The following is a 57,671-nucleotide window of genomic DNA, read 5'->3' as shown; positions in this document are numbered from 1 at the left end:
AGTTTTTAATATGGCAAGCGATATAGGATCTACACTCATTATTAATAATGCTTTATTATCATGAGTAATCTTTTCTACCGAACTCATATCTTCAATTATTCCAAAGAAATTAGGGTTTTGAACTATAACTCCTGCAGTTTTACTATCTACAAGCTGTTTTAATTTAATAACATCAGTAACTCCATCTTGCGCATCTACCTCAATTATTTCTATTCCCCTAAATTTTGTGTAAGTCGAAAGAACTTTTCTTATTTCTGGATGCACAGTTTTAGATACAATTATAGATTTTCTTTTTGTACTTTCACAAGCCATAAAAGCTGCTTCTGCGCAAGCTGATGCCCCATCATACATAGATGCATTGGAAACTTCTAATCCCGTTAAATCACACATTAGTGTTTGATATTCAAAAATAGCCTGAAGGGTACCTTGGCTTATCTCTGGTTGGTAAGGTGTATAGGATGTATAAAATTCAGATCTTGAAACAATATGCTTTATTATGGAAGGTATATAATGATCATAAGCTCCAGCTCCTAAAAAGCAAACTAACTCCTCTGTACTTTTATTTTTACTGCAAATAGATTTTAAGTGTTTTTGTACTTCTAGTTCTGACATTGATGGATTTATATTTAGATCCCTGTTTAATTTGAGACATTCAGGTATGTCAGAGAACAAATCCTGTATAGACTCGGCGCCGACACTTTTCAGCATAAACTTTTCATCTTCTAATGTATTAGGTATATATGGAAACATCTTATTCCTCCTTACTGCAATATTCGCTATATTGCTCTTCGTTCATAAGTTCAGCTACCTCTTCTTTATTTGTAATTTCTACTGAAATCATCCAACTTTTATAAGCATCCTCATTTACTAATTCTGGATTATCTATTAAGCTCTCGTTTATCTCTAAGACCTTTCCACTTATAGGAATATACATGTCAGAAGCCGCTTTAACAGATTCAATTACCCCAAAAGCATCCCCACATGTAATTTCTGCATCTATTTCAGGTAGTTCAACAAAAACAATATCGCCTAAAGAATGTTGTGCATAATCAGTAATTCCAATGTATGCCTTATCCCCTTCAACTTTTACCCATTCATGGTCCTTACTATAAAATAAATCTTTTAATGTTTTCATCTAAATTCCTCCTAATTTTTATTTATTGTAATTTTTCTTATAAAATTTTTTACTTATTACTTCTGCTTTTAATGGTTTATTTCTGATCACAATTTCAATTTCTGTACCTAATTCACAGTATTTAGAATCTATTAGTGCAAGCCCTATATTTTTCTTTAATGTAGGGGATAGATATCCAGTTGTTACCACCCCAATTTTTTCTCCATGAGCTTTAACTTCATATCCATGTCTTGGAATACCTCTTTCCACCATTTCAAAACCTACTGATTTTCTTTTAAGGCCTTGCTGCTTTTGCTTTAAAAGAGCTTCTTTTCCTATAAAATTAGGTTTCTGAAGCTTTACAAAAAATCCAAGTCCCGCTTCCAGTGGTGTAATATCCTGTGATAATTCATTACCATATAAAGGTAGTGCTGCTTCAAATCTTAAAGTATCTCTACAGCCAAGGCCTGTAGGCTTAAGTCCATCTTCCTTACCTATGTTAAGCAGTTTATGCCATAACTTTTCTATTTGTTCATTAGACGTATATATTTCAAATCCATCCTCGCCTGTATACCCAGTCCTAGAAATAAGACATTTCACACCATCTACCAAAACATCTCTTTTAAAATAGAAAAACTTAATTTCATTTAAATCTAGATTCGTTATCTTTTGAAGTATATTTTGTGACTTTGGTCCTTGAATAGCAATTTCAGAAACTGCATCAGAACTATTAATAATTTCTACATTATATGCTCCCTTATTATCGCTCATCCACTTAACGTCTTTTTCTATATTACCCGCATTTATCACAAGGTAATAATGCTGCGCAGAATATTTATAAACTAAAAGGTCATCAACTACTCCTCCATTTGTATAGCACATAAAAGTATATAGTATTTGGTTATCTTTAAGTACTTCTATATCATTTGTAACTAAATTCTGTACAAATTCAAAGGCCTCAGGGCCTTTTATGTCAACTTCCCCCATATGCGAAACATCGAAAAGTCCAGCATCACATCTAACAGCTTCATGCTCACTAATTATCCCCTCAAACTGTATTGGCATTTCCCATCCACCAAATTCAACTAGTTTACCACCATACTGTTTGTAAATATTGTGTAACTGTGTTTTCTTTAAATTTTCCAATATACTTTCCCTCCCATTCTTGTAATCTTAATTTAAAAAATAAAAAAAGAGATATAATAGCATGATAATAAAATCATGTCACTATATCCCTGTATGTTTACCTGAGAGTTTCTACTTTATAAGTATTGCTCCTACGGTGACCACAATTGGTCTTTCCAGAGTTTCATCAAATATCGATATGTTTGCCTGAAAGTTTCTATAGAAAACTGACTATTTTCTATATTTCTTCTCCGGCTATCCCCGAATGGATATCTCTCGATATTATCATCTAAATAATATATAATTATACGTAGTAATATTCTAATTTTATTGTACTACATTGTTTAAACGTTTTCAATAATTGATATATAATAAACAAAGTTCTTTATACTACTCTAAAAATTTTATGTTTCATAATTTTAACTTTTCAGATATACTTCAGTTAATATATTTCATTTTATATTTTCAAATCAAATATAATAAGGAGGCCTCTCATGATTATTTTAAATAATACAAATGTAAATCCCTATTTTAATATGGCTGTAGAAGAATATATACTAAAGGAATTTAAAGAGGATTGCTTTATGCTTTGGCGTAATGAGCCCGCTATAATAGTCGGTAAAAATCAAAATACTCTATCAGAAATTAACCTGGAATACATACAAGCAAATAATATCCCGGTAGTAAGAAGATTATCTGGTGGAGGCACAGTTTTTCACGATTTAGGCAATTTAAACTTTACTTTCATTAAAAATAACAGTGACGAAAATTTTAATAATTTTAGAAAATTCACCTTGCCAATTCTAAATATTTTAAAATCACTTAACGTAAATGCAGAATTTAGTGGAAGAAATGACCTAACTATTGAAGGCAAGAAATTTTCAGGCAATGCTCAATATAATTATAAAAACAGAGTTCTTCATCACGGCACCCTACTATTCTCATCAGATATTTCAAATTTATCAAAAGCATTACAGGCTAAACCACTAAAATTTCAAGATAAGAGCATTAAATCTGTAATAAGCAGGGTAACCAATATAAGTTCCCACTTAAAGGAGCCTTTATCTATCATTGATTTTGAAGCCTTAATTATGAACTTCATTATTACAAAAGATAGTTCAGCCTCCTTATATGAATTTAACGACTATGATTTACGTAATATAAATAAACTTCGCGAAGAAAAATATTCCACTTGGGAATGGAATTTTGGTCATTCTCCAAAATATAATTTTGTTAATGAAAAAAAATTTCCATTTGGTACAGTTGAATGCAATCTAGAAGTCCAACACGGAATAATAAAGGACATTTCTATATATGGTGATTTCTTTAGTAAACTTGATATCTCAGATATAGAAACTAAACTTATAGGTGTAAATCATGTAGAGTCTGATGTTAAAAGAGCTCTGTCTGGGTTTAATATCTCTTATTATTTTTCAAATGCAAGTTTAGAAGATATTTTAAGTTGTATATTTTAGCATACACATTTTACATTTTTAAACTTTAAACCCAATAAATAAAATAATTTTTTATTAAAGTATAATATGTATAATTAATCTTATTGACTAAATTAAAATTTACAATTAAAATAATATAGGAATAATAAATTTTATATTAAATGGATGATAATTATTGGAGATATCCATATTGGATAACCGTAGAAGAAAGAGATAAATCTATGCTTATGATTTATTTTGAAACTTTCAGGTTTCATACAATAATTTGACATACCCCTGGAGAGACTACTTAAATGTGGCATCAACGGAGCAACTTAGATTATTGTCTAAGGAAACTTTCAGATAAAAGGACAGGGAGTAAAAAGGCAGTGTTTTTGTTGCCTTTTTGCTCCCTGTTTTTATATATTTCCATGATTTTTTTGTAGAAAACTTATATTCTCACTAATTAAATACTCTTCTAAAGTCTTTAACTAACACAAATTTTTTATTACTCCAATGCACACAAAAGAAAGGATGATTTATTCTGGAAACATCAAAAGATTTAAATTCTATCAATAATTCACCAAAAACACTAAGAAAAGAAATCGGTTTACGAGAAGCCATTACCTTAGTTATAGGTATGGTTATAGGATCCGGAATTTTCTTTAAACCTTCTATTGTCTTTAGAAATGCAGGGTCTCCAACCCTAGGAATACTTGCTTGGGTAGCAGGTGGCGTTATAACTATGGCTTCTGGTCTTACTATAGCTGAAATAGCAGCAGCTATTCCAAAAACTGGAGGTATATTTATATATCTTAAAGAACTTTATGGAGAAAAATCGGCCTTTTTATTCGGTTGGGTACAAACAGTTATTTATGTACCTGGTGCAGCTGCAGCCCTAGCAATAGTGCTGGCAACTCAAGCTACTAATTTTGTACCTATGAGTGCAATGACACAAAAACTATTCGCAATATTAATGCTATTTGTTATTACCATTGCAAATGTATTATCAACAAAACTAAGTGCTAAAATTCAGTTTGTTGCAACTATTGCAAAACTAATTCCGATTTTTGGTATTATTGCTTTGGGACTTATAAAAGGAACTGCTCACAGTTTTTCTCTACCAGTAGGAACTACAGCAGCAGGCGCTGGGTTTGGAGCAGCTATGCTTGGAACACTTTGGGCTTATGATGGCTGGGTAGGTGTAGGTAATATAGCAGGCGAACTTAAAAATCCTAAAAAAGATATACCAAAGTCAATAATTTTCGGAATAATTGTTATTATAACAGTGTATGTTTTATTTAATTTAGCAATTATAAATGTAGTTCCTATAACAAATGTTATAAGTTCAAATAAAGTAGCCTCTGATGTTGCAACAGTTTTATTTGGAAAATCTGGTTCATTAATTATTACGGCTATTATATTAATTTCAATTTTCGGGACATTAAATGGTTACCTAATGACAGGAGTTAGGATACCTTTTGCAATGGCACAAGATAAACTTTTACCTTTTGATAAATTTTTAGGAAAAGTACATCCAAAATATCAAACTCCATTAAATGCTTTTGTTTTCGAGATAGGACTTGCCTGCTTATATGTATTTAGTGGTTCTTTTGATACTTTAACTGATCTAGTTATTTTTGTTTTATGGATTTTTTTCACAATGGCAGTAGCTGGAATCTTTATATTAAGAACAAAACATAAAGATTTAGAAAGACCTTATAAAGTGCCCTTTTACCCAGTAGTTCCACTTGTTGGAGTTATCGGAGGTATATATATCCTAGTGAGTACGCTTATGACTGATACTTCAAACGCACTTATAGGTCTTGCAATAACTTTAATAGGACTTCCTGTGTATTGGTATATTAAGAAAAATAAATAAAAGATGGAAAAGTATATATTATTACAATTGCAATTCTCTGCGCTAAGTAACGCTTGCTCAAATGCAATTTACATAATATATACTTTTCTTAGCGATCTAATTGAGATAATTTATATTTATAAAATACATATAAAACCCGACTTATCTAGAAATTTCTAGATAAGTCGGGTTTTATTGTATTATTGATACTGTGTAATTTTCCAATAAGACAAAAATTACTTCGTGCAAGCTTAAATATATAAGAAAAATGTATTATATTATGAATTCTTTTTAATATATATTTTTAAAGCGGTAATAAATAAAATAGTTGTGTATATACCTAATCCTAAAACCCCTATTAAAAAAATGAAATAGACCGAACTGAATATCCCCATCATCCCCATATTTAGCCTCCTAATTTTATTCCAATAAATTATATGTGTTTGCTTAATTATATTTTATTTATTTACCAAATACAACATTATCAATGTTTTTGGTGTTAATCTTGAATATTCATTTTCTTTTCTAATTTTTCACGGCAAGTAAAATATATATCCATTAAACATCCTGTTAAAATATTCCATGATAAAAACACCAAAACAGTTTGCATTATAATTTCTCTAGTTGATTCCTCCCCATTAAAGGTCATATCTAAAACTAGCCTAATAGAAAAGAGAACACTAATAATTGGCAATATTAAACCAAGCCACTTATTGTATCGTTTTGACAAAAACACTTGAAGTATAATAATACATATCAAAAATATTATACCAATTAAGATAGTAAGTATAATTTTAATTTAAATCACTCCCCTTTTTTACCTCCATCATCTAAAATCATTAACCCATCTGTTATTCATCATATTTATATTCGTATAATATACAATATATGTAACATCAACGTTAAATATAATTCAATTGAGAAGATGCAAAAAACACAGGTGATATTTTATCAATTAGGTATTGATAAATTTTCACCTGTATTTTCAGGGGTTTTATACTTGTAAACCATTATAATTTCTAAATCAAATTTTCTGTTTCAAATTCCTGTTACACGGAACACAAGAGAACTTACACACTCTATTACATGTCTTTTTCCAGCATCCCCAAAAGTTCATCAAATCTCCTTATAGTATCCTCCAAAGGTTTTGGAGTGGACATATCTACCCCTGCTTTTTTGAGTATATTTATTGGGTAGTCACTGCCACCACTTTTTAAGAATCCTTTGTATCTTTCTACAGCGCTTTCGCCCTCTTCTACTATCATTTTACTAAAAGAATTAGCAGCTGCAAAACCTGTAGCATATTGATACACGTAAAAATCATTATAAAAATGAGGAATTCTAGACCATTCCATATCTATCCCCTCATCTACCACCATATCTTCTCCAAAATATTTTACATTTAGATCATGATAAATTTTACATAAATCCTCTGGAGATAATGGATTGCCACCTTCAATACTCTCATGGGTTATTTTTTCAAACTCAGCAAACATGCATTGTCTAAATACTGTAGTTCTTATCCCTTCTAATTGCTGATTTATTAAGAATAATCTCTTCTTCTTATCTTTCTCATTTTTAATCAAATAATCTATTAATAAACATTCATTAGTTATTGATGCTACCTCTGCACAGAATAATTCATATTCAGAGTATATATATGGTTGATTCTTCCTTGAATAATAAGAATGAATAGAGTGACCCATTTCATGAGCAAGTGTAGATACATCATTCAATTGATAATTATAATTCAAAAGTACATATGGCATACTATCATATGAGCCCCAAGAATAAGCTCCCGTACGTTTACCTTTATTTTCAAATACGTCAACCCAACCTTCACTAATTCCTTTCTTGAATATATCTAAATATTCTTCTCCTAGTGGTTTAATACCCTGGAGTGCTAGTTTAACAGCATCTGCATACTCAATATGGTCCACTTCTACATCAACTATTGGTACATATAAATCATACATATGAATTTCATCAAGTCCTAGCAGTTTCTTTTTAAGGCTTACATATTTGTGGAGAGAAGATAAATTGTTATTTATAGTATCTACCGCATTATCATAGACCTCTATTGGTATATTATTGGGCTTTAAAGAACTTTCCAAGGCTGAAGTATAATTTCTTGTTTTTGCATTAAATACAAAATTCTTAATTGAAGATGTTAAAGAGGTTGTTAAAGTATTTTTAAATCCACCATAGACTTTAAATAATGCATCAAAGGCATCTTTTCTCACTCTTCTATCTTTAGATTTTATAAAAGTACTATAATTTCCTTCTGTTAATTCAACCTCATTGCCTGTTTCATCTTTTATACTTGGAAATACCATGTCTGCATTTGTAAGCATTCCAAATATATTTCCCGGGGCATTTAAACAATCACTAACAGAAGCCAAAAGTTTTTCTCCATCTACACTTAAGATATGAGGCTTTTGATCTAAAATATCACTTAAATAGAACTCATATAATTCAAGTGCTGGAATTTTTTTAATTTCCTCATCTACAGCTCCCTCTGGTAATGATAATAATTCAGGAATAAAAAATGCCGTAATACTAGAGACTTCTGCCCCATAAGCATCTATTTTATTTTTAAGAACCTGGAACTCAGCCTTAGCCGTATCCTCGTCCGCTCTTAAATGAGCATATACAAGTAATTTGTCTAAAAGTCTATCAATCTCTACGTTGCTTTCTAAAAATGCTAATAAATCCTCAGCCCGCCCTAATTTTCCTGAAAATATTTGCATTTTTGGGGCTTTAGATTTTAATATTTGAAAATCCTCTTCCCAGGCCGCAGAATTAATATACATCTTATCAACTTTCCACTTAAACGTGCTATTGATTTCATCTCTTGTCTTAAGTCTTTTAACCTCACTCACTAAATTTTCCTTCTTTCATTTTATAAATTTTAATCCTACTAATTTACATTAGTATATAAATATTATAACCATATTATCATATTATTCAAAAAATTTCTACAAGTTAAAAGGCCTCACATTTTGTGAGGCCTTTAGTACAAGTTTAAATGTATGGTGTACTATACTAGCTTGGTATTTGTTTGCCTTTACCTAAACAAATTATACTATAACTACATTTTTGCAACCATTTTGCTCAGCTATACAACTGAGTTTCTTCATAATTTCGTCATTAGGTGTGTAACTGTTTATCTTATCATGCCTCACACCAATTTGCCTGTATTTTATAAGTTTGTATCTTATATCCGGATTTAAGGACACAATTAGTTTACTAATTTCATCTACATTATTATAGTTATCCAAAACTTCTGGTACAATAACCGTTCTAATTTCATAAATTTTATTTAACTTAGCTAAATATCGTACATTTTCTAGAACAATGGTATTCTCCATGCCTGTAAGTCCTTCATGCTCTTTATTACTATAAGATTTTATATCTACCATGGCCATATCCATAACATCTACTAGCTCCTTATGTTCCCATAGTGGAACTGAACCATTAGTGTCCATAAAACATGTTAAACCCATCTTTTTAACTTCTCTAAAAAGTTGTGTTAAAAATTCACTTTGTAGAGTACACTCACCACCTGAAACTGTAATTCCAGAGATAAAGGACTTATTTTTTTCTACTTCTCCTACAACTTCACACACAGTCATGCACTCTGTTTTAGGCGAACTATTTCTTTTGCAAGTCTTTATACATTCATCACATCTAATACAGGCTGTTTTATCCCAAACTACACGTAAATCCTTAAACTGCAACGCACCGTAATGGCAAGCACTCACACATGCTCCGCAATTATTACAAACATTTATAGTCTCTGGATTATGACAATAAGAGCAGTTGAAATTACACCCCTCTAAAAATATAGCTGTCCTATTCCCTGGTCCATCCACACAGCTAAAGGGAATTATTTTGTTAACTAGTCCCTTAATCATTTTTTCTTATCTTTCGCTCTAACACCTTTTGATTCAGAACTGCCCCAAGTCCTAGTGCTACAGTATCTTGCAATACTTGCTGCCCCTTTTGTAATTTTTCCATTTCTGATCTTTTAACAAGATAACCAGTAATCCTTATTACATCAGAGTCTGAGGAATAAGCCGAAAAATATCTCATTTGATGTGCAAAAGCACCCTTGATAATATCCAGTAAATATTTTGGATTACTTTTAACTGTACTATCAAAACTAAATACGTCACCTATGCCTGAAGGGAAGAACTTATGGAATTTAGCTGATTCAATTATATGCTGCATAAGCTCAGGTTCATCACCAATTGGAATCCTGCAACCTGGACTTATTCTCATATCAGAATCAATACCCACTTGTGCATGCAATAAATATTTACCTTTAGATATACTGCAATGAGGATCATTGTACTTATTAACCTCAGTTTCTAGCTTTTCAATAATTCTATATCCAAGATCATTCGCTATTTTGCCATGTCCAAATCTGTTTTCTAATTTAGAAGAATCGATAAAATAATTTACACATTCAGCAAGTCCAAACATACCAAACATGCCTGTAAAGTTTTCTTTATCTATCAATCCTTCCTTTACTAAGAAATTGGTTTCAAAGAAACCGCTCTCCTCAACTAGAAATCTAATTCTTTCTTGCATATACCCAACCATTTTCTCAACTGCATCCGGCAATATTAGATTTATAAATTCTTCTTGATTTTCTGCTTTTTTAGCAAGGCCAGCTAAATTCAACCTAGATAAGGTGTAACTTCCTCCACCTATAGTTAATCCATTATAGCAACTTGCTATAGCATAGTTTCCATCAAACTCCTTAGAAAACATTTCATGGTTAGCAAAACTTGGCTTAGCAGTTATTAGTGCAGTATTAATTGCATCAATAGCAAAATCATCTGGAGTATCAGTACTATATTTCAAAGTTAGGTTAGGAATTGCATTTTGCAGTTCTCTTTCCGCTCTTAATATTAATCTTCCCGCCTTACTATCTTTTGGCCCTATATTAGCATGGCAAAAGGAATCTGTTATAGTTCTATCTATATGTGTTAGAAATAATTTTATAGCATGAAGTGCTTCGACCTCATTAACCACAAAAGGTTCCAAAAGATCATCAATATTCCCTACATATACTGGAAATGATGTAATTGATGGTACATGTCTATATAATATTAACAGATTATTTGTAGCCTCCCAAATATCCTTTGGAGGAGTCAGTCCTAAAAATTCACTACCGTTTTTCATGAACTTTTCATAATTAGGTACTATATACCTAGGTCTATAAGGTGCATGACCTTCAAAAAGATCACATATTATTCCTTCATCCCTAAGTTTTTGAGTATCCTTTTTAATATTTAGAACATCTATACTATCTTCTGCAGCTCGTGCAAGAGTTAGTACCTTTTGCTCATAGGTTAGAGTCCCATTTTTAATAATTTCTAAAATGTTGTCCATTAATAACACCATCCATTTAAATTATTTTAACCACATTATTTTTAAATGGGTTGTTTAACATATAAATTATGCTGTTAATTATATTTTATATTTAATCCTATTCTTTTGCAAATGTTTTCTGCATCAATTAATAATTATTGTTTTATAGGTATGATTATGGTTAATTCGATAATATCTCGTATCCTCATTTATGAGTATAATGAATTATACTCTGCTTTAGGCTTTACCATACCTAAAGACACAATAATTGATTATAAAATATAAAGAAAATTACGTAGAGATAGAAATGCTATTAATGAAATTAAACAAGTTTGGTTTTATTCTCCAGATAAAGCAGAAGAATGGCTTGCTCTCATGAAATTCATTTAAATTTTACCATACTTTTACCATTTTACCGTTCATAAGTAATGGTACAGCGCACATATTATTGTAATTTATGTTATTATTAGTATTTATGCAACCCATGTTTTAGTAAATATATATATTTTATTACGGTACTATAGAATTATTTGCAGGGTGACTTTATGGCAATACTATCGTTACAATCATTACTTATATCAATTATTTCAAATAAAAGGTCCAATCAGGAGGAATATATAATGAGAAGGATTTATAGAAACATTAATAATTATTTTCAAGGGTTATCTACTTTGAAATTCATTCTTATCATGGTATTAGTTTCATCTTTAGTTATAATACCATTTATACCAATATTTTATCTGTATGAGAAATACGTAGGTCAAATGGGGGGAGCAGATAACATAAAGGAGACATCCCTGCTTTCAACTATTATAGTTGCCTCCATAGTAGGTCCTATAGCAGAAACATTTATTTTTCAATATGGAATTATTGAAATTTTAAGTTCTATAAATATTTTTAAACAGAAAAATATTATTATTGCTATAATTTCAGCATTAATATTTGGATTTTCACACAGTTATAGTTATTTATATGTTTTTTATGGCTTTATAGTAGGGTTAATACTGGCATATTCTTATTTAACTTATAAAAAAAAGAGCTTCTCCACTTTTTGGGTTGTCTTTTGGATTCATTGCATAAGAAACACAATTTCAACTATTTTATTTTCTATATAACAAAACCAAAAGAATAAATGCTTAAGTAGACAAGCTGATTTTATATTTAATATCCTTGTTTTATATTGCAGTAAGATTTTAGGGGGATTTTTATGAGTAAGAATGTTTTTAGACCGTTTTAGAACCTTGATATTATAAAAACTGAAAATTGGTTATGCGATATGTCTGCAAGAGGCTATTACCTGAAAGAAATTAATACTATGACTAAAGTATTCATCTTCGAAAAAGGTGAAATAAAAGAAATAACCTATAGAATTTATCGCCATAAAACTGGTATTAATGTTTCTTCACAATCATTATTAAATAGCGGCTGGTATAGTGTTTACTCAAAGGGTAAATGGAGTATTCTCGCAAATGAAAATGATGAATCTCAAATAAAAATATATCCTTCACGAGAAAGTCTATTAAATAGAAGTCGCAATATTAAATACTCTATTGGATGCCTATTGACGTTGTGGTTAATCATGTCAATTATGCCACTGCTTATTCTTATCGGACTACTTTTTTATTCTACCAATGGTTCTTTGAATGTTACTTATATGCCAGGGGAAGCTTAATAGTTTTTTCCATGGTCATAATTGAATTTGGCTACTTTGTTATAAAATCTTTAGGATACTACCTAAGAACTAGAAACAAATTTAATTAATATCTAATTTCAATAGCACCATTATTTTTGAAGCTTATGGACTTATCTTAAATAGAAATAGAAGACACAGATGTAAATGTAGCAGCGGTAAATGGTCTAGGTAATGCAAGAAAATTAATTGAATCCATACGAAATGGTGAATCTAACTACCATATAATCGAAATCATGGCATGCCCAGGTGGTTGCATTGATGGCGGTGGTCAGCCATATATTTATGGCAATGTTGATATCCTTCAAAATTTGAAGTTGCGTGAATAAAAATACATATTTGAGCGAAGCGAGTTGTATTTTTTATCAACTTCAAATAAAATAAATTTTAGAATTACACGGCGAAGTGAAAGCATTTTAGCAATATATCATTTTCGTTATAGCAGACTATAAGAAAAAAGTGATTAACTTAGATTTGACTCTTTATTTATGTGCTCATTAAGCCACTTAATTACATCCTCAATTACTTCTTCCTTATTAATCTCATTAAGCATCTCATGCCTTCCATCTTTGTAAAGCTTATAAGTTAAATCCACCATTCCATGTTCATTATATGTCTTAACAAGTTTTAAAATGCCCTTACCATTCTTTCCTACAGGATCTTTTTCTCCTGAGAAAATATAAACAGGTAAATTTTTAGGTATATTTTTAATTTCCTTGCTGTCAGCTATACTTTTTAGTCCACCTAAAAAGTCATAGAAAAATCCCGCTGTAAAGACTGTCCCACAAAATGGATCAGCTATATATTTATCTACTTGCTTATTATCACTACTTAGCCAATCAAATGCTGTCCTATTAGGCTTAAAAGAATTGTTATAACTCCCAAAAGATAATTTATCTAATTTATTACTTTTACCAGCTCTTCCAATTTTCTTAATCTCACCCTTTGCTATTATCCTTGCTATATCTACAGTAATTCCCTGCTTACCACAAGACCCTGAAATAATTGCACCATTTAATTCATTTCCATATAAACAAATATATCTTTGTGTTAAGAACGATCCCATACTATGACCAAACAAAAATATAGGTAATTTTTGATTTTCTTCTTTAATCCTTGCATTCAATTGATGCATATTTTGGACCATTGAATTAAAACCATCCTCACCCAAATCCCCTAATTTGGAGACTTCTCCTGCAGTTTTCCCATGTCCTCTATGGTCATTAGCATAAACAATAAACCCATTTTTTGTTAAAGCTTTTGCAAAGCATTCATACCTCGCTGCTGTTTCTGCCATTCCATGGGCTATCTGAACTATCCCCTTAACATGTACATTCTCATCTGGTAGCCATTTATATACAAATATTTTCAAATTACCTTTGTCCACAATCTTAAAATTTTCTACTTTCATAACCCCAGCCCCCTATTTATACTTTTTATATAAAAATACTATAATTAGACACAAAAACTATAAAATTCTAGTAGGATTAGTTAGATATTTTAATACGGATGAAAATTTAAATACAAAAAACCACACTTAATAAGTCTATCGTTAAACAGATTTATTAGTGTGGCTCTCATTTCTCTTAGCCATATTTCATATTTACTCTCATTAAAATTATATCACTAAAATATACATTTGCAAAGCAATATTATTCAAATAAATATTAAATATTTCGCCTGTACTTCTTCGTGTTTACAGCTATTTTTTTTCAATTTAGACATTTTCTCTTTTAGTATTGTGTATTTCTTACGTTATTAAGTGCGTTATATACACCTACAGCTAATTGTTCCATTGTGGCATTGTCCTTTGGCTTAGATTCGTTGTTTTCTATTTTTATAAAACCAAATGCTGCTGCAATAGCTACATATCCCGAATTACCCTTACTTATTTTACTTGCATCACTATAATTAATTTTAAACAATTCACTGTGGTCAGCCAGTTTACTATAATTAGTATATTTAACTAATGTTTTAGCCAGTTCTTCTCTAGTAACTAATTTATCCCCTATAAATTTACCTTTTGAGTTCTCCATAATTCCATAGGATACAGCCATTTGAAGATATTTATAGTTTACATCAGATTTTACAATATTTGAGAATTTTAAATCTGCTGTTTTTTCTGCCATATATGGTGTATAGCCCCTTGCATTTACTAACATTTTAATTAAGTCAATTTGAGTGATTTTTTTGTCTAATTTAAAATCAGCAGTCTCTATTAATCCTTTAGATGCTAAAATGCTTAGCTCCTTTTCTGCCTTACTACCTTTAATTTTTTCTTTGAACAATTCTATATTTGGGTCAATATTTTCACCATTGTAATTTAAGAACTTTCCAGTAAGTGCGTCAATATTTGTATAGTCATACATTCCATTATTATCACTTAGTTTATAAGCAAGCTTTATTTCTAATTCTGGTTTTTCGGGATTAACACTTTTATTTATTTGTGTATAAACAAGTATCGGTTTATATTTACTATATAGTAAATCATTTGCATTCTTTGCACTTATAGCATTTTTTATTTCCGGAAATTTAATGGTATTATCCCAATTACAATTTAAACTATTCATATCGCCAGTTACAGCACTAAAGCCAATATTTACACCATTTTCATTGAATTCTATGCCATTCTCAATTCTTGTAAAGTTGAAATAATAACTTCTTTCCCCCATCTTGTCATAATCACTATAGAGATAATGAATTTGCTCTGTTTTTATTTGTTTTATTTTATCAGGATAATACTTTGCGACTGCATCAAGCGCCTTAGTATATGCATCATTCCAAGATAATTTAGCTGTAAATTTTTCACTACTATTATAATCTTCATTTGAATATTTATAAGAGTTCACTATTTCTCCAGTTAAAGCATCTATTGATACATTCCCACCTTCGTTGGAATTTACTACATTTCCTTTATTAAACGACGCACTCCAAGTTTTATTACTTGAACTTCCAACATTTTCAGAAAATTCTTGATATGCTAGCCCTTGAATTACATAACCCTCACCATAAATTTTATTTATGAAACTTTTTATTATAGTTCCTGCTTCCTCTTCTTCTATTGCCTTTTCTCTATTAGTTATAACTTTTGCTTTACCATAAAAATCTGATTTTTCTTTTTCATTTAAATCTTTTTTTACTGAACCGTTAACATTATTAAAGGGATCAATGAACTTTCCATCTTTAGCATCTAACACATTTCCTTTATTAAATTCTGGAACATACAATAATTTTACATCTCTTTTATTTTCATAATACCTATAATTTTGTGTGAAAGCCATGTATTTTAAAGACATTTTGGCTTCAGCTTTAAAAGCTTCAACTGCAGTTTTAGAATCTATTACACCTTTAATCTCTGGAAATTTCAAATCTGCATTCCAATTATTATAGTAAGAAACCACCTTGCCAGATACACCATCAACTTCTATATTAATGCTATTACCATCAAATTCTATACCATTAACTTTATTTATATAACTGAAATTATAATTAGGCGATCCATAATATCCTAAATTATTATTATCTTTTTTATTATATTCCCTATTTTTTTTAGCTCCAATTTTTTCGACAAATTCATCACTAATCTTTCCTGCTTCCTTTGCAGTCACAGTTGGAACTGTATTTTCTTCATTTGTCTTACGTTCATAATTACTTGCCGCAATAACTTCACCAGTTTCCGCATTTAATGTAACACTAATATTAATACTTTTTGATGCATTATACATATCCCAGTTAATATTCCAAGAGCTACCGTTAATTCCATTATAATTTGATGTATTAAAATTACTTGTTGCATTGAATTTACTCTCATCTATTTCTGTTCTAAAATATGTTTTCATTATTCCCTTTGCTATTTCTTTTGCTTTATCTTTTGATATTTTAACATTTTTTTCATCTTGGCTATTATTTGCGTTGCTTGTTGTCATTGCAGTTTTAGCCGTGTTTGTTTTTATAATTGGCATAATTTGTGGTTTAGCATTAGTAGTAACATTTGTAAAAGTTGAAGCAGTAGCAGTAAATGCTACTGCCGCTGCTAATATTATTGAAAATATTTTTTTTCTATTCATAATAATTCCTACCTTTCAATATATAATATTTTTTATTTTAAATATCTATCTTTTGTTGAAAAGTATAATTTGTGTAATTTAAAATTTTATTATCATTTATATATATTATAAACCATTACAAATTATATATAGTTACAATATAATTACATTTTTTACTTTTTAAGTAAACTTTTTTTTAGTGAATTCCATAACTTTATAAATCTTTGAAGGTATTGTATAATGGATAATGTTATAGAGAAATAAATAATATATAAATGATATGAAAAATCTGCTACATAAGTTAAAGATATAGGAGTGAACATATATGACAAAGACTATTTTTAAAGGCAGTGCAATGTTAAACCCTGTTCCAGTAGTATTAATCACCTCAAAAAATAAAGAGGGCAAAATAAATGTCTTTACAGTGGCATGGATAGGAACTGCTTGTACTAAGCCCCCAATGATAACTGTATCCATAAAACCTGAAAGACTTTCCTATGATTATATAAAAGAAAGTGGTAATTTTGTAGTAAATCTACCTAGTTCAAAAATGGTTAGACAAGTTGATTATTGCGGAGTACGCTCAGGTAAACAAATAGATAAAATTAAAGAAATGAACTTTACTACGGAAAACAGCAAGGATATCACCTCGCCATTAATTTCCGAATGCCTTATATCTCTAGAATGCGTAGTTAAAAGTATTACTCCTCTAGGTAGCCACGATTTGTTTTTAGCCGAGATTGTGAATACCCATGTAGATAATACCTTAATAGATTATAATGGAAAAATTCATTTTGAAAGTGCAGATCTTATTACTTATTCTCATGGTGAATATTTTAGTGTTAATTCTAAACCTCTAGGTAAATTTGGTTATTCAATTCAGAAAAAGAGCAACAAGGAATTAAAGAAAAATAACAAAGCAAAACATAAAAATAAAGCCTGATTTCTCAGGCTTTATTTTTATGTTGAATTATTTTACATTAAATTGTTCTATATTTATTTCTTTTCAGTGGAGATATTTCCAAGTGTTTTATTATCCATTGGTTTATTTTCAACATGTTTAGTCATTTTTAACATTTCGGCTATAGCTGATATGCTACCTAAACTTGACAATGTCTCATTTGGAAGTATAAGCTTATTAGCTGGGTTCTTAGCCATTTCTTTAAGAGCTTCAATTTGCTTTAATGCTATTACTGTTTCGTTTGTACCTGATTCTATAATAGCCGAGTTTACTTTTCTTATTGCATCTGCTTCTGCAACTGCAATAGCCTGAATAGCTTTAGCCTTACCTTCTGCTTCAAGAAGTTGTGATTCTTTCATTCCTTCTGCACGTCTAATATTTGCTTCTTTTTCAGCTTCAGCATTTAATATTTGTGCTTGTTTATGTCCTTCTGCTCTTTCAATTTGGCTTTGCTTTTCACCTTCTGCTGTAAGAATAAATGCTCTCTTATCTCTCTCTGCTCTCATTTGTTTTTCCATAGCCTGTTGAATTTCAGATGGTGGAATAATATTTTTAATTTCTACAGATAGTATTTTAATTCCATAAGCATCAGTAATTTCGTCGATTATTTCAAGAAGTCTTAAATTTATTCTATCTCTTCCTGATAATACATCATCTAAAGTCATATCTCCCACAATATTTCTCATATTAGTTATAGTTGAGTACACTATACCTGATTTATAATCCTCAATATTGTACACTGCATCCTTTGAGTTAATAACCTTATAAAATATAACATTATCAATTGATATATTTACATTATCCTTAGTTATAACATTCTGTGGTTGTATGTCAAGTATTTGCTGCTTCGTAGAAATTCTTCTTCTAACATAGTCTGCAAATGGAATTATTAAATGCCAACCCGGTTCTAATGTTCTATGAAACTGACCAAACCTTTCCACTAAACATATGGATCCAGTATTAACAATTTTAATAGATGATATAATGATTATAACTAATATTAATAATAAAACTAAGCCTATAATCGTTCCCATTATAAATTCCTCCTTAAATTTTAATACACCTTATACTTTCTCTATCAATAATTTATTTCCTTCTATCCCAATAATTTGAACCAAGTCGCCTTTTGTCAAAGGTTTTCCTACATTTTTTACAGTCCAATAAATTCCTTGGAATTTAATATGCGCTTTTATATCAATGTCTTTAGTTATTGTAAATTCATTTCCAATATATGCTTCTTCCATAGTCAGTGTTTTCTTTACAGTTTTCTTTATTGTCTTTTTGACTATAGGATATCCAACAGCCATAGTCGCCGCACTTACTGCAACAAAAATGATTGCTTGTGTACTTATTGGTGCATTTAACGCTATAGCAATTATTGCTGCAATTGCACCCACAGCAAACCATATAAACAAGAAAGCACTCGTAGCAATATCAATAGCTAGTGCCCCTAATGCTACAATAATCCAAAATATCATTGGCGTCCATTCCATATTGTATTCCCCCTTTCAGAAATCTAACATAATGCGTTATAACCATTAAAATATTACCAATTGCTATTATTAGTATATCTCTTTTTTATATAATATAATACAAATTTATTATTTTGGTTTAATATAGTCCAAATGATAGGGACGGCTAATTACCATTTAAACAATAGAGCCATTGAAAACGGCTAGAAACTGCATTATTAGACTTAACCATATTATTTTTTCTTTACTTACATTAAGTATACTACCAAATCTTATAGTTCCATAATTATTGTTTCCTATACATTTATTATAATAATAATCATTAACCCTTGCTACTAATATATCTAAGATAATGTTATAATTTTAGTAACATTGACTATATAAAGACAAATATACAAATACTATATTCCATAAACAAAAGAAAGGTCGTGAATTAGTTTGGATACTTCTTTTATAAAAGTTTCTGCTGCTTGTCCAATCGTTAATGTAGCAGATATAGAATTTAATTTAATTAACATAAAAAATTGCATCGAAGAATCCTTAAAACAAAAATCAAAATTTATAGTTTTTCCAGAACTTAGTATAACAGCCTACACCTGTGCTGATTTATTTTTACAACAAGAATTACTTAAAAAATCTGAAAGAGCAATTCAATCCCTATGTGAGTTTTCTAAAGACAAAGATATATTAATTGCTATAGGAGCTCCACTATATTTTAATAATTGCCTATATAATTGCGCCTATGTAATATTTAACGGCAATATTTTAGGAATCGTACCAAAAAGCTATATTCCAAATTACTCGGAATTTTATGAAAAAAGATGGTTTACTGAGGGTCTTGGCATAACATCAAAAACTGTAAATCTTTCTTTTGCAAGTAGCATCCCCTTTGGAACAAATTTATTATTCACCTGTGATAAGATTAAATTTGGTTTTGAGATTTGCGAAGATCTTTGGGTAACCATTCCTCCTAGTAGCTATTTAGCTCTTCAAGGTGCAAATATAATTGCTAATTTATCTGCCTCTAACGAACTAGTTAGTAAGGCTGATTACAGAAGATCCTTAGTTTCATCTCAGAGTGCACGATGTATGTGTTCATATTTATATGCATCCTCTGGTGTTTTTGAATCCTCTACAGACTTGCTTTTCAGCGGTCATCTTTTGATTAGTGAAAATGGACTACTATTGAAAGAGAATAATAGATTTCAAAGGGAAAATGAAATTATCACTTCTATTATTGATATAGATAAATTAAACAGTGAAAGATTAAAAAACACAAGTTTTAGAAACAGTAAGTCCATATGTCCTTTTGAAGTATGTGAAATACCTTTTAAATTTTCAAACGCAGATTTAGGAATTTTTGATAGATATATCGATAAGCATCCCTTTGTTCCTTCTGATGAGCATTTGCGAGAAATACGTTGCAAGGAAATTTTTAATATTCAATCCTCAGCTCTTGCCAAAAGATTTTCATATACTGGGCTTAAAAAAGCGATAATTGGTATTTCTGGAGGCCTTGATTCGACTTTAGCACTACTTGTTATAGTTAAAACCTTTGACATGCTAAAGTTACCACGAAAAAATATTATTACTATCACTATGCCCGGTTTTGGAACTACAGATAGAACCTATAAGAATGCGGTAGACCTATGTAAAAACTTAGGTACAGAGTTTAGGGAAATAAATATAGTGGAAGCTTGCCTTCTACATTTTAAAGACATAAGCCATCCAGCAGAAAAACATGATGTAACTTATGAAAATGTTCAAGCAAGAGAAAGAACACAAATTCTTATGGACCTTGCTAATAAAGAAGGTGGCTTATTAATAGGAACAGGAGATTTATCTGAGCTTGCCTTAGGTTGGTGCACATATAATGGAGATCACATGTCTATGTACTCTGTAAACTGCTCAATTCCTAAGACTTTAGTGAGATATTTAGTTAAGTATGTAGCAGATAAAGAAGCCTCAGTAGAAGTTACAGATATTCTTTTAGATATCCTTGACACTCCTGTAAGTCCAGAACTTCTACCCAAAGATAAAAATGGCGAAATCGCTCAAAAGACTGAGGACATAGTCGGTCCATATGAACTGCATGACTTTTTCCTCTATTATTTTATGAAGCAGGGAACTACTCCTAATAAAATATTATTCTTAGCTAAACAAGCCTTTAAAACTGATTACGACCAGGAGGAAATCGTTAAATGGCTAGATAAATTTATAAAAAGATTCTTTACCCAACAATTTAAACGTTCAGTTCTACCAGATGGTCCAAAAGTTGGAACTATAAGTGTATCTCCAAGGGGAGATCTTAGAATGCCTTCTGATGCTAGTTATAATTCTTTCCTTTAGAAATTAACTGAGCACATAACAATTATCTATTGTTATGTGCTTAGTTGTTTGTTTAAATCTACAATAAGTGGCTATAGCCCTAGAACTCCATATTTTATTTTTAATTAAGATGCGTTATACGTAAAAAAAGATATATATTACGTATAATGCATTGGAGCAAGCTTTAGAACTTCTTATTTTATTTTTAATTAAGATGCGTTAAGAGAAACATATGTTTGAGCACACAACAATTGAGAATTGTTGTGCGCCCATGAGGAATACTAAGGGGATAGCGAGTTTATGTTTCTTAGCATCTTAATTAAAAATAAAATTAGGAGTTCTTAGCGAAGCGACTGCATTAGTAGTAATATATATCTTTTTAATCTTTACTTGTAAATATCCACTATAAGTCCTGCAATTTCATCAATAGTATTTGCTACGTCAAGATTCTGTTTTTCTTGACTTAATAACATTTGCGTAAGTTCCTCTAGTTTTACATCCACAGTTTCCACGGTTATAAAATACTGTGTTTGCCAAAAGCTGATGTCCTTTTTAACCTCGTACATATGTTTTAAGACAGAATCCAGGTATTCTCTAATTAAATTTTTATATGCTTTAACATCTGCAAAACATTTTGTAATACTTAATCTATTCCCTTTCTTCTTTATATCCTCCATCATATCCTTCAATTGCTGTTCTGATTTTTGTTGCCTAGCAAAGCTAAAGTTTTGAGAAAAATCTTTTTTACTAGATATACTCTTTTTATCCGGTGCAACATTGGAATTTCTTCTAGCCCTTGATATTTCCATAATCTCTTTCACCCCCTAGTTTACTTATCAGTTCCTTTATTAGTTTTTATTTTTAGTCATCTTCAAAAAATAATAAACAAACATGCTAGTTTCTTTTGTATATTTAATTTATATTTTCCTCAGATACATTAATTATATTGTTACATCTATTATAACGAACTTTCAGCAAAAAAATATACACACACAAAAATAATTCTAGCTATAAACAAAAATAATTCTAGCCATAAACAAAAATAATTCTTACCACAATAGAAAATTAATTCTTACCACAATAGAAAATTAATTCTTACCACAAAAGAAAATTAATTATAATCCTAATTAAAGTTTATCGCAATATGCTTATAAATTTGCCAAATTTTTTTTATATTAGTATAATAATATGGTAAATATTATAGATTATAAAGATAAATTATAAATATAGGTTTTTGCTTCTTTTTTTGCTAAAATATTTTATTTCTATCCATATTCTAAAAATTAAAATTTGAGGGGTGAACATATGAAAAAATTACTAATCATGTTCTGGACTTTCTTTAAAATAGGAGCTTTTACATTTGGTGGCGGCTATGCCATGATACCACTCATTGAGAATGAGGTTGTCACTAAAAAAAAGTGGCTTTCTAAAGAAGATTTCTTAGATATAATTGTTATTTCCCAAACTTTTCCTGGTGCCTTAGCTGTTAATAGTGGCATCTTTATTGGCTATAGAATTAGTGGACTACTTGGTGCTATCATTGGACTACTCGGAGTAGTTTTACCTTCATTTTTCATAATATTATGTATTGCAGTCTTTTTTATGAAATTCAGAGAATATTATTATGTAAATTTAGTTTTTAAAGGTATTTCTGCTGCAGTACCAGTGCTTATACTCATAGCCGTTGTAAGCTTATCAAAATCACTAAAGAAAAGCTATGCAAACCTTATTATAATTTTAATTTCCCTTGCAAGTATCTTATTTTTTAATATACATCCAGTTATAGTTATACTTTTATCAGGATTATATGGAGTTATATTTCTCGGAAAGAAGGTGAAATAAATGTCTATGTTAATTAAAATTTTCTTATCTTTCTTGAAAATAGGTGCCTTTAGCTTTGGTGGAGGGTATGCTATGCTACCACTTATTCAAAGAGAAATTGTAAATAACAATACTTGGATTACCTATAAAGAATTCATTGATATTATTGGTATATCACAAATGACTCCAGGACCTATAGCCATAAATTCAGCTACTTTTGTGGGTTTCAAAGTTTATGGTATATTAGGTAGTATTGCTGCAACCCTAGGTGTTGTTTCCTTTTCTTTTCTCTTAGTTTCTATAGCTAATCACTACATTGTTAAATTTAAAGAATCCTATATAATGAAGGCTGCACTAACAGGTATGAGGCCTGCCCTAATTGGTCTTATAATTTCTGTGTTCTTATCCATGGGAAAAGTATCTTATAAAGACATTAAAAGTGTAGTAATTGGGATTATAATCCTCGGACTATTACTTACTGATAAACTTCATCCAATTTTAGTAATAATAATTTCTGGGGTACTCGGGATTATATTTTATGGTTTATTACCTATGTAAATATTGTAAAACTTTTTCTATTTATAACCAAATGAACTTATTATTTCATATTTCATGTTATCATATAATAAATATATTTTTAATAAATCTATCTATAATGACAAATACTAAGTGGCGAGGTGATATTCATGTTTTTCAACAAACCCATTGACGAAGTTTTAAAAGAATTAGAATCTAACCCAATAACAGGTCTTTCTAAGGATCAAGCAAAGCTAAAAACAGAAAAATTTGGACTAAATAAGTTAGTAGCTAAAAAACCTAAAACATTAATAGCTATGTTTTTTGCGCAATTAAATGATATTTTAATTTATATTTTACTGGCAGCTGCTGTGATTTCAGCCCTCCTTGGTGAGACAAGTGACGCAATTATAATCGCTATTGTAATTATAATTAATGCAACAGTGGGAATTATTCAAGAATCTAAAGCAGAAAAAGCTCTTGATGCATTAAAAAAATTATCTACACCTAAGGCTATAGTTAAAAGAGATGGACAGTTAAGTGAAATTCCATCAGAAGAAGTTGTACCTGGCGATATTATTATTATTGACGCTGGAAGATATGTACCCTGTGATTTAAGACTACTTGAAGCTTCAAATTTAAAAATTGAAGAATCCACACTTACTGGAGAATCAGTACCGGTGGATAAAGATGCCTCACTAGTCTTAACAAGTGATGATGTTCCACTAGGTGATCAAAAAAACATGCTATTCATGTCTACCATGGCAACCTATGGTAGAGGTGTAGGTGTAGCTGTGTCTACTGGAATGAATACTCAAATAGGTGAAATTGCTAAAATGCTAGATGAAAAAGTAGACGATGAGACTCCCCTACAAAAGAAACTAGCAGAGCTTGGTAAGTATCTTGGAATAGGTGCCCTATTAATATGTGCTCTTATGTTTGTAGTAGGCGTTCTTCAAAAGAGAGAAGTTTTTGAAATGCTACTGGTTTCTATAAGTTTAGCTGTTGCAGCCATACCTGAGGGTCTTCCTGCTATAGTAACTATAGTTCTTGCCATGGGCGTTCAAAAGATGATAAAAAAGAATGCTATTGTACGTAAATTACCCGCTGTTGAAACTTTAGGTTCAGTAAATATTATATGTTCAGACAAGACAGGAACCTTAACTCAAAATAAGATGACTGTAACAAAATTCTATGCAGACGGACGAACAGGAAATATAGATAGTCTAAACATTAATCATGATGAGCATAAACTATTACTAGAAAATCTTATTCTATGTAATGATGCTACTTACTCTGAAAACTCAAAAACTGGTGATCCTACAGAAATAGCACTATTAGTAGCAGGAATAAACTATTCACTATTCAAAGAAGACTTAGAAAAAAGCCATAAAAGAGTCAATGAAATTCCTTTTGATTCAGATAGAAAATTAATGACTACTGTAAATAAATATAATAGTGAATATTATGTAATGACAAAAGGGGCTATCGATAATCTATTGAATCTTTGTACTAAGGTCTATGTTAAAGGTACTATAGTAGAAATGACACCCAACTTTAAAAAAGAAATATTAGCTTCTGCAAATAGTATGTCTGACGATGCACTAAGAGTCCTAGGTTCAGCTTATAAAGTTCTTCCTACCTCTCATGTGGATATTGATTCACTAGAAAGTGATTTAATACTTATTGGACTGGTAGGTATGATAGATCCTCCAAGACTCGAGGTTAAGGACTCTATTACTCTATGTAGAAATTCTGGAATAAAAACTGTAATGATAACTGGCGACCATCAAAACACAGCTTTTGCTATAGCCAAAGAACTTAATATTGCCAGTGATTCTTCTCAGGTTATATCTGGCTCAGAGCTTGATAAAATGTCTGATGTTGAACTAGATAGTAAAATTGATAATCTAAGAGTATTCGCAAGAGTATCACCAGAACATAAGGTGAAGATTGTACGTGCTCTTAAAGCCAAAGGAAACATTGTATCAATGACTGGTGATGGAGTAAACGACGCCCCTTCTCTTAAAATGGCAGACATAGGAGTTGCTATGGGTATAACTGGTACTGATGTAGCTAAAGGTGCTGCTGACATGATCCTTGTAGATGATAACTTTTCAACTATCGTTTCTGCTATTAAAGAGGGAAGAAATATCTTCACAAATATAAAGAAAACTATAATATTTCTTCTATCTTGTAATATTGGAGAGATTATAGCTCTGTTTCTTGCCATACTACTAGGCTGGGCTACACCACTTAGACCTATCCATATATTGTGGGTTAACTTAATCACAGATACGCTACCAGCACTAGCTTTAGGTGTAGATCCTGGTGATCCTGATGTAATGAAATATAAACCAAGGAATCCAAAAGATAGTTTGTTTAAGGGTGAAGGCTTTAATTTACTTCTTAATGGCTTGCTAATTGGTGTATTAACCTTAATAGCATTTATAATAGGTTCAAAATATTATAGTGGAGAAACTCATTTATTCCCATTATTCCCTGAGAATCTTTCAGAAGATGCACTAAAACATGCACAAACTATGGCTTTTGTAGTACTTAGTGTCTCTCAACTTGTACATTCACTAAATATGAGGAATGGTAAGAAATCCATATTCCAAATAGGTTTATTTTCAAACAAATATTTAATTGGAGCTATAGTTTTTGGTATACTGCTACAAGATTTTATAATTACAATACCAGTACTCGCAAATGCTTTTAGCGTTCATTCATTAAGTTTAATGGACTGGGGTTTTGTAACTATTCTATCTCTTATGCCATTACTCTTTAATGAGATTGTAAAAATATTCAAACGAGGTTCTTCCATAGTATAAGTAAAAAAGTAGGAGTCTGATGATTACTCATCAGACTCCTACTTTTTTGATAAATATTAAAGATAAGAAATTATTTTAACTTAGTGCCTTCTTCATCTTGAAATATTAGATCACTTTTCATAAGACCACCCAATGCTCTTTTAAAAGCATTTTTACTAGTTTTAAATACTTGCTTTATCTCATCTGGTGAACTTTTATCATTATATATCATAGACCCGTTAGAGCTTCTCAAATATTCTAATATTTGCTCTTCAATTACATCTCTTTCTTCTAATCTAGGTTTTCTTACTGTTAAATCCATTTTACCATCTTCATAATATTTTTGTACTCTAGCTTTTAATTTATCTCCAGGTGTTAAATTCATATAGTTCTCATTTCTTAGAATAACCCCTCTATAAATATCATCAACAGCTACCATTACAGTACCATTAGTCTGTATTCCATATACTGTACCTTCTACTTCATCATCAATCTCAAATGAATCTGTATCATATAAGTATTTATCAACAAAAGTAGTGGCTGCAATTCTTCCCGTCTTATCTAAATATATATAAAAAAGATATTTTCTGCCTGTTTCTAACGCGTAATTTTCCTCCTTAAAAGGAACTAATACATCTCTTTCTAAACCAATTTCTACAAAACTTCCTATTGTAGTCATGTCAATTACCTTAAGATAAGCTAAGTCGCCCACCTTTGCAAGTGGTTTTTTTAAAGTTGAAATTAACCTATCACTTGAATCTCTGTATATAAAAGCTTCAACTTCCTCACCAATAGCAAGTGCTCTACCTACTGTACTTTTCATTGGAAGTAGTATGTCATCACTTGTATTGTCTGTTCCCGCACCTAAATAATACCCAAATTCTGCGCGCCTTACTACTTTTAAATTATTTAAATCTCCTATGTTTATCATTTTAAAATCTCCTACCTTTTATTTATATTTTTGACCAATCAATATATTGGTTAAGTTTAGCAACAAATTTAACTAGATATTTTTCTTCAAGTTCTGTAAACCTTCCTATCTCTGGGCTATCTAAATCCAAAACTCCATAAACTATATCGCCACTTATTATAGGTATAACAAGTTCTGAATTTGTTGCAGAATCGCAGGCAATGTGTCCTGAAAATTCATTTACATTTTCTATACGCTGGATCTCTTTTTTAACAACTGCTGTTCCACAAACGCCTTTACCTATTTCTATTCTGTTACAAGCAGGCATTCCTTGAAACGTTCCCAGAACCAATGTATTGCCACGCAGTATGTAAAATCCTGCCCAATTTAATCTATCCATAACCGCTTTAATAATTGCTGCAGCATTTGACAAATTTGCTAAACCATTTTTTTCTGAGCTGAGCTGTCCTTCTAAAACAATAAGCATATACTTATATTTCTGCTCATTTGTCATCTTTTCTATTCCATTTAATTTTATCATTTTTCTCACTCCTTAAAAAACAGAAACTCTCTATCTTCTATTGTAGTTAAAAACTCATGAAAATAAAAGCTATTTTTTAAAATAAAGGGACGGTTAACAACTATTTATATAAATAGTTGTTAACCGTCCCCAACTCAACTTATCCAACTTATCTAGATTTCCATAAAATCATAACCATTTATCGTAGCATATTTAATACTCTCTTTAATTTAAGAGCCTCAGCATTCTTCCTTACTAAATTAACTATACCTACACTTTTTTCATCATTATTTTTAGCATCCCCTATTATTAAAGTCGCCTTTTTGCCTCCAGCTTCTGCTATTACTTCACCCACTGCCTCTTTACCTGTAGCTTTTAATAATCCATTTTCATCAACTTGCAAATCATTACCTGTCACTGTCCATTTCACTGATTTATTATCAATTAAAACATTTTCACCTTTTTCATTACTAGCTTTTACAGAAAATTGATGAGTGTCCCCTTGATTTAATAAAATTGCATTCTTATCTGTTAGTGTAAATGAGCCTAAGGAGTCTAACACCGTAACATTTGCACTCCCTGTAATTCCATCTAAAGAAGCTTTTACTGCTCCACTTGATGCTATATCACCAGCCTTAAACTCACCTTTAGAAGAGACTTGTCCAACTTCTCCTTCAATAGACCAATTAACAGCTTTGTCTGAAAAATTCATAGGATGTAAATTAGTATCAACTCCTTTTAGACTAAAACTGTAAGATGAATTTTTATATATTAGTATATTTTGTTTTATAATAATATCACCTGCTATGTTTGTTATAGGTGCTTTATTAGTAAATAAAAGAGCATTGGTTACAGCTCTTTCTGAGGCATCCGCTGGCACATTCACTATGCTACTTTCACTTTCTGCATAATGACGTACATTCATCTGAGTTGAACCACCGCCATCAAAATTAAGTGCAGTTACTGCACCTAATTCCGCCATCAAATTACCCATTTCAGGTAAAGTAGCTCCATCACTAAATGCGGCTGAAGCTTGTCCTCCTCCAACCGTTAACGCAATAACCTTATTATCCAAAGTTATTCCAATGGCTGTCCTAGCTTTTCTAGAGTTTGCAAACCATTTGTCTACACCATCACTTATCATGGCTTCCACCGTTAACCCTTTTCCATTTTTAACCAGATAATTATATCCACCCATGGCACTGGCAATATCTTTTTTATTAAATCCTAAGTTAAGACTCACCGTATCTCCTATTTTAAGATTTTGTTTTACCCAAGCAGCTTTTGTACCATTTGATGCAATAACTATGCCGTCCTCAGGAATAGTTACTTCTTTACTTCCTATTCCTATACTCTCAACTACTCCAGTAAACTGCTTGTCTAATAAAACCGGTCCATCTACTGCTCTAATTACTGTAAGTATCTCACTTGGTGCATAAGCTGACTGATTTATTTTTCTATCTAAGCTATAATCTGGTGTGAGTACCATTAGGCTGTTTTTCACACTGAACTTATTCGCTTCAAACTCACCATATCTATTAACACTATCTATAAGCACATTTGCGCCAGAATCATTGGTAAGCTTACCATTAAAACTCATATTTTCTATAAATGCCTTGCCATTATTATCTGTACCAAATATTGGATACCTACTTTCATCTGCCTTGCAAGTATATCCAACCATTGGTGTACCATCTATAATTTGAGGCCCCACACTTGCACCTATTACCATATTAAAGAAATCGCCATTGACTCCCCCAACTACACTGTTATTTTTAGATACTTCTTGTACAATTTGTTTTGATACAGTATCTTTTGCTAGCTCTACATCTTTTGCTTTAGCGAATATAAGCCCAACATCACCGTTGTCCAAATCTGCCTTAATAATATTTAGTGTCTGCTTTAGCTGTACACCACTTTTATCCGTATCATAATAACTTCTCTTTTGTTCTATGTATTGTATCCCATTGGAAATTTTTTCATCCATAATAGTAATATCATCTTTACTTGTTGTTGCATAAACATTTACACCTGAAAAACCCAAAATATTACCAAGCAATGCAGTTGACATCAACAAGGAAATTAACCTTTTTTTCTTCTTTTCACCTCTAAATCTCATAAACTTCAAAATTTACGTCCCCCTTATATCCCATTCTTACCTTATATACTATTCTACAAAAAAATGCAGTAACCTTCTACTAAATAAAATATTACTAGAAAAGTTACTATATTTAGCCCGACTTATTTTAAAATATATTGCATTGAAAGCTCTACATAATGCTGAGCAGATTTCTTTAAATTTTCTTTTTCTTCTATAGTTAATTCACGAATAACCTTTGCCGGTACTCCCATACAAAGAACACCAGAAGGTATTTTTTTCCCTTGAGTAACTAAACTACCCGCACCTATTATAGTATATTCTCCTATTTCAGCTCCGTTTAGTATAGTGCTACCCATGCCAATTAAAGAATAGCTTGAAATACTGCAGCCGTGTATTATAGCATTATGCCCTATAGTTACATAATCACCAATACACACAGGAAAGTCTTCATCATTATGTACCGTACAATTATCTTGAACATTTGTATAAGTACCTATAGATATATAATCCATATCACCTCTTAATACAGCTCCAAACCAAATGTTACTGTACTCGCCTATAGACACATTGCCTATAACCTCTGCACTGCTTGCAATAAATGTATGTTTGTGTACTTTAGGTATTTTTCCATCAAATTGATGCATCATAAGTTTCTCATCCCCTCTTTAAAAATAGCAAGTACATTATTTCTCTTCAAAATAATAATATAGTTATTGTACTACATTATTATGTAAATATATTTATTATTATATAAATATATTTGTTATTCGTCATCCCATTGGGTAATAGTTCATGTTGATTTTTATACTATTTTATTATATAATTGCATTTGATTTTGTACTATTTTATTATATAATACCAAATGATTTTTATCCACTTTAAAATAATTTAAGAATTGATTTATAATTTATTTTAATATATAATACCATATATAGTGATAATCAATTTTGTGTCTACTACATATAGTACACATACTGTTTTATTACATAATATCAAGTTGAACAACTAAGAGTGCTTTCTAGCATAGTAATATCAATCATGCAAGAATTCATTTTACATAATCCAACTTTAATTTTAAATGTTGGATAAATAATAGGAGGTGAATATATTAGCTTTTTTAGGCTAGTATACTTATGGCGGATATAAAAGATTTAATTAAAAGATTTTACACAAAAGCATTAGAAAAAGATAAAACTATTACGGTTTATGATTTATTTAAATGGAAAAAGGTAGATGTTTTTCTAAAGGACCATAAAACCAATAAAGTTCTTTTGGAAATGAAAAATTTAGAATTTCCAGAGCATTACTCACAAAATTCTTGTGATATTATTGCTTCAAAATATTTCAGAAAATCTGGTGTACCGGGCAAGCAAGGCTATGAAAATAGTATGAAAATGGTAGCTCATAGGCTTGTTAATTTTTGGTGTGAATCCTTAACTGACCAGAAAGTTATTAAAACCGAAGAGGAAAAAATTATTCTTTATGATGAATTAGTATATACATTTTTAAATCAAATGTTTGCTCCAAATTCTCCTCAATGGTTTAATACCGGGCTTAACCTATCCTACGGTATAAAAGGTGGATCCTTGGATAGTTTTTATTATGATGAAAAAGAGAAAAAGATTGTTAAAAGTGAAGATGCTTATACAAGAACTCAAGCTTCAGCTTGTTTTATTCTCTCAATTCAAGATAAACTGCTTGGAGATCACTCAATATCTGAGCAATACGTAACAGAAACCAAATTGTTTAAAGGCGGTTCTGGTACTGGCACTAACTTTTCTAGCATAAGAGCTCGTGGTGAAAAATTATCTAGTGGTGGAGTTTCTTCTGGCCTTATGAGTTTTTTAAAAGGACTTGATAGAAATGCAGGAGCAATAAAGTCTGGTGGAACTACAAGACGTGCTGCTAAGATGCTTTGCCTGGATATTGACCATCCCGAAATACTGGAGTTTATGACTTGGAAAGCTAAAGAAGAAGATAAGGTACGTGCTCTAACTAAAATGGGTTATGATGGTAATTTTGAAGGTGAAGCTTATGAAACTGTATCAGGACAAAATGGAAACAACTCCATAAGATTCTCAGATGAATTCATGATGAAGGTGGATAACCTCTCAAAAAATCCTAAACAATCTATTACTCTTAAAGGAAGAGCTGACTGCTCAGTTAACAAAGATATAAGTGTTAAGAAGCTATGGGATACCTTTAACAAAGCTGCTTGGCAATGTGCAGACCCTGCTCCTCAGTTTGATGATACCTTTAATGCATGGCACACTTGTCCTGCTGGAGAAGATGGGATAGTTAATGCTAAATACAATAGAATTAATTCAACCAATCCTTGTGGCGAATATGCATTTTTAGATGATACTTCTTGTAATTTAGCATCTATTAATATTTATAAATTCTATGATAATAAAACTAAAAAGTTAGATATAGAGGGTTATGTTCATTTAATCGGACTCACTCAATTAGTTCTTGAAGCTTCCATACATTGGGGACAGTTTCCAACTGAAGATATAGCAAGAAAAACTTATTTGTTTAGAACTACAGGCCTTGGAATTTCAAACTTATCTTCATTATTAATGGTAATGGGTTATGCCTATGATTCAGAAAATGCTAGAAATTTGGCTTCTTCACTATCTGGAATAATGACTGGACAATCTTATTATGTTTCTTCATTGCTTGCAAAGGAACTATCTCCTTTTGATAAATATGAAATCAACAAGCCATACATGCAACTAGTTATAAGAAATCATGCAAGAGCTGCTGGAGCTCTCACTACTGAATATGAAAACCTAAATTATGAGCCTAAAGAAGTTAATCACGATCTTTTGAAAAAGAACTCTCTAGGGTATATAAGTGAAACTTTAAAAAGTTGCTTCACAAAAGCATTAAATAGTGGTGAAAAATATGGCTTTAGAAATGCTCAAGTTACAGTGATTGCTCCTACTGGTACTATTTCCTTCGCTATGGATTGTGGTGCAACCTCTATAGAACCATATTTCAGCCATTTTATTTATAAAAAGTTATCTGGTGGCGGTTATATGACCATAGTTAATCCAGTAATTAAAGATTCCTTAAATAACCTAGGATATTCAGAAATTGAAACAAATGATATTCTTGATTATATTCTAAGAAAAGAAAAGGTTAATGAAAATGGATTTGAATATGAAAAACTTATTGATGGAAAAATCGAAGGTGCTCCACACTTAAAACCAGAACATTTGTGTATATTTGATACAGCAAACAAATGCGGTAGTGGGAAAAGATATATTCCATCTATGGGTCATGTTCTAATGATGGCAGCCATAACTCCTATGATATCAGGTTCTATATCAAAAACTGTAAATTTGCCTAAAAATGCTACTATAGAAGACTTTGAAGAAGTTATACTTAATTCTTGGAAATTAGGTGTTAAAGGTATAGCCTTGTACAGAGATGGTTCAAAGGCAAGTCAGCCTCTAAATACTACTCTATCTCAAGATAAAGAAGTATCACTTGAGGATTTATCCTATGCGGATCTTTTAAAGAAAGCAAAAGAAGATCGAGAAATATCCAATCATTCTACAAGGGAAAAACCAATTGGAATACGCTATGGTACTACTCACCCTGCTCAAATTGATGATGTAAAAGTCTATACTACAGTAAATAGACGTTCAGATGGAGAAATCTCTGAAATATATATAACTACAGATAGAGAAGGTACTATTATTACTGGACTACTTAATTCTCTTTCAAAATCAATATCTGTAATGCTTCAGTACCATGTACCTGCAGAGGATATTTCTAAGATGCTTAGGGGACAAAAATATGAGCCTTATGGTTTTGTGCAAAAACATCCTTACATTAAATCTGTTTCTTCTATATCTGATTTGATCAGCAAAATTATAGATATAGAACTAGGTGACTATACAAGGTGTCAAGTTAAGCCTGAAAATTATGGCAACAGTAATACACCTAAAAACCCATTAATGCCTGATGAGAGTGAAATTTCAGCTAGCATAGTGGAAGTTGAGAATATACCTTCCCCTATAAATATAACCAAGGATAATATTCAAGGAGAAAGATTATATTCTGAAGTTTGCTCTAATTGCTCCAGTACTAGACTAGTTAGAAATGGTAATTGCAAGGTTTGCCAGGACTGCGGAACAACCACTGGGTGCAGTTAATCTATCAAACTAGAAAATCTCCCAAAAGTTAAAGTACAACTAAGTTGTGTCCTGTTAAATGAATATTTATTCATCAATATAAAACAAATCACTATTTATAATTAATTTATAAATAGTGATTTTTCTCATATTTTGAAACATAAATATTAAGTACAGACCCCTGATATATTTTCGATTCACTGATTACTTAAAAGAAACAAAACACATCTTGTTATCTACAAGAGATGCTATTCCCTTATCATATAATTGAATTAATTTCCCTTGATAGCTAGTTTGAATTCCAGAACTTATTTCTTTTATAGAACCTTTTAGCGGATCATTTTGATATGTTTTACCATTATCTGATACAAATAAATCTTCTTTCACGCAAGGTATTTGTAATTCCATGGTTTTCCATTCCCTAGTATCTTGTGATATCTTACCATAATAAACTTTACTTACTAAATTATCTTTTAACTCTGCAAGATATATATTGTCATCATCATCATTACCAATTAAGCTAAGTTTATCAACACCACCAACAATTAAAGCACCACTTTTACCAGTAACATATGTTTTGTTATAAACTGAGCCTTCATAGAACAATTTATCTTCATGGCGAATCAATAAGATATTGCCCACCAGGTTAGGTATTGTATCGATTTTTGACAGTTCTGGATTTCTATCGATTCTATAAATACTGCTTTTATTAGCATTATTTGATACCTTAACATAAGTAACTCCTGTTAATGGTGCTGTTTGAACATCTTCTACCTTAGGATTAGTGACATCACACTCAATTTTTATATTTTTTGCTTTTTCACATTTTACTGCATCGTAAGAATATAATAGTAATTTACTAGATTCTTTATCACTTTCTTTTTCTACTAAAATCATTCTATTTCTACCTGGGACCCATGAAACAAAAGAAACGTTACATCCATCCTCAGGTTCTATGTTTTTAGTTTTACCAGTCAAACAATTAGCAATTACCAATTTTTCATCATCATAATAAGATATATATTTGGCATCGTAAGATACTAATATATTTTCTGCATTTGTTGGTATAGTAATATCAACATTTTTAGCTTTGGTACTTACCTCCTTCACAATTTTTTTGGATACTACCTTTGAATCGGCAGCTAAAAAATAATGATCAATGTAAAAGAGCCCTAAACATTGTAGTGATAAAGATACTACTATCCATACGCTTATTCTTTTCATCCAGTTCATATTTTTTTCTCCTTTAACCTCGAATATTCCATAATATATTTCAGACTATTTTCGGCTCTCTATATACATAATTGAAGATACTGACCTTTCTCCCAAACTATCTGATGGACTGTTTATAACTTCATCATCATAAAATAATGTAGAAGAAGAACCTCCATCTAAATTAGTAGCATTAATAGCCCCATAATCATATAATACATCCTGTGCTTCTTTTAACGTAGCTCCTAAACTTCCCAGCTTCCTACCGTCAATTACTAAAAATATTATCGCTCCATCACTTCTTTGCGCTACACATGTTCTAGGTGCAATACCCCAACCACCATTACCTTTAGTAATAGTTTTTTGTCCACTAACTATAAGTGCTGGTCCAAAAGATATTGCCTCAGTTACTCCATCGTTTTTCATCTCAGAAAGACTATGAGGACCAACTAATAATTTACCTGAGCTAGTCATTGCTACAACTTCTGTTTTTTTATTTTCATCAGTTATATCATTAGCAACAATTTTTCCATTAGCCATTATAATTCCGGCTGGATTTGCTCCTGTCCCTGTGTATTTTGTTCCATTGTCTTCATCTTTAAATCCACCACCATTGATTGCCGCAATTGCATTATTATTCTTTGCAATATCACTAGTTAGTTGCCCTTCTTTATGAAGCAACCTAGTGTAACCTACTTTTAACCTAGTTGGGTCATTAATTATTAATATGTAACCTTTAAATTTATTTCCGTTTACATCATATCTTTCTATAGTATCATCATTTTTATTTTCTACTTTTACACCGTCTAAGTTAGTTTGGACTAATGCATCCACTGTTTGCGTACTCCTAATTTTTGCTATTGCCTCTTTAGACAAAAATGTCGTTGCAAGCCATTGCAGTGAATACGTAGTCATTGCCGCACCTACCATTGTGGTCTTCACATTTTTAAAAGGACCATAATAAATCATAAATGGGCCAGTAATTGCAGTAAAAATAGTTTCAAAAATTATAAAGCTTATAACAAGTTTTATTTTTATTGTTTGTTTATTTTTATTTTTTTTCATATTTACCATCCCTTTAGCTTTGTCAGCAACATAGGTGTTCTAAGGTGAACCATTGTTAATTAATTCGCATTAAGAAAATATATCAAAATATTAGCTTCTTAAGGTAACACCATAAAAGTAGATCCTACTTCTCTTTCACCTTTACTGCTAGGATCATCAATCATTTTGTCTCCACTTTTAATTAGTTTTCCACACGGAGTATTAATTACTTTACCGTTATAGTACATAGTTGTTGAGCTTCCTCCATCAAGATTAGATGCATTTACAGCTCCATACTGCAAAAGTATATTTTGTACATCGAGCATTGTGGCGCCTATAGACTTAATGCTTCTACCATCAATGGTTAATAAAATTACTGAACCATCTTTTTTCTGACCTATAGCTGTTCTTGGAGCTATGCCCCAACCACCATCACCTTGTGTAATTGCAGGTTTACCATTAACGATAAGTGCTGGTCCAAAACTAACGGCCTCCGCTACATTAAGCTTATTTAATTCATTCAAGGAATATTTACCAACTAGAAGGATACCTTTATTTGTAAAGGCTACTATATCTCTTTTACTCGTATTGTCTTTTAAATCACTGAATATAATTTTTCCATCATGCATTATGAGCCCTGATGGAGATAATGTTTCATTTGAACTTTCAGCAAACCCTGTAAACCCTCCTGCATTAATAGCGCATATTGCATTACTTTCTTTTGCTATTTGACTAGTTGTTTTTGTTATTTTTAAAATATCTTTGTTAAAACCAACAACAATTTTCTTATCACTTGGTATTATTAATATTGTACCTTTAAAATGTTTGCCTGTAATATCATATTGAGTAATAGAATCTGTTTTATTATCATTGCTTAAAGTTGTGATAGATTTCGAGGCCTGTTCATATTTATTATCCGCAAGCACTGGTTTATTTTTAGCATTAGTAAGCATTACTCCGCACAATACGGTTAATGTTACAATAGGAACAATCGACCACTTATAAGAATTTTTTTTAAATAAGGAAATCATAGTAATTCTCCTTTTAATTTGAGATTTGTCACTTATAATAGATGACATCCCATAAACCTTCGGAGTCTTTTTATAACACTCTAACAACTTTATAATAGTTTTACCGTAATTTATGTAATCATTACATTTAACATGAGATAAGACTAAAGCATCACAAGCGAGTTCTTTATCATTGCGCATCCTATAAAATGAATACCATATGATAGGATTAAACCAATGTATTATTTGAAGTATTCCTGACATGCAACTTACTATTATATCGAGACGTTTTACATGGCTAAGTTCGTGTAAAATTATAAATTCTAATTCATTTTTATTCACATAATTTTCAATACCAATAGGTAGTAACAATTTAGGGCTTATAAACCCATAAATGCATGGCATTTTAATCCCATTAGTATAGATGATTTTTATATTAGATTTTATGTTTAATTTGTTTTTGCACTGTAGTAAAAGCAGTAAAACATCCTCATTATCACATACTTTGCCACTCTTTACCCTGGCCTTTAATTTCATCGTCATTACAATTGTATAAGATGCGATTATAATAACCACCAGCAACCACAGACAACTTATCAATTGTAAGTACATCGGGCTCTGATTAGTTTGTGATGTATTGTTTTGTAAATTAGTCTTCGCAATATCTGGAGTCGCATTTGTATTGCTCTCTTTATTATTAAAAATTTTGATTGCCTTGTTATTTATTGAATAAGGTACTTGTACAACAGTTGTACTTTTAAAATTTATAATATTAAATATACTTAATGAGCTTTGTATCCCGTATGGTATTAATAATCTAATTATAACAATAAGCCAAATAGCATAGTGCCACCTGACACCTAACTTATCTTTAATAAAAAACTTGAAGGCAAGAATTATTAAGCTTAAAAGACTTGCTAAAGCGGTTGAATATACTACCCATTCAAAAATAGATATTAGTAGTACCATAAATACACCTATTTAACCTTTCTTCTTTTCAAGAATATTTTTAAGTTCTTTGATTTCTGCGTCAGATAGCTTTGATTCGTTTAAAAAGTTTGCAATCATACCATTTAACGATCCATTAAACACACGGTTTATAAAGGATTCACTGGCGGCTTTTATGCATTCATTCTCCGATAACAAAGGAAAGTAATAATATGTTTTTTTATCTTTTTTATCTATTGTGTAACCTAGTATTTCTTTTTTTACTAAACGATTTATTAAAGTTCTAATAGTATTTGCCTTCCAATTAGTATTTTTACTTAAAGCATAGACGATTTCATTTGCAGTGCAGTTATCATTTCCCCAAACACATTTCATAACTTCCCATTCTGAATTTGATATTTTAGATGCATTAATCATTTCATCATCCCTTTTTTAATAAATTATATTTTACAATTTGTTACTTTATAATACATATTACACATGTAATATGTATTTGTCAATTTAAATTATAAGCATATTTTCAAACTCAACTTTGGAATTTTATGATTTTGAAAGTGTAGGAGAAGAAAATTTTGATGAATTAGGACAATTTATTGTGTAATTCAACATTTTAGTATAAACCCAGAAGAAACACATTATATTAGAGTTGCACCAAATAATATAATACCATCAAGGAAGGCATAGGGATTATTTCTGCAGCATGGGCAGATTAGTGCTACAAGAATCTATTATAATTTTTATAAATCATATTAATGTTTCAGTACACCAAAAGTTGTATGCCTACTAAATGCTATTAATAATAGTTAACTTTTGTATATAATGTTATAATTTACTTAGAATTGTTTTGCAGTGGTAAAATATTATGGAAGTTAAGGTTAAAATATATGGACATGAAATTATAAGACAAAGTGTAAGTAAAAATGTAAATCAGAATGATTGTATACAATATATATATATAGCAATAATAAAGAGAAAGTAAATAATTCAAATATTCCCAACCCTATAGATTTATCAAACATGATTTATATGCTATCTGAACTTCATTTATCCACAGATAGGTAATATCAATTACCATTTTTATTTACTCCGTAATAATTGAAATAATTTAACGGTAGTATGGATTCGTAATTTTCTAGAAGATTTGTAACTTCGGGAAACTTTTCTATACTTCGGCTTATAAACTCGCAGTTGAACATTTTTTCTATTACTTCCTCGATGCTCACCGTATATCCTTTATCCATTAGTTGGTTTACACCTAGAGCTAGTTGATATTTTTGAAGATGATAAAAAATTTACTATAAGAAAGAATATGTTGAATGTAATTTTCAATTTAAAGAAGATAATTTAAAATTAAAATATATCACGAGGGGGCTCTTTTCATAATAATTAATATTAAAAGTAAAGGCACCTAATTTCTTGAGTACCTTTACCTTTACTTTTTCTTCTTATAATTTTTTATAATTCCAAGAAGTATACCTTAATTATATACGTAAAATGTTAATAACATTCTACTTGCAACATACGTGGCACTCAACATCTATGCCTGAATATTTTTATTTTCATCTTCAAAAAGCATAACATCGTATTTAGGTTTATTTCCTAATTGAATGATTATACAAAGTACAATACCTGCTGCAAGTCCCCACGCTGCCCCTCTTGTTGCAACTACAGCGGCCATAATACCTGCAATACCTAAATCATTAGCTGTACGTGCCTTTAAGACTCCTACTCTTATAGAAACATACCCTTGTATTAGCATTGTAGATGCAAGTGCAATTCCTAAGATAGGTTTGCATAGAGAAACTATTGGTAGTAATAAATATCCAGTAAGGGTACCAAATCTGAAGGAACCCGCTCCACCAAATATAGACTCCATAGATTCCTTGCCATGCTTATATCTTTCACAAATAACAACTTGCATTGCTGCCCATAGAGGTCCACACATTGTAAGATCTGGTCCAATTATAGACATTATGATGTTACGAAGACCAAATATTATATGAGATCTGTTTGGATCATAATCTATAAGTTCATCTGGACGATCTTTTTTACAGTCTTCTACCAATGCTTGTGATTGTATCATATCACCAAATAAAACTATATATGCACTTATAACCATTGGTAAAGCATTTATAAACATTTTAATTGGAGGAAATCCTATATTTTTGGAGAAGAAAGTCCATTGTGTCCATAAAACTCCAAAAGCTGGTTTTGTTATACCCCATTCTATTTTAGGCCAAGCTGTTTCCCCAACTAAAGGCGCAAATACTATAGCAAGTGCTATAACTGGAAGAATACCTAAATTAGATATTGTTTTCAAAAATTTATTTTTATGGCATATACTTTTAAAATGATTTGAAAATAAAAGGTAAAATCCGAGTCCTACACAGATAATAATAGAAAAAGGAAATTGATCAAAGCGAGCACCTTTTACAAATATAATATTTATAGCTGCAATACCAGCGCCAATTATAATGCCAGACTGCATAGCGTTTGGAACAATGTGAACTATTTTTTTTCCAAGTCCTGTAACCCCTAAGAATAATGCCAAAAATCCTAAAGTCATTTCAAATGCTATTAAGGCTTGCATTCTTTCCGGACCCATTTTATAATCGCTTACATAAAGAATAAGAAGTGGAATGGCAGGTGTGACCCACCCAGGCACAACTGGATCTCCTAAAAATACATGAGTACAATATAATATACCATTTAACACAACAACTGCCATTGCTACTTCAAAAGGCATTCCTAAAAATTCTTGAAGCATTGGAATAGCTCCAAGACAAACGGCACACATCAATAATCCTTGAATGTAATCTGCCATTTGAAACTTATAGTGAATTCCAGGTATTCTAATCTTAAAAGGGCCAGCAGGTATATATGGTTGTTCTTTCCCAAACTCTCTTTTAATAGACATAAGTTTGACCTCCAATTAAAATAATTTTTTATTAAAGAAAAGTAATTTATTAAAATTTACAAGTAAATCTTTTTTCAAATTCTTGAATTAATTCATTTTTAAAATCTGGATGAGCAATATTTATCATAGCCCTCGCCCTTTCCTTTAAAGTTTTACCCTTAAGTTGTGCTATTCCATATTCTGTGACTACATAATTCACATCATTTCTACCAGTGGTTACTGCCGATCCTTCATCTAAAAGTGGAACAATTTTAGAAATCGTACCCTTGGCTGTTGTCGAAGACATTGCCATAATAGATTTGCCGTCTTTACACATGTTTGAACCACGTACAAAATCTACTTGACCGCCAACGCCACTTATCTGTTTTAATCCAATACTTTCTGAAGCTACTTGCCCCATTAAATCTACTTGTACACAAGAATTTATTGATATCATCTTTGAATTCTTCATAATTACAATTGGGTCATTTACATAATCTACAGGGTACATTTCCACCATTGGATTATTGTTAACAAAGTCATAAAGTTTTTGAGTTCCCATAAGGAAAGTTACTACTATTTTACCTGGATGAATTGTTTTAGCCTTATTAGTTATGACCCCAGCTTCAACAAGGTCAACTACTCCGTCTGAAATCATTTCTGAATGTATACCTAAGTCCTTTTTGTCATGTAAAAATAAAAGCACTGCATCAGGTATAGCGCCTATTCCAAGTTGAAGAGTTGATCCATCCTCAATTAATGAGGCACAATGCTCACCAATAGCTTTCTCAACATCTCCAATTTTAGGAGGAGCAAGCTCTATTATTTGGTGATTAGATTCTACAATAAAATCGATTTCAGAAACATGTATAAAAGAATCACCCATAGTCCTTGGCATTTTATTATTTACTTCAGCAATTACTAATTTTGCACATTCTGCTGCGGGCTTTGTATAATCGTTAGATACACCAAAACTACAATAACCATGTTCATCTGGTACTGTAACTTGAATAAGTGCTACATCTACTGGTAAACTTCCTTCAAAAAGACCTGGAACTTCTGAAAAATAGCAAGGTGTAAAATCTGCTCGTCCTGAGTTTACTGCTTTTCTTGTACTTCCTCCTACAAATAGTGAATTATGTCTAAAGTGCTTTTCCATACCCGGCTTTGCGTATTCACTTTTGCTCATTGCCACCATATGTACAATTTCAACATTATCATAAGCTTCACTATTAGCTACCATTGCGTCTATAACAGCTGTTGGTTCTCCACAAGCATGTCCTATAACTACCCGATTTCCAGATTTTATTTTTCCGGCAGCTTGCTCCGCAGTAATAACTTTTGATTTATAAATTTCTTTTAAGTTCATACTTATCGCTCTCCCAACTAACAATTTTTTTGTTTTGTCTATAAGCTTAAATAATTTTATAATATCACTTTCACTAGTTATACATATTTTTTCATATTTAACTTGAAGATTCTGCTGATTAACACAAGCACTAGGGCATCCGCATAAGATAACAACTACATCATAAGTAATTGCTTCTTTTGCTGTTTCAATACTGCTGCCCTTACCAATATATTTTTTCAGTTTTACAACTACAGCTGTTCTATCATACGTTGGATTACATCCACCACAATATTTAATACCAATTTTCATTATCTTTCTCTATCATTCTTACTCATACCATGATTTAAAATTTTTCTAGCCTCTTCTAATAACTCTTCACTTATTTCATTTTTTAGCATTACACTTTTGATACCTGGTATTGACTCTTTGAGCGCAACTTCCACCATATCCTCAATGGTATATTTCGCAGATAAACATCCATTACATTCACCTAAAAGTTTAACCTCAACTATTCCATCTTTTACACCAATAAGTTCAATATTTCCATAGTGCTCTGCTAACCTTGGTCTAACATTCACCTCAAGAATTTTTTCGATTTCAGCAAACATAACATCACTCCATTCTATAAAATATATGAGATGGGTAAACCCACCCCATACATATTCAAGGATTTAATATTATAAAAAAAGTTTAATTTAATAAATTATTCTTCTATTCTAGCAATAGCTTTGGCCAAAGATTTTTTATGAGCTAAATTACCTTGTCTTGCTATCATTATTCTTTGAGCCTGTGGCGAACCTGCACCATGCATTGATTCTGTTCTATACCCTACTGCAGTTGTACCAAGTGCCATACATTCTATTAATCTTAGTACTCTCATTCTATTCTCAGTTGAAACAGAGTCAACACCTTTTAAGTATTTTTCAACATATGGTCCGATTTTAGGATCTCTAAAATCTTTATCTGATGGCATAGTTACCATGAGTCCACCAGCAATATCTTCTGCAAGTCTTACTATTTCATATGGGAATCTTGTAACATTTTGCTTACATACATTAGCAAGTAATAAATCTATTATGTAGTTACCTGCTTGAGTTTTATGGCCTTCTGCAGAACATGCAATTCCACAAGCATATAATGTTTCATTTAAGTGAGTCATTTCTATTAATTTGTCTTTAATGTGTGATACCTTACTAGTTCCATTATATTCTGCAGCAAGTGCTGTAGCTCCAATAAGTACGTCACCCACACCGACTTTACATCCACCATAGCTTTGTCTGTGATATCCAGCAAATCTTTCAACAAGCATTCCTGCAAATTCAGTTTCTCCATTTAAGAAAATTCTTTCGTTTGGTACGAATACGTTATCAAATATTGTTAAAGCTTCTACTCCACCAAAATTATAATTTCCAACATCTATATCTGCGCCTTCTTCACTTTTTCTTGTATCGCAAGATTGACGTCCAAGAATCATAATAATACCTTTTGTATCAGTTGGTATTGCAAAAGATACTGCATAATCCTTATCTTCTGGTCGCATAGCCATAGTTGGCATAACTAAAACTTCATGAGAATTACATATACCAGTTTGATGAGCCTTTGCTCCTCTAACCACAATACCATCAGGTCTTCTTTCAACTACTCTAAGATACATATCTGGATCTGCTTGCTTTGATGGTGATAACCCTCTATCTCCTTTAGGATCTGTCATTGCTCCATCTACAGTTAAATCGTTTTCATGAACATATGTTAAAAACTTTTTAAATCTTTCATGATAATTAGTTCCATGTTCTTTATCAATTTCAAAAGTAGTATTATATTCAGAGTTAAAGGCATCCATACCAACACATCTTTGGAAGCATGAAGCAGTTTTTTGTCCACATAATCTTTGCATTTTAACCTTTTTAATTAGGTCATCAGTACTTTGATGAAGATTAGCAAATCTGTTGATTTTTTCACCTGTAAGAGTTGATGTAGCTGTCATTAAATCTTCGTATTCAGTCATTTGTGCCAAGTCATAAGTCATTTTAACCGAGTTCATTGAAGGACGAATAATAGGGTTATCCACTACATTATCTATTTTTTTACCAAACATATAAACCTGCAAGTCTAGTTTCCTAAGACTTTCTACGTATTGATCTCCTGTCATCATTGCCATTAAAACCATTCCCTTCATATCTTTATTTTATATAATTTACACTTATGTATATAGCAATACATATGCCAAGATTATAGAAACACATTATTTTTTAAACATCAGTGCATTTCTAAGGTATAACAAGGGTTTTCCTAGTACTTTATGAATATTGGGTAGTATTCTACATCACATAATCATAAAAAAAAAATAGTTGATGCATAAATGCAACAACTATTTTACAATCGTTTACAAAAACTTATTAACTCTTGTATAGTGTATGACTTGTACACCATCTTTATTTTTTTTGCATTTTTGCAACACGTTTCATTTTTACATCATTCCTTTTTCTAAATATTTTTTACGCTTTCTAACAAATGTAGAAGCATCAATGCCAAGTATTTTTGCAGCATCTCTAACATTTCCAGCTTTATCAAATGCCTTACTAATAAGTTTAGCTTCTACTTTTGAAACTACCTCTTTTAAATTACATAGGTCCTCATTGTCAATATTATTTTCTATAAGATTCAAGCAATTTTTCATAGGCAAGTCACTTTCAAATATTTTGTCACCACTGCTCATCACTATAACTCTTTCTACAATATTTTTAAGTTCCCTAACGTTACCAAGCCAACTATAATTATAAAGTGTATTCATTGCCTCAATAGTGAAAGCCTTATTAAAGTTATATTTGTTATTAAATTCAGATAAGAAATGATGAACTAAAGGTACAATATCCTCTCTTCTTTCTCTTAATGGTGGCACTGTAATAGGAACTACATTTAAGCGATAATATAAGTCTTCTCTAAAATATTTTTCTTTAATCATGTTTTCTAAGTCTTTATTGGTAGCTGCTAATACTCTTACATCAATTTTAATTGGTTTAACTGCTCCAACTCTTTCCACTTCTCCATCTTGAAGCACAGCAAGTAACTTAACTTGTATATCTAGAGGAAGTTCTCCAATTTCATCTAAAAAAACAGTTCCTCCGTCTGCCATTTCAAAAAGTCCCATCTTCCCTTCTTTATTAGCTCCTGTAAAAGCACCTTTTACGTACCCAAATAGCTCAGACTCTATGAGGTTTTGGGGAATTGCACCACAATTAATTTTTATAAAATTTTTGCCACGTCTCTTACTGTTTTTATGTACGAATTTAGCAATTTCTTCTTTTCCAACTCCCGTTTCCCCTAATATTAAAACTGTAGTATCCACATTAGCTACTCTTTTAGCAACCTCCAATAAATTTATCATTATTTTGTCGCTTGCAATAATATCTGTTAACTCTAAATATTGAATTCTCATAGCTTCTATCTCTGAATGATATTTTTCTGTAAGTGTCATATTTTTAGCTAATTGTTCTTCTAACTCATATAAATTCGTTATATCTCGTACATTTGTAACTACCATACTTATTTTGCCTTTGGTATCAAATATGGGATTACTAGAAACCAGTACTTTTTTACCTGTATTAAATTCCTGCTCAATAGTATTAGATTTTTGACTTTTTAATACCATAAGAGTAGATGACTTAGATATGTAGCCCTCTTTTTCTAGTTCGTACATATTTCTATTTAGCATATCTTTTCTTTGTAAACCCGTTATATTTTCGTAAGATTTATTAACTATTAATGTGTTAGCTTTACCATCGGTTATATATATGCCATCAAATGATGCTTCAATTATTGCATCCAGTTGTGTGCAATTAAGTTTTGCCATACCACATTCCATAGTACAGTTTATTCGCTTCTTTAGTTCACTTATCTTTACTAATGAATCGACTAAACGCTGCTTAACCATATTATTTGAAGTAATAATTCCGACAAATTTACCTTCTGAATCTTTTACTGCCATATAACTTTCTTTTGTATCCCAAAAATTCTGTGTTTTACAGTCATCATTGATAATGTTTTTTTTATCTAGTGAAAGGTTTTTTATGTTAATATTAATATTAGTGCCTTTGACAAAATTATTAATTAAGTCATCTTTTGTTAATAACCCCACCAAAATTTCTTTTTCGTCTAATATAGGTATAGCTTCAACTTTATTATTACTAAATAATTGCAATGCCTCGTAAAGAGTATTATTTTCTTTAAGTAAAAAATTGCTTTTCATCATAACGTCCTTTAATTGCATAAAAACGCCCCCATTTAATAATAAAATTAAGCTTTATATTATTTACATAATACAAAGCTTAATTTTATTATATCAGAGAAACCATAATTTAGTATAAATATATAGCTACTATATATTTATATAATTTATATTTTCTCCAATTTCAGATAATCATTTTTCATCTTAATACTAAAACCTTGGCTTTTCCCTTTAAAACTAATTCTTCTTGCTCATTTAGGCAAAATGTATCAAGTGTTAAAACTTTCTTTTTTTCATCTATTTCAATTATAATAGCTTTTGCTTTGATTATGTCACCAATTCTTACTGGTTTTAAAAATTCAAAATTCTGTTCTAAATATATATTACCCGCTCCAGGTAATTTTGTTCCAAGCAATGCCGAAATCATTCCTCCGACTAATTGCCCATGAACAATTCTACCTTTAAAAAAAGACTTTTTAGCCTTTTCCTCATCCATATGCATATAATTATAGTCTCCTGTAATTGATGCATAAGCCTTAACATCTTCTTCTGTAAAACTCTTTATATACTCCTCGCTTTGACCTATATAAAATCTTTTAATATCTGGCATTTTTCGCCTCCATTACAAAATATAATCACCTTTCATTAAAATATTCTTAAGTTATCATCCTCAATGCTATTAAATCATTCCTCTTATATTAAGAGAACACCATCTAACTAATTCACTCATTACTAAACTACCATCCCAAGGTGAATCATACAAATTCATATACCCAATTTTCACAACTCTATCTACCCCTAAAAACGTTACTTTATCTGCAAAATCTAAAGTGTTCTTATTGTTTTTTGAAGCTATGCCAATTGTTTGTACATTCTTAGTAATTAAAGGACATACCTCAAAAATATTCTCTATCTCTTTTATAAATATAGTTCTTCCTGTAATAGGTTCTTCTAGGTTTAATTGTTTATTAATTAATATTGTATATCGGAGTCCCTTACTTATGTAAAGCGACTTATCCAAACTTAGATAGTATTCTCCTCTTTTATTAATTATTTTTGCCGCAATAGCTTGTTCTAAATCTAAATTAGTATATCTTTTAATAATCTTCTCAAATTTCAAACTTAACATTTGTGCTATTTCTTCTAGCGATAGTTTGCTTTTTTCTAAAAACAATACTTGCGGAGAAGAACAGGCCTTTTGTTTGAATGCAATTACATCTGTGACCAAATTTTCTAAGTATTCCTCAAAGTCATCACTTTCTATAGCTGATTTATCAAAAACTGCAAAGGAATATTTAGGCCCAAAAATCAAATCCTTACAAGTAGTTTTTTTAGGTAAAATAGAAAGAGCATTTACAGCTATTTTCCCCCCCCAAATTACCCGTACATCAGCTTTTAAAGACATTTGAGAATTAAGATACTTATCTTCACTATCAAAATAAATAAAAACAATGTTTTTTAATATAACCTTAGAGGAATAAGTAATACCCTTATATTCAACAACAATATTATCCAAAAGCTTTAACAATTCATATACTTCACTAACACTTTCTTTAGATACCCTAAGCACATTACCATTTTTGCATAATATACTTTGGAGCACTGAATAAATTCCTAAAGTAGACACATTTCCAGCTATCCAATGGCTTACTACACCCCTTGGCTGTGCTTTTATGTATTTTTCATTTTCTACCTGTACAAAATCATTTAGATATTCAATATTACCTAGGTTAAGCTTTAACTGTTTTTCCATATTATTCTTTTTTAAATAAAAGCATAAGAATGGAACACCTTCCATTCTTAATATTTCTCTATTTGAAGCAATTTTTTTGCTATATTCATTCATAATAAGGATTATGACTTGAACCGGAAATTTATGCAACTCCTCTCGATTCTTGTTTAAGCAGCTATCTATTTCAAGAAATTCCTCAAACTTTATTCCATTTTTATAGAAATTTCCATCTAGTTCATAACAATTTATCATTTTCCTACCTCCCTTTCAGCAAAAGTATCTCCACAGCCTCTAACCTCGGCCTTTTCTACTCGGGACTTAAATCTGAAATACTTACCTTTTCTGCCACAAGGACAATCATCTATGCCTATATATTCGCCAATATCCTCAGTTAAAATTGCCTGTGATGGATAGCTACTTCCTAAAATACTCATAACTTCTATAAGACCTGATTCACCAAGCTTCACCTCTTCTAAAGTCTGCACATCTCTTATAATAATTTCAGCAAAATTTGGTACATGTTTATGTCCACACTCACAATCAATAAAAACTACTCCTGCCTGTTCCACCATTCCGTAAAAATCTATCACATTAGTAGTACTTGTGTTAAATACCTGTGCAACGGCCTCTGCAAACACTTTTTTTTCAACCTTTTCAGAATTAAGTTTTTTCCATCCGCCACTATGTAACAACTTTAACTTAGGCATATCTAATCTTATTCCATCTTGGTTTAATACTTTTAAAAATTTGGACCACAATATATAAGTAAATCCATAGACTAAAATTTCCTCATTCTTATATTTCTCTTCAAATTCCCGTAGTCTATCTATATTTAATTTAAGCTGATTATTTTCGTTATCCATAACATAAAAAATTTTGCTAGCAAAGGTGCTTATGCCCCTTATAGCCGCCCCTCGTGCAGTTATACTATCTCCGCTTCTATTGCTATCTTCACTATCCACAATAAGCATAGTTCTTCTCTTAGTACCTAAAAAGCTTGTCAATGTACTTATTAATCCCTGTGTTTGTCTTATTGAAGTTTTTTTATCTAAATATATTTTGCTAGGAATTCCTGTAGTAGTAGCACTAGAATTTAATACTCTTACCACCTGATCCATATCGCATATTCTAAGATCAAAATATTTAAACATATTTACAGGTATATATGGTACCTGCTCTAGGGTTTTAATATTATTAATATTTATACCTAATTTATTATACATAGCTCTTATGTTTAAATTGGACAGATTATGTTCTAGTTGCAATAAGATAATATTTAAAAGTAGCTTTTCCTTATTTCCCTGGTCTATATTAAACTGCTCTTCTAATACCAACTCATCAATAAGTCCTAAATCATCCATTTAATTCACCCTCTTAATCTTTATTTAAGCTCTTTAAGTTTTTTAATAACACCTTTCCAGAAGAGTTTTTTGGCAAAGTCTTTATAAATTCTATATACCTTGGAGTTTTATATGAGGGTAACTGTTTTCTACAGAAATCTAATATGTATTTAAAATTTATAGAAGATTGATTTTCTATTAATACTATAAAAGCCTTTACTGCCTCTCCTAAAATATCATCGCAAACTCCAATAACTGCACATTCCACTACCTCAGGAATTTGTAAGATTATATCCTCTACTTCTCTTGGACTTATTCTATTCCCCCCACTTTTAATAATGTTTTTTTCTCTTGAGACTATATATATATATCCTTCATTATCTACTTTTGCTAAATCTCCCGTATATAAATATCCCTGCTTTATAACTTTATCTGTTTCTTCCTTATCATTAAGATAGCCTTTCATTATATTGCCACCACGAGCGACAACCTCGCCTATTTCACCAGGTTTGACTTGTTTTCCTTCACTATTTAAAACCATTAGTTCTGTTCCACTAATTCCTTTACCTATAGAATTCATCTTCTTACTAATTAAATGTGGTGGTAAATAAGACAACCTTGCTGTGGCTTCAGTCTGACCATACATAATAAAAATATCTACTTCTTTTAAAATATTTATAAGTTCTACTATAGATGTTTCTGAAAGCTTTCCTCCAGCCTGAGTTATATACCTCAAAGAAGGCAGCTCATTATGCCTTATATCTGTCATTCTAAGCAATATTTGATAAGTGCTAGGAACCCCTGAAAAGCTTGTACAATTATACTTATTTATATCTTCAATAACTGTTTGTGGAAACATAAATTTATTATTAATTACAATACTTCCACCTACCCTAAAGTGAGTATGCAAAATTGAAGTACCATAGCAATAATAAAAAGGAAGTACCGTCTCTGCTCTATCCTTTTCAGTAAGCTTTAGATATTCTATAATAGAATTTGTGTTAAAAATGAGATTATAATGAGTGAGCATTACTCCTTTTGGATTTCCTGTGGAACCAGAAGTAAACAATATTACAGCTACATCTTCCTTTATATCTATATGCTCACTATAATTATTTTCATATGCAACAGTAGAACCACACTCACTAATTTCTGTGTAAATCTCAACATCATCACAAGCCAATCCATTTATTTTTTCACTAAATTTATTCTGAGTAAAAATCAACTTAATATTAAGAGAGTCTAAAATATACTTTATTTCTTTGCTATTTAAAGTTGGATTAATAGGAACACAGATAGCCCCACTTTTAATTATTCCGAAATAATTTTCAATAAAAAAATTAGAATTTTCCGAAACCAAAAGTATAGCATCTTTTTTAGTAAGTTTCTTGTTTTTTATAAAAGAAGCCTTCTTGTTTACGTTTTCAAAAATTTCCTTGTAATTTACTTCATCTTTTAAAAATACAGCAGTTTTATTAAGTTTTGATGAAAACTCAAAAACATAATCTGTAAAAGTCATATTGTAATACCATATTTCCCAATTATCTTTTTAATACCTCCAATTGTATACATTCTAGAAATATCTATTACGTCTAAAGTTATGTCAAAAGCCTCCTCCAAACTTGTCACAAGTTCTACATGTCCTAAAGAATCCCAACACTCTATATCGTCTGGTCCCATACCATCATGTATATCCTCCGAATTTTTAAAATCCAATACATCACATAAAACTTTGTTTAATTTTTCTATATTACTCATAACAACTCCTCCTAATAACTAATACTTTATATTAAGCAAGATACATGCCAATCTTTAATGCTAAATAATTAAACTTTATTGCAAATTAGCAACAAAATACTCATTTAATAATACTGTTTACTTAAAAAAACTATGAAAACAAGTACTATATATGAGATGTTGCATATTTGCAACACTTTTCATTTTTGCAACAAATTTAACATGAATTTTAAATGATAATTTACAGACTAATTAAATACTCAATGAAACAATTTTCATTTTATTTATTTTTGTGGTATATTATTTTTTATGGTATATTATTAATTTTTGATGAAAAGGAGTGGTTTAAAATGCTAAATTTTAATTATTCAATTCCCACTAAAATATTTTTTGGCAAAGATAAAATAAAAATGCTTGGTAGTGAAATAAAAAAATACGGTTCTAGGGTATTGCTTGTTTATGGAGGCGGTAGCATAAAAAAAAGTGGAATATATAGTAAAATTACTCAGATATTGAAAACAAATGATATTAATTTTTTGGAGCTTTCAGGCATAAATCCAAATCCAAGAATAACAAGTGTAAGAAAAGGTATTCAGCTTTGTAGAGAGAATGAAATAGACCTTGTACTTGCCGTAGGTGGGGGTAGTTCAATTGACTGTGCAAAGGTTATAGCAGCAGGGTATTACTATGATGGAGATGCCTGGGATATCGTGCTTCATCCAAGAAAAATTAAAAAAGCACTTCCAATTGCTACTATATTAACACTAGCTGCAACAGGTTCTGAAATGAATTCTACAGCTGTAATTACAAATAATTACACAAATGAAAAATTAGGAACGGCGCACCAATCTATGACTCCTAAGTTTTCTATATTGGACCCTACATATACATACACATTGCCTGCATTCCAAACAGCAGTAGGTACGGTAGATATGATCAGTCATATTTTGGAGGTATACTTTAGCAATACAAATGAGGCATATATTCAGAATAAAATGGCAGAAGCACTGCTTAAAACCTGTATAAAGTATGGTGAAATAGCTGTGAAGGAACCTGAAAATTATGAAGCAAGATCTAACTTAATGTGGACATCGAGCCTTGCAATAAATGGCCTTTTAAGCTATGGAAAAATAACAGAGTGGAGTGTTCATGCAATGGAACATCAATTAAGTGCATACTATGATATTACTCATGGAGCAGGCATTGCAATTTTAACACCACACTGGATGGAATATATTTTAAATGAAAAGACCTTAGATAAATTTGTTGAATATGGAGTAAATATTTGGAATATTGATAAAAATGAAGACAAGTATAAAATAGCTAATAAAGCAATAAAAAAAACAAAAGAGTATTTTATTTCTTTAGGACTTTCTACTTCATTAAGAGAAGTTGGCATAAATGAAGAAAAATTAGAAGAAATGGCAAAAAAAGCTACAAAAAGAGGTACTCTAGGAAACTTCAAGGTTTTAGATACAGAGGATGTATTAAATATATTCAGATTATCATTATAACTTGTGGTACATACAGTAATGGAACTGGATACTCTAAACATATTATCTTTTGAATCTCTACGTTAAACTCCAGTATAACCCATTGAAATAATAAAACGGACACCCAAAGAGTGCCCGTTCATTATATTAATGTTTCAGTACAGTTCCAAGAGGTCCTGATCCTTTTATAATTACTTTTTATCATTAATATTATTCTTAATTCTATTAGGTTTAACCTTAGGCCTCATTACTACATCATTCTTCTTATCTTTTTTAGAAGCTATACCTGAATAATTTGTTTTAGTAATATTTCTCTTTTTAATAAATCCTGATAAATCCATAAACCATAAAAATAAAAAAACAAATGTTCCTGGTATTATGTAGTTAGCTACATATTTGGGCATATTGGGCCATGCTAACATAGATACTATAAATACTACCATAGCGAGTCCAAGTATTATCCATTTATTAACTTTTACCTTATATAATACATAAGATTTTAAAACATTATATACCACAAGAATAATAATTGAATATACAACGATGCTAAGTATTGTCGTAAAGGTACTCATTTTATCCCCTCTTTTCTATAATTGGCATGAAAATAGCCTATACTATACATTATCAGACATTTCCTAATATATATCAATAGTTTATGCATTATTTTATATAATTATATTTGTATTCAAAAATAATTTATGCTAAAATATTTTATGGGTAGTATCTGAAAAGAACTGCACCGAATTGTTTAGCATATTATTTATGATTTTTCTGCTCATATCTTTATGAATGAGACAGCTATACAGGAGTCTCCGAACCTCAGAGGTTGAGGTCTTTTTTATACTGTATTGCATTGGAGGCGATATTATGGTTATCGGCTTTATTGGAAGTGGAAAGGTAGGTTTTTCCCTTGGAAAATATTTTTCATCTAAAGGAATAAGTTTATCTGGATACTATAGTAAATTTTACCAAGATGCTAAAGAAGCATCTGTGTTTACTAATTCAACAGCCTACGAAAACATTAATGATTTAGTACAGGATAGTTCACTGATTTTTATTACTACTCCTGATGATTTCATTCATGAAGTTTTGCAGAAATTATCAAATTTAAATTTAACAAATAAAATAATATGTCATACTAGTGGTTCCTTAACTTCTAGGGTTTTTTTAGATATAAACAATTCAGATGCATTCGCATATTCAGTTCACCCTATTTTCGCATTTTCTGATAAATATAACTCCTATAAAAACTTGCAAAATGCCTATTTTTCTATGGAAGGACCAGAAGTACATATATATGAACTTAAAGATTTCATTCACTCTTTAGGTAATAACTCTTTTATTATTAATAAAGATGATAAGGCGCTTTACCACTTAGCTAGTGTCACAGTGTCAAATTTAGTTTTATCTTTAATTAATACCGGTTGTAGTTACTTAAGTCAATGTGGACTTAGTGAAAATGATGCCCTAGCTGCATTATTTCCACTAATCCAAAATAATATTGATAATATAAAAGAAAGTGGAATCATCAATGCTTTAACTGGTCCCGTTGAAAGAAATGATTTAGACACAATAAAGCATCATATAGCTTCTATTCCTAAATGTGATGCCACCATGTATAAAAATTTATCTCTAAAATTACTACACTTATCAGAAAAAAAGCATAGCGAAATAGACTATACCGAACTTGAAGAATATTTAAAAATTCAGGAGGAATAACAATTGAAAAATTCTATTTTAACCTTTATATCTGCGAAAAAAACAGGTGAAAAATTAACAATGCTTACAGCATATGATTATTCTATGGCGAAACTTATTGATGAATGTGGTATTAATGGCATTTTAGTAGGAGACTCCCTAGGCATGGTTTGTCTTGGATACAAGGACACCCTAAGTGTGACTATGGAGGACATGATACATCATACTAAGGCCGTTGCTAGGGGCACTACAAATGCCCTGGTAGTTGGTGATATGCCTTTTATGTCTTACCAAACTTCAGTATATGATGCAGTTAAAAATGCTGGAAGATTTGTACAAGAGGCTGGAGCTCAGGCAGTAAAACTCGAAGGTGGCGCCATAGTTTGCCCACAAATTCAAGCTATAGTGGATGCTCAAATACCTGTGATGGGTCATATTGGGCTAACCCCTCAATCTGTTAATATGTTTGGAGGCTTTAAAGTCCAAGGTAAAGATATACTCCATGCTAAAAAACTTATTGAAGATGCAAAAAAAATAGAGGCTGCCGGAGCCTTTGCCATTGTACTTGAGTGTATGCCCTCTAAGCTGGCTGATATTATATCAAGGGAAATCTCTATACCAACTATTGGAATAGGTGCTGGTGGTGGCTGTGACGGTCAAATTTTAGTATATCAAGATATGCTTAATATGTTCTCAGATCTTAAACCTAAGTTTGTAAAAAATTTTGCAAATGTTGGTGATCTTATAAAAGATGGATTTAAATCATATGTTAAAGAAGTCACTGAAGGAACTTTCCCAAGCATAGAACACTGTTTTAAAATAGATGATGAAATTCTGAATAAATTATATTAAAAAGGAAGTGAACCAGGCATTAATAGAGCATATATAATTACATCTTATAATGCCGCCTAAAAATGAATATTGTAAAAACTATTGAAGAAGTTAGAAATCAAGTGAATGCTTGGAAAAATGAAGGATATAGCATTGCCCTAGTTCCTACTATGGGATATTTACATGAAGGGCATGCAAGTCTTATAAAACGTGCTGCTAGTGAAAATCAAAAAATTGTGGTAAGTATATTTGTAAATCCTATACAGTTTGGCCCTAGTGAAGATTTAGCATCTTACCCAAGAGATTTAGATAAAGATGCAATTCTATGCAAGGGCGCAGGAGCCAATTTGATCTTTGCTCCAGAAGCCTCAGAAATGTATTATACTGATGCTCAAACAAATGTCAGTGTAAATGGGCTCACAAAAGGCTTATGTGGTGCTAAAAGACCTGGTCATTTCAACGGTGTATGCACTGTAGTTTCAAAACTCTTTAATATAGTTTGTGCTGATAAAGCTTACTTTGGAGAAAAAGATGCTCAGCAGTTAGCTGTGATAAAAAGAATGGTTAGAGATTTAAATTTTCCTATAGAAATTATAGGTTGTCCTATTGTACGAGAAGATGATGGGCTAGCAAAAAGTTCACGTAATAATTACTTATCAACAGATGAAAGGGCTGCAGCACTAATTCTAAGCAAAAGCTTAAATAGTGCTAAGCAGCTGCTACTTACCCATGAAAAATCTGCTGAGTTTTTAAAAGAAACCATAAGAAAACAAATTCAAAGTGAAGTTTTAGCTAAAATAGATTATATAGAAGTCGTAGATGCTTTATCACTTACTACTATAGAACTTATTGATAAACCAGTTCTTGTTGCAATAGCAGTTTATATTGGCAAAACAAGATTAATAGATAATTTTATATGGCATTCAAAATAAAAAAAGCAGTTAGATAACCCTTAATAAGTGTTATCTAACCCAGAGAAGAACAGGAGGAATAAACAATTGATAATAACTATGTTAAAATCTAAAATACACAGAGCCACTGTTACAGAGGCTAAATTAAATTATGTGGGAAGTATAACTATCGATAAATCACTAATGAACAATGCAAATATCTTAGAATATGAAAAAGTTCAAATTGTGGATATCGACAATGGAGAAAGATTTGAGACTTATGTTATTGCCGGAGAATCTGGTAGTGGTGTTATGTGTATAAATGGTGCCGCTGCAAGATGTGTGCAAACAGGAGATAAAATAATAATTATGACTTATTGCCAACTTCATGAAGAAGAAGCTAGAAAATTTAAGCCTACAGTAGTATTTGTTGATGGTACCAATAATGTAGAAGAAATAACCCATTATGAGACTCATGGCGAAATAAAATAATTTTTTTAATAATTTTGTAATAATTTTTCAAAAATTGCAAACAATAATACTGAAAACTTCATTAAAAAGGAGATGTATACGTTGAAAGCATTAGATATTACTGCACTCGTATTAGTTATTATAGGAGCTGTAAATTGGGGATTAATTGGATTTTTCCAATTTGACCTAGTATCAAGCTTATTTGGTACTGGTACCGCATTTACTAGAATCATATTTGCTCTAGTAGGCATTTGTGGTCTATATTCACTATCTTTCTTAGGGAGAGACAGGGGTACAGACAGAGATACAACTGAGGTTAGATAGTTTCAACATAAAAGTGCAAATCAAATAAAAAGAAGCTGAGATTTCAAATTCAGCTTCTTTTTATTTGTAAGAAACAACTTGCATAAAATAATGTGGATAACTTTTTTATGATTATCCCACAAAAAGCTTGTAATTACTTCCAATAGCAGTACTTATGATATAATAATACCAAAATGATCACTTTAGGAGGATTACTATGTTTTGCAAAAATAACACTCAACAAACTACATT

At 30.8% G+C, this 57,671-nt stretch carries 48 protein-coding genes, 1 pseudogene and 3 riboswitches (1 of these 52 running past the window's edge); of the genes and pseudogenes, 17 read left to right on the top strand and 32 right to left on the bottom strand.

Annotation, left to right across the window (positions count from 1 at the left end; translation table 11 throughout):
• The 3 genes in view from gcvPA to gcvT are tightly spaced (at most 18 nt apart) and all read right to left on the bottom strand, a layout consistent with a single transcriptional unit that may run on beyond the window.
• A protein-coding gene (gene gcvPA / locus ACREVU_RS09380) for an aminomethyl-transferring glycine dehydrogenase subunit GcvPA (protein WP_431551327.1) crosses the window boundary here: on the bottom strand, positions 1-750 show its 5' portion. 594 nt of this gene lie to the left of the window's left edge; only the first 750 of its 1,344 coding nucleotides appear in the window; the start codon lies at positions 748-750; its stop codon lies off the left edge, out of view.
• Between the two features lies 1 nt (position 751).
• Positions 752-1,135: a glycine cleavage system protein GcvH gene (gcvH, locus tag ACREVU_RS09375; protein ID WP_431551326.1), complete on the bottom strand. Its 384-nt coding sequence runs from the start codon at positions 1,133-1,135 to the stop codon at positions 752-754.
• Between the two features lie 18 nt (positions 1,136-1,153).
• Positions 1,154-2,260 (bottom strand): glycine cleavage system aminomethyltransferase GcvT, encoded by a 1,107-nt coding sequence (gene gcvT / locus ACREVU_RS09370; protein ID WP_431551325.1) that lies wholly within the window; start codon positions 2,258-2,260, stop codon positions 1,154-1,156.
• An 87-nt stretch (positions 2,261-2,347) separates the two neighbouring features.
• Positions 2,348-2,421, bottom strand: a riboswitch (glycine riboswitch).
• Positions 2,422-2,424: 3 nt separating this feature from the next.
• A riboswitch (glycine riboswitch) is annotated at positions 2,425-2,528 on the bottom strand.
• A gap of 205 nt (positions 2,529-2,733) precedes the next feature.
• On the opposite strand from gcvT, the gene lplA reads away from it, so the two are divergent.
• Together lplA and ACREVU_RS09360 are read left to right on the top strand one after the other, a co-directional pair.
• Positions 2,734-3,714: a lipoate--protein ligase gene (gene lplA / locus ACREVU_RS09365; RefSeq protein ID WP_431551324.1), complete on the top strand. Its 981-nt coding sequence runs from the start codon at positions 2,734-2,736 to the stop codon at positions 3,712-3,714.
• 245 nt (positions 3,715-3,959) lie between these two features.
• Positions 3,960-4,057: riboswitch (glycine riboswitch) on the top strand.
• Between the two features lie 159 nt (positions 4,058-4,216).
• Entirely contained in the window at positions 4,217-5,554 is a 1,338-nt protein-coding gene (locus tag ACREVU_RS09360; protein ID WP_431551414.1) for an APC family permease, read from the top strand.
• Between the two features lie 478 nt (positions 5,555-6,032).
• Here ACREVU_RS09360 and ACREVU_RS09355 read toward each other — a convergent pair whose 3' ends face one another.
• The 4 genes from ACREVU_RS09355 to ACREVU_RS09340 form a co-directional block, all read right to left on the bottom strand.
• Complete coding sequence (locus tag ACREVU_RS09355) at positions 6,033-6,293, bottom strand: hypothetical protein (protein WP_431551323.1); 261 nt, start codon at positions 6,291-6,293, stop codon at positions 6,033-6,035.
• 322 nt (positions 6,294-6,615) lie between these two features.
• Complete coding sequence (gene pepF / locus ACREVU_RS09350; protein WP_431551322.1) at positions 6,616-8,415, bottom strand: oligoendopeptidase F; 1,800 nt, start codon at positions 8,413-8,415, stop codon at positions 6,616-6,618.
• Between the two features lie 198 nt (positions 8,416-8,613).
• Positions 8,614-9,450: a YjjW family glycine radical enzyme activase gene (locus ACREVU_RS09345; protein WP_431551321.1), complete on the bottom strand. Its 837-nt coding sequence runs from the start codon at positions 9,448-9,450 to the stop codon at positions 8,614-8,616.
• Complete coding sequence (locus ACREVU_RS09340) at positions 9,443-10,936, bottom strand: YjjI family glycine radical enzyme (RefSeq protein WP_431551320.1); 1,494 nt, start codon at positions 10,934-10,936, stop codon at positions 9,443-9,445. The genes ACREVU_RS09345 and ACREVU_RS09340 overlap by 8 nt, the downstream gene beginning before the upstream one ends.
• Positions 10,937-11,535: 599 nt before the next feature.
• Here ACREVU_RS09340 and ACREVU_RS09335 point away from each other — a divergent pair.
• The 3 genes and pseudogenes from ACREVU_RS09335 to ACREVU_RS09325 all read left to right on the top strand — a co-directional run.
• A complete protein-coding gene (locus tag ACREVU_RS09335; RefSeq protein WP_431551319.1) occupies positions 11,536-12,030 on the top strand; it encodes a CPBP family glutamic-type intramembrane protease in 495 nt (164 codons plus the stop codon).
• A 131-nt stretch (positions 12,031-12,161) separates the two neighbouring features.
• Complete coding sequence (locus tag ACREVU_RS09330) at positions 12,162-12,587, top strand: DUF2812 domain-containing protein (protein WP_431551413.1); 426 nt, start codon at positions 12,162-12,164, stop codon at positions 12,585-12,587.
• 152 nt (positions 12,588-12,739) lie between these two features.
• A pseudogene (locus ACREVU_RS09325) lies at positions 12,740-12,913 on the top strand ([Fe-Fe] hydrogenase large subunit C-terminal domain-containing protein); the annotation flags it as partial.
• Between the two features lie 155 nt (positions 12,914-13,068).
• Here ACREVU_RS09325 and ACREVU_RS09320 read toward each other — a convergent pair.
• Both ACREVU_RS09320 and ACREVU_RS09315 read right to left on the bottom strand, forming a co-directional pair.
• Positions 13,069-14,016: an alpha/beta hydrolase gene (locus ACREVU_RS09320; RefSeq protein ID WP_431551318.1), complete on the bottom strand. Its 948-nt coding sequence runs from the start codon at positions 14,014-14,016 to the stop codon at positions 13,069-13,071.
• 322 nt (positions 14,017-14,338) lie between these two features.
• Positions 14,339-16,672, bottom strand: coding sequence for a YcdB/YcdC domain-containing protein (locus ACREVU_RS09315; RefSeq protein ID WP_431551317.1), 2,334 nt, complete (start codon positions 16,670-16,672; stop codon positions 14,339-14,341).
• 304 nt (positions 16,673-16,976) lie between these two features.
• Between ACREVU_RS09315 and ACREVU_RS09310 the strand changes: the two genes are divergently transcribed.
• Positions 16,977-17,594 carry a flavin reductase family protein gene (locus tag ACREVU_RS09310; protein ID WP_431551316.1) on the top strand — a complete coding sequence of 206 codons (618 nt, stop codon included), beginning with the start codon at positions 16,977-16,979 and terminating at the stop codon, positions 17,592-17,594.
• 53 nt (positions 17,595-17,647) lie between these two features.
• On the opposite strand, the gene ACREVU_RS09305 is transcribed toward ACREVU_RS09310, so the two are convergent.
• Both ACREVU_RS09305 and ACREVU_RS09300 read right to left on the bottom strand, forming a co-directional pair.
• Positions 17,648-18,646 carry an SPFH domain-containing protein gene (locus ACREVU_RS09305; RefSeq protein WP_431551315.1) on the bottom strand — a complete coding sequence of 333 codons (999 nt, stop codon included), beginning with the start codon at positions 18,644-18,646 and terminating at the stop codon, positions 17,648-17,650.
• Between the two features lie 30 nt (positions 18,647-18,676).
• Positions 18,677-19,105 (bottom strand): NfeD family protein, encoded by a 429-nt coding sequence (locus ACREVU_RS09300; RefSeq protein WP_431551314.1) that lies wholly within the window; start codon positions 19,103-19,105, stop codon positions 18,677-18,679.
• Positions 19,106-19,522: 417 nt separating this feature from the next.
• Here ACREVU_RS09300 and ACREVU_RS09295 point away from each other — a divergent pair, with 417 nt between their 5' ends.
• Positions 19,523-21,433 carry an NAD(+) synthase gene (locus tag ACREVU_RS09295; protein ID WP_431551313.1) on the top strand — a complete coding sequence of 637 codons (1,911 nt, stop codon included), beginning with the start codon at positions 19,523-19,525 and terminating at the stop codon, positions 21,431-21,433.
• A gap of 365 nt (positions 21,434-21,798) precedes the next feature.
• On the opposite strand, the gene ACREVU_RS09290 is transcribed toward ACREVU_RS09295, so the two are convergent.
• The gene (locus ACREVU_RS09290; protein ID WP_431551312.1) at positions 21,799-22,221 is read right to left on the bottom strand and encodes a YaaR family protein; all 423 of its coding nucleotides are present in this window, start codon (positions 22,219-22,221) and stop codon (positions 21,799-21,801) included.
• Between the two features lie 496 nt (positions 22,222-22,717).
• Between ACREVU_RS09290 and ACREVU_RS09285 the strand changes: the two genes are divergently transcribed.
• The 3 genes from ACREVU_RS09285 to ACREVU_RS09275 all read left to right on the top strand — a co-directional run bounded on the left by ACREVU_RS09285 (position 22,718) and on the right by ACREVU_RS09275 (position 26,583).
• The gene (locus tag ACREVU_RS09285; RefSeq protein ID WP_431551311.1) at positions 22,718-23,254 is read left to right on the top strand and encodes a chromate transporter; all 537 of its coding nucleotides are present in this window, start codon (positions 22,718-22,720) and stop codon (positions 23,252-23,254) included.
• Positions 23,255-23,791 (top strand): chromate transporter, encoded by a 537-nt coding sequence (locus ACREVU_RS09280; protein WP_431551310.1) that lies wholly within the window; start codon positions 23,255-23,257, stop codon positions 23,789-23,791. It begins immediately after the preceding gene.
• A 128-nt stretch (positions 23,792-23,919) separates the two neighbouring features.
• Positions 23,920-26,583, top strand: a complete 2,664-nt coding sequence (locus tag ACREVU_RS09275; RefSeq protein ID WP_431551309.1) for a cation-translocating P-type ATPase — start codon at positions 23,920-23,922, stop codon at positions 26,581-26,583.
• Positions 26,584-26,653: 70 nt separating this feature from the next.
• Here ACREVU_RS09275 and ACREVU_RS09270 read toward each other — a convergent pair whose 3' ends face one another.
• The 4 genes from ACREVU_RS09270 to ACREVU_RS09255 all read right to left on the bottom strand — a co-directional run bounded on the left by ACREVU_RS09270 (position 26,654) and on the right by ACREVU_RS09255 (position 30,740).
• A complete protein-coding gene (locus ACREVU_RS09270) occupies positions 26,654-27,493 on the bottom strand; it encodes a CvfB family protein (RefSeq protein WP_431551308.1) in 840 nt (279 codons plus the stop codon).
• A 22-nt stretch (positions 27,494-27,515) separates the two neighbouring features.
• Complete coding sequence (gene msrC, locus ACREVU_RS09265) at positions 27,516-28,013, bottom strand: free L-methionine (R)-S-oxide reductase MsrC (RefSeq protein WP_431551307.1); 498 nt, start codon at positions 28,011-28,013, stop codon at positions 27,516-27,518.
• Between the two features lie 178 nt (positions 28,014-28,191).
• Positions 28,192-30,111, bottom strand: coding sequence for a phosphodiester glycosidase family protein (locus ACREVU_RS09260; protein WP_431551412.1), 1,920 nt, complete (start codon positions 30,109-30,111; stop codon positions 28,192-28,194).
• A 122-nt stretch (positions 30,112-30,233) separates the two neighbouring features.
• Positions 30,234-30,740, bottom strand: coding sequence for a gamma carbonic anhydrase family protein (locus ACREVU_RS09255; protein WP_431551306.1), 507 nt, complete (start codon positions 30,738-30,740; stop codon positions 30,234-30,236).
• A gap of 486 nt (positions 30,741-31,226) precedes the next feature.
• Between ACREVU_RS09255 and ACREVU_RS09250 the strand changes: the two genes are divergently transcribed.
• Positions 31,227-34,259, top strand: a complete 3,033-nt coding sequence (locus ACREVU_RS09250; protein ID WP_431551305.1) for a vitamin B12-dependent ribonucleotide reductase — start codon at positions 31,227-31,229, stop codon at positions 34,257-34,259.
• Positions 34,260-34,442: 183 nt separating this feature from the next.
• On the opposite strand, the gene ACREVU_RS09245 is transcribed toward ACREVU_RS09250, so the two are convergent.
• From ACREVU_RS09245 to ACREVU_RS09175, 15 genes are all read right to left on the bottom strand, one after another.
• Complete coding sequence (locus tag ACREVU_RS09245) at positions 34,443-35,471, bottom strand: hypothetical protein (RefSeq protein WP_431551304.1); 1,029 nt, start codon at positions 35,469-35,471, stop codon at positions 34,443-34,445.
• A 45-nt stretch (positions 35,472-35,516) separates the two neighbouring features.
• Entirely contained in the window at positions 35,517-36,524 is a 1,008-nt protein-coding gene (locus tag ACREVU_RS09240) for a phosphodiester glycosidase family protein (protein ID WP_431551303.1), read from the bottom strand.
• Positions 36,525-36,613: 89 nt separating this feature from the next.
• On the bottom strand, positions 36,614-38,473 hold the full coding sequence (locus ACREVU_RS09235) for a M56 family metallopeptidase (protein ID WP_431551302.1): 1,860 nt from the start codon (positions 38,471-38,473) through the stop codon (positions 36,614-36,616).
• Between the two features lie 12 nt (positions 38,474-38,485).
• On the bottom strand, positions 38,486-38,869 hold the full coding sequence (locus ACREVU_RS09230; RefSeq protein ID WP_431551301.1) for a BlaI/MecI/CopY family transcriptional regulator: 384 nt from the start codon (positions 38,867-38,869) through the stop codon (positions 38,486-38,488).
• 647 nt (positions 38,870-39,516) lie between these two features.
• Positions 39,517-39,693, bottom strand: coding sequence for a hypothetical protein (locus ACREVU_RS09225; protein ID WP_431551300.1), 177 nt, complete (start codon positions 39,691-39,693; stop codon positions 39,517-39,519).
• 296 nt (positions 39,694-39,989) lie between these two features.
• The gene (locus tag ACREVU_RS09220) at positions 39,990-41,369 is read right to left on the bottom strand and encodes a hypothetical protein (RefSeq protein ID WP_431551299.1); all 1,380 of its coding nucleotides are present in this window, start codon (positions 41,367-41,369) and stop codon (positions 39,990-39,992) included.
• A gap of 49 nt (positions 41,370-41,418) precedes the next feature.
• On the bottom strand, positions 41,419-43,008 hold the full coding sequence (locus ACREVU_RS09215; protein WP_503417258.1) for an acetyl-CoA hydrolase/transferase family protein: 1,590 nt from the start codon (positions 43,006-43,008) through the stop codon (positions 41,419-41,421).
• On the bottom strand, positions 43,008-43,307 hold the full coding sequence (locus tag ACREVU_RS09210; RefSeq protein WP_431551298.1) for a NifU family protein: 300 nt from the start codon (positions 43,305-43,307) through the stop codon (positions 43,008-43,010). The genes ACREVU_RS09215 and ACREVU_RS09210 overlap by 1 nt, the downstream gene beginning before the upstream one ends.
• A 95-nt stretch (positions 43,308-43,402) precedes the next feature.
• Positions 43,403-44,857, bottom strand: a complete 1,455-nt coding sequence (locus ACREVU_RS09205; protein WP_431551410.1) for a 4-hydroxyphenylacetate 3-hydroxylase family protein — start codon at positions 44,855-44,857, stop codon at positions 43,403-43,405.
• A gap of 309 nt (positions 44,858-45,166) precedes the next feature.
• A complete protein-coding gene (locus ACREVU_RS09200; RefSeq protein WP_431551297.1) occupies positions 45,167-46,966 on the bottom strand; it encodes a sigma 54-interacting transcriptional regulator in 1,800 nt (599 codons plus the stop codon).
• 157 nt (positions 46,967-47,123) lie between these two features.
• Positions 47,124-47,534, bottom strand: a complete 411-nt coding sequence (locus ACREVU_RS09195) for a MaoC family dehydratase (RefSeq protein ID WP_431551296.1) — start codon at positions 47,532-47,534, stop codon at positions 47,124-47,126.
• A 69-nt stretch (positions 47,535-47,603) separates the two neighbouring features.
• Complete coding sequence (locus tag ACREVU_RS09190; protein WP_431551295.1) at positions 47,604-48,908, bottom strand: acyl-CoA reductase; 1,305 nt, start codon at positions 48,906-48,908, stop codon at positions 47,604-47,606.
• Positions 48,905-50,017, bottom strand: coding sequence for a LuxE/PaaK family acyltransferase (locus tag ACREVU_RS09185; RefSeq protein WP_431551294.1), 1,113 nt, complete (start codon positions 50,015-50,017; stop codon positions 48,905-48,907). The genes ACREVU_RS09190 and ACREVU_RS09185 overlap by 4 nt, the downstream gene beginning before the upstream one ends.
• 13 nt (positions 50,018-50,030) lie before the next feature.
• Positions 50,031-51,515 (bottom strand): AMP-binding protein, encoded by a 1,485-nt coding sequence (locus tag ACREVU_RS09180; protein WP_431551293.1) that lies wholly within the window; start codon positions 51,513-51,515, stop codon positions 50,031-50,033.
• Positions 51,512-51,754: an acyl carrier protein gene (locus tag ACREVU_RS09175; protein WP_431551292.1), complete on the bottom strand. Its 243-nt coding sequence runs from the start codon at positions 51,752-51,754 to the stop codon at positions 51,512-51,514. The genes ACREVU_RS09180 and ACREVU_RS09175 overlap by 4 nt, the downstream gene beginning before the upstream one ends.
• A 329-nt stretch (positions 51,755-52,083) precedes the next feature.
• Between ACREVU_RS09175 and ACREVU_RS09170 the strand changes: the two genes are divergently transcribed.
• Entirely contained in the window at positions 52,084-53,247 is a 1,164-nt protein-coding gene (locus ACREVU_RS09170) for an iron-containing alcohol dehydrogenase (RefSeq protein WP_431551291.1), read from the top strand.
• Positions 53,248-53,417: 170 nt separating this feature from the next.
• Here the strand turns inward: ACREVU_RS09170 and ACREVU_RS09165 are convergent, their stop codons facing one another.
• Positions 53,418-53,798, bottom strand: a complete 381-nt coding sequence (locus ACREVU_RS09165; RefSeq protein WP_431551290.1) for a hypothetical protein — start codon at positions 53,796-53,798, stop codon at positions 53,418-53,420.
• A gap of 295 nt (positions 53,799-54,093) precedes the next feature.
• Between ACREVU_RS09165 and ACREVU_RS09160 the strand changes: the two genes are divergently transcribed.
• The 5 genes from ACREVU_RS09160 (at position 54,094) to ACREVU_RS09140 (ending at position 57,440) form a co-directional block, all read left to right on the top strand.
• The gene (locus ACREVU_RS09160) at positions 54,094-54,945 is read left to right on the top strand and encodes a Rossmann-like and DUF2520 domain-containing protein (protein WP_431551289.1); all 852 of its coding nucleotides are present in this window, start codon (positions 54,094-54,096) and stop codon (positions 54,943-54,945) included.
• Between the two features lie 3 nt (positions 54,946-54,948).
• A complete protein-coding gene (panB, locus tag ACREVU_RS09155) occupies positions 54,949-55,776 on the top strand; it encodes a 3-methyl-2-oxobutanoate hydroxymethyltransferase (protein ID WP_431551288.1) in 828 nt (275 codons plus the stop codon).
• Between the two features lie 62 nt (positions 55,777-55,838).
• Positions 55,839-56,687: a pantoate--beta-alanine ligase gene (gene panC / locus ACREVU_RS09150; protein ID WP_431551287.1), complete on the top strand. Its 849-nt coding sequence runs from the start codon at positions 55,839-55,841 to the stop codon at positions 56,685-56,687.
• A 66-nt stretch (positions 56,688-56,753) separates the two neighbouring features.
• Positions 56,754-57,137, top strand: coding sequence for an aspartate 1-decarboxylase (gene panD, locus ACREVU_RS09145; RefSeq protein WP_431551286.1), 384 nt, complete (start codon positions 56,754-56,756; stop codon positions 57,135-57,137).
• An 81-nt stretch (positions 57,138-57,218) separates the two neighbouring features.
• Entirely contained in the window at positions 57,219-57,440 is a 222-nt protein-coding gene (locus ACREVU_RS09140) for a DUF378 domain-containing protein (RefSeq protein WP_431551285.1), read from the top strand.
• Positions 57,441-57,671 lie beyond the last annotated feature (231 nt).

Source organism: Clostridium sp. (genome assembly GCF_050717535.1).
Lineage (GTDB): Bacteria > Bacillota > Clostridia > Clostridiales > Clostridiaceae > Clostridium_AD.
This window is presented reverse-complemented; position numbering and strand designations above follow the sequence as displayed.

Excerpts from the sequence above, each read along its gene's own strand:
- gcvH (WP_431551326.1), bottom strand. The coding sequence starts at position 1,135 with ATGAAAACATTAAAAGATTTATTTTATAGTAAGGACCATGAATGGGTA.
- lplA (WP_431551324.1), top strand. The coding sequence starts at position 2,734 with ATGATTATTTTAAATAATACAAATGTAAATCCCTATTTTAATATGGCT.
- ACREVU_RS09345 (WP_431551321.1), bottom strand. The coding sequence starts at position 9,450 with ATGATTAAGGGACTAGTTAACAAAATAATTCCCTTTAGCTGTGTGGAT.
- ACREVU_RS09340 (WP_431551320.1), bottom strand. The coding sequence starts at position 10,936 with ATGGACAACATTTTAGAAATTATTAAAAATGGGACTCTAACCTATGAG.
- ACREVU_RS09335 (WP_431551319.1), top strand. The coding sequence starts at position 11,536 with ATGAGAAGGATTTATAGAAACATTAATAATTATTTTCAAGGGTTATCT.
- ACREVU_RS09320 (WP_431551318.1), bottom strand. The coding sequence starts at position 14,016 with ATGAAAGTAGAAAATTTTAAGATTGTGGACAAAGGTAATTTGAAAATA.
- ACREVU_RS09315 (WP_431551317.1), bottom strand. The coding sequence starts at position 16,672 with ATGAATAGAAAAAAAATATTTTCAATAATATTAGCAGCGGCAGTAGCA.
- ACREVU_RS09310 (WP_431551316.1), top strand. The coding sequence starts at position 16,977 with ATGACAAAGACTATTTTTAAAGGCAGTGCAATGTTAAACCCTGTTCCA.
- ACREVU_RS09305 (WP_431551315.1), bottom strand. The coding sequence starts at position 18,646 with ATGGGAACGATTATAGGCTTAGTTTTATTATTAATATTAGTTATAATC.
- ACREVU_RS09300 (WP_431551314.1), bottom strand. The coding sequence starts at position 19,105 with ATGGAATGGACGCCAATGATATTTTGGATTATTGTAGCATTAGGGGCA.
- ACREVU_RS09290 (WP_431551312.1), bottom strand. The coding sequence starts at position 22,221 with ATGGAAATATCAAGGGCTAGAAGAAATTCCAATGTTGCACCGGATAAA.
- ACREVU_RS09285 (WP_431551311.1), top strand. The coding sequence starts at position 22,718 with ATGAAAAAATTACTAATCATGTTCTGGACTTTCTTTAAAATAGGAGCT.
- ACREVU_RS09280 (WP_431551310.1), top strand. The coding sequence starts at position 23,255 with ATGTCTATGTTAATTAAAATTTTCTTATCTTTCTTGAAAATAGGTGCC.
- ACREVU_RS09275 (WP_431551309.1), top strand. The coding sequence starts at position 23,920 with ATGTTTTTCAACAAACCCATTGACGAAGTTTTAAAAGAATTAGAATCT.
- ACREVU_RS09270 (WP_431551308.1), bottom strand. The coding sequence starts at position 27,493 with ATGATAAACATAGGAGATTTAAATAATTTAAAAGTAGTAAGGCGCGCA.
- msrC (WP_431551307.1), bottom strand. The coding sequence starts at position 28,013 with ATGATAAAATTAAATGGAATAGAAAAGATGACAAATGAGCAGAAATAT.
- ACREVU_RS09260 (WP_431551412.1), bottom strand. The coding sequence starts at position 30,111 with ATGAGATTTAGAGGTGAAAAGAAGAAAAAAAGGTTAATTTCCTTGTTG.
- ACREVU_RS09255 (WP_431551306.1), bottom strand. The coding sequence starts at position 30,740 with ATGATGCATCAATTTGATGGAAAAATACCTAAAGTACACAAACATACA.
- ACREVU_RS09250 (WP_431551305.1), top strand. The coding sequence starts at position 31,227 with ATGGCGGATATAAAAGATTTAATTAAAAGATTTTACACAAAAGCATTA.
- ACREVU_RS09245 (WP_431551304.1), bottom strand. The coding sequence starts at position 35,471 with ATGAACTGGATGAAAAGAATAAGCGTATGGATAGTAGTATCTTTATCA.
- ACREVU_RS09240 (WP_431551303.1), bottom strand. The coding sequence starts at position 36,524 with ATGGTAAATATGAAAAAAAATAAAAATAAACAAACAATAAAAATAAAA.
- ACREVU_RS09235 (WP_431551302.1), bottom strand. The coding sequence starts at position 38,473 with ATGGTACTACTAATATCTATTTTTGAATGGGTAGTATATTCAACCGCT.
- ACREVU_RS09230 (WP_431551301.1), bottom strand. The coding sequence starts at position 38,869 with ATGATTAATGCATCTAAAATATCAAATTCAGAATGGGAAGTTATGAAA.
- ACREVU_RS09225 (WP_431551300.1), bottom strand. The coding sequence starts at position 39,693 with ATGGATAAAGGATATACGGTGAGCATCGAGGAAGTAATAGAAAAAATG.
- ACREVU_RS09220 (WP_431551299.1), bottom strand. The coding sequence starts at position 41,369 with ATGTCTATTAAAAGAGAGTTTGGGAAAGAACAACCATATATACCTGCT.
- ACREVU_RS09215 (WP_503417258.1), bottom strand. The coding sequence starts at position 43,008 with ATGAAAATTGGTATTAAATATTGTGGTGGATGTAATCCAACGTATGAT.
- ACREVU_RS09210 (WP_431551298.1), bottom strand. The coding sequence starts at position 43,307 with ATGTTTGCTGAAATCGAAAAAATTCTTGAGGTGAATGTTAGACCAAGG.
- ACREVU_RS09205 (WP_431551410.1), bottom strand. The coding sequence starts at position 44,857 with ATGGCAATGATGACAGGAGATCAATACGTAGAAAGTCTTAGGAAACTA.
- ACREVU_RS09200 (WP_431551297.1), bottom strand. The coding sequence starts at position 46,966 with ATGCAATTAAAGGACGTTATGATGAAAAGCAATTTTTTACTTAAAGAA.
- ACREVU_RS09195 (WP_431551296.1), bottom strand. The coding sequence starts at position 47,534 with ATGCCAGATATTAAAAGATTTTATATAGGTCAAAGCGAGGAGTATATA.
- ACREVU_RS09190 (WP_431551295.1), bottom strand. The coding sequence starts at position 48,908 with ATGATAAATTGTTATGAACTAGATGGAAATTTCTATAAAAATGGAATA.
- ACREVU_RS09185 (WP_431551294.1), bottom strand. The coding sequence starts at position 50,017 with ATGGATGATTTAGGACTTATTGATGAGTTGGTATTAGAAGAGCAGTTT.
- ACREVU_RS09180 (WP_431551293.1), bottom strand. The coding sequence starts at position 51,515 with ATGACTTTTACAGATTATGTTTTTGAGTTTTCATCAAAACTTAATAAA.
- ACREVU_RS09175 (WP_431551292.1), bottom strand. The coding sequence starts at position 51,754 with ATGAGTAATATAGAAAAATTAAACAAAGTTTTATGTGATGTATTGGAT.
- ACREVU_RS09170 (WP_431551291.1), top strand. The coding sequence starts at position 52,084 with ATGCTAAATTTTAATTATTCAATTCCCACTAAAATATTTTTTGGCAAA.
- ACREVU_RS09165 (WP_431551290.1), bottom strand. The coding sequence starts at position 53,798 with ATGAGTACCTTTACGACAATACTTAGCATCGTTGTATATTCAATTATT.
- ACREVU_RS09160 (WP_431551289.1), top strand. The coding sequence starts at position 54,094 with ATGGTTATCGGCTTTATTGGAAGTGGAAAGGTAGGTTTTTCCCTTGGA.
- panC (WP_431551287.1), top strand. The coding sequence starts at position 55,839 with ATGAATATTGTAAAAACTATTGAAGAAGTTAGAAATCAAGTGAATGCT.